General features: G+C 73.4%; 56 protein-coding genes and 3 tRNA genes (1 of these 59 running past the window's edge). 37 read left to right on the top strand and 22 right to left on the bottom strand.

The genetic code is table 11. From position 1 onward, the window contains the following. Positions 1-76 precede the first annotated feature (76 nt). The 8 genes from gnd (at position 77) to JK356_RS21705 (ending at position 8,853) form a co-directional block, all read left to right on the top strand. Entirely contained in the window at positions 77-955 is an 879-nt protein-coding gene (gene gnd, locus JK356_RS05400; protein WP_201866364.1) for a phosphogluconate dehydrogenase (NAD(+)-dependent, decarboxylating), read from the top strand. 35 nt (positions 956-990) lie between these two features. Further along, positions 991-2,118 carry a DNA replication/repair protein RecF gene (gene recF / locus JK356_RS05395; protein ID WP_201866363.1) on the top strand — a complete coding sequence of 376 codons (1,128 nt, stop codon included), beginning with the start codon at positions 991-993 and terminating at the stop codon, positions 2,116-2,118. After that, the gene (locus tag JK356_RS05390; RefSeq protein ID WP_374100610.1) at positions 2,111-2,671 is read left to right on the top strand and encodes a DUF721 domain-containing protein; all 561 of its coding nucleotides are present in this window, start codon (positions 2,111-2,113) and stop codon (positions 2,669-2,671) included. Before recF ends, JK356_RS05390 begins: the two co-directional genes overlap by 8 nt. A gap of 244 nt (positions 2,672-2,915) precedes the next feature. Then, positions 2,916-5,021: a DNA topoisomerase (ATP-hydrolyzing) subunit B gene (gyrB, locus tag JK356_RS05385; RefSeq protein WP_201866362.1), complete on the top strand. Its 2,106-nt coding sequence runs from the start codon at positions 2,916-2,918 to the stop codon at positions 5,019-5,021. Between the two features lie 59 nt (positions 5,022-5,080). After that, positions 5,081-7,711, top strand: coding sequence for a DNA gyrase subunit A (gyrA, locus tag JK356_RS05380; RefSeq protein WP_201866361.1), 2,631 nt, complete (start codon positions 5,081-5,083; stop codon positions 7,709-7,711). Between the two features lie 3 nt (positions 7,712-7,714). After that, positions 7,715-8,452 carry a DUF3566 domain-containing protein gene (locus JK356_RS05375; RefSeq protein ID WP_374100609.1) on the top strand — a complete coding sequence of 246 codons (738 nt, stop codon included), beginning with the start codon at positions 7,715-7,717 and terminating at the stop codon, positions 8,450-8,452. A 71-nt stretch (positions 8,453-8,523) separates the two neighbouring features. After that, positions 8,524-8,597, top strand: a tRNA-Ile gene (locus JK356_RS05370). Between the two features lie 118 nt (positions 8,598-8,715). Then, complete coding sequence (locus JK356_RS21705; RefSeq protein ID WP_307815415.1) at positions 8,716-8,853, top strand: DLW-39 family protein; 138 nt, start codon at positions 8,716-8,718, stop codon at positions 8,851-8,853. Between the two features lie 89 nt (positions 8,854-8,942). On the opposite strand, the gene JK356_RS05360 is transcribed toward JK356_RS21705, so the two are convergent. Next, positions 8,943-9,503, bottom strand: a complete 561-nt coding sequence (locus tag JK356_RS05360; protein ID WP_201866359.1) for a DNA-binding protein — start codon at positions 9,501-9,503, stop codon at positions 8,943-8,945. Between the two features lie 145 nt (positions 9,504-9,648). Between JK356_RS05360 and JK356_RS05355 the strand changes: the two genes are divergently transcribed. Beyond that, positions 9,649-9,721 (top strand) — tRNA-Ala (locus tag JK356_RS05355). A 178-nt stretch (positions 9,722-9,899) separates the two neighbouring features. On the opposite strand, the gene JK356_RS05350 is transcribed toward JK356_RS05355, so the two are convergent. Further along, complete coding sequence (locus tag JK356_RS05350) at positions 9,900-10,178, bottom strand: hypothetical protein (RefSeq protein ID WP_201866358.1); 279 nt, start codon at positions 10,176-10,178, stop codon at positions 9,900-9,902. A gap of 19 nt (positions 10,179-10,197) precedes the next feature. Here JK356_RS05350 and JK356_RS05345 point away from each other — a divergent pair, with 19 nt between their 5' ends. Next, a complete protein-coding gene (locus tag JK356_RS05345; protein ID WP_201866357.1) occupies positions 10,198-11,778 on the top strand; it encodes a protein kinase in 1,581 nt (526 codons plus the stop codon). A gap of 166 nt (positions 11,779-11,944) precedes the next feature. Further along, positions 11,945-12,709, top strand: coding sequence for an FHA domain-containing protein (locus JK356_RS05340; protein WP_201866356.1), 765 nt, complete (start codon positions 11,945-11,947; stop codon positions 12,707-12,709). Positions 12,710-12,802: 93 nt separating this feature from the next. Here JK356_RS05340 and JK356_RS05335 read toward each other — a convergent pair whose 3' ends face one another. The 5 genes from JK356_RS05335 to JK356_RS05315 all read right to left on the bottom strand — a co-directional run bounded on the left by JK356_RS05335 (position 12,803) and on the right by JK356_RS05315 (position 16,999). After that, positions 12,803-13,432, bottom strand: coding sequence for an antibiotic biosynthesis monooxygenase (locus JK356_RS05335; RefSeq protein WP_307815414.1), 630 nt, complete (start codon positions 13,430-13,432; stop codon positions 12,803-12,805). Between the two features lie 158 nt (positions 13,433-13,590). After that, positions 13,591-14,598, bottom strand: coding sequence for a class E sortase (locus JK356_RS05330; RefSeq protein WP_374100612.1), 1,008 nt, complete (start codon positions 14,596-14,598; stop codon positions 13,591-13,593). Between the two features lie 34 nt (positions 14,599-14,632). After that, positions 14,633-16,156, bottom strand: a complete 1,524-nt coding sequence (locus tag JK356_RS05325) for a class E sortase (protein WP_201866353.1) — start codon at positions 16,154-16,156, stop codon at positions 14,633-14,635. Further along, a complete protein-coding gene (locus JK356_RS05320) occupies positions 16,153-16,821 on the bottom strand; it encodes an aminodeoxychorismate/anthranilate synthase component II (RefSeq protein WP_201866352.1) in 669 nt (222 codons plus the stop codon). Before JK356_RS05320 ends, JK356_RS05325 begins: the two co-directional genes overlap by 4 nt. Positions 16,822-16,840: 19 nt before the next feature. Beyond that, positions 16,841-16,999: a hypothetical protein gene (locus JK356_RS05315; protein WP_201866351.1), complete on the bottom strand. Its 159-nt coding sequence runs from the start codon at positions 16,997-16,999 to the stop codon at positions 16,841-16,843. A 239-nt stretch (positions 17,000-17,238) separates the two neighbouring features. On the opposite strand from JK356_RS05315, the gene crgA reads away from it, so the two are divergent. Beyond that, complete coding sequence (gene crgA, locus JK356_RS05310) at positions 17,239-17,502, top strand: cell division protein CrgA (RefSeq protein ID WP_201866350.1); 264 nt, start codon at positions 17,239-17,241, stop codon at positions 17,500-17,502. A gap of 209 nt (positions 17,503-17,711) precedes the next feature. Here the strand turns inward: crgA and JK356_RS05305 are convergent, their stop codons facing one another. After that, a complete protein-coding gene (locus JK356_RS05305; protein ID WP_201866349.1) occupies positions 17,712-18,593 on the bottom strand; it encodes a rhomboid family intramembrane serine protease in 882 nt (293 codons plus the stop codon). A gap of 104 nt (positions 18,594-18,697) precedes the next feature. Next, on the bottom strand, positions 18,698-19,246 hold the full coding sequence (locus JK356_RS05300; RefSeq protein ID WP_201866348.1) for a peptidylprolyl isomerase: 549 nt from the start codon (positions 19,244-19,246) through the stop codon (positions 18,698-18,700). Positions 19,247-19,421: 175 nt separating this feature from the next. Here JK356_RS05300 and JK356_RS05295 point away from each other — a divergent pair, with 175 nt between their 5' ends. Next, positions 19,422-19,907 (top strand): DUF5324 family protein, encoded by a 486-nt coding sequence (locus tag JK356_RS05295; RefSeq protein ID WP_201866347.1) that lies wholly within the window; start codon positions 19,422-19,424, stop codon positions 19,905-19,907. Positions 19,908-20,002: 95 nt separating this feature from the next. Here the strand turns inward: JK356_RS05295 and pknB are convergent, their stop codons facing one another. The 6 genes from pknB to JK356_RS05265 form a co-directional block, all read right to left on the bottom strand. Continuing rightward, complete coding sequence (gene pknB / locus JK356_RS05290) at positions 20,003-22,006, bottom strand: Stk1 family PASTA domain-containing Ser/Thr kinase (protein WP_201866346.1); 2,004 nt, start codon at positions 22,004-22,006, stop codon at positions 20,003-20,005. 269 nt (positions 22,007-22,275) lie between these two features. Further along, positions 22,276-23,757: a penicillin-binding protein 2 gene (locus tag JK356_RS05285; RefSeq protein ID WP_201866345.1), complete on the bottom strand. Its 1,482-nt coding sequence runs from the start codon at positions 23,755-23,757 to the stop codon at positions 22,276-22,278. Then, a complete protein-coding gene (locus tag JK356_RS05280) occupies positions 23,754-25,154 on the bottom strand; it encodes an FtsW/RodA/SpoVE family cell cycle protein (protein WP_201866344.1) in 1,401 nt (466 codons plus the stop codon). The genes JK356_RS05285 and JK356_RS05280 overlap by 4 nt, the downstream gene beginning before the upstream one ends. 3 nt (positions 25,155-25,157) lie before the next feature. Further along, positions 25,158-26,711, bottom strand: a complete 1,554-nt coding sequence (locus JK356_RS05275) for a Stp1/IreP family PP2C-type Ser/Thr phosphatase (RefSeq protein WP_201866343.1) — start codon at positions 26,709-26,711, stop codon at positions 25,158-25,160. A 58-nt stretch (positions 26,712-26,769) separates the two neighbouring features. Continuing rightward, positions 26,770-27,273: an FHA domain-containing protein gene (locus tag JK356_RS05270; RefSeq protein WP_201866342.1), complete on the bottom strand. Its 504-nt coding sequence runs from the start codon at positions 27,271-27,273 to the stop codon at positions 26,770-26,772. A 10-nt stretch (positions 27,274-27,283) separates the two neighbouring features. Next, positions 27,284-28,123, bottom strand: coding sequence for a DUF3662 and FHA domain-containing protein (locus JK356_RS05265; protein ID WP_201866341.1), 840 nt, complete (start codon positions 28,121-28,123; stop codon positions 27,284-27,286). A 344-nt stretch (positions 28,124-28,467) separates the two neighbouring features. On the opposite strand from JK356_RS05265, the gene JK356_RS05260 reads away from it, so the two are divergent. From JK356_RS05260 to JK356_RS05245, 4 genes are all read left to right on the top strand, one after another. Further along, positions 28,468-28,551 (top strand) — tRNA-Leu (locus JK356_RS05260). 374 nt (positions 28,552-28,925) lie between these two features. After that, the gene (locus JK356_RS05255) at positions 28,926-30,119 is read left to right on the top strand and encodes a glycosyltransferase (protein WP_201866340.1); all 1,194 of its coding nucleotides are present in this window, start codon (positions 28,926-28,928) and stop codon (positions 30,117-30,119) included. Between the two features lie 99 nt (positions 30,120-30,218). Continuing rightward, positions 30,219-31,232, top strand: a complete 1,014-nt coding sequence (locus JK356_RS05250) for an ADP-ribosylglycohydrolase family protein (protein WP_201866339.1) — start codon at positions 30,219-30,221, stop codon at positions 31,230-31,232. Positions 31,233-31,526: 294 nt separating this feature from the next. Beyond that, positions 31,527-32,777 (top strand): NAD(P)-binding domain-containing protein, encoded by a 1,251-nt coding sequence (locus tag JK356_RS05245; RefSeq protein ID WP_201866338.1) that lies wholly within the window; start codon positions 31,527-31,529, stop codon positions 32,775-32,777. A 13-nt stretch (positions 32,778-32,790) separates the two neighbouring features. On the opposite strand, the gene JK356_RS05240 is transcribed toward JK356_RS05245, so the two are convergent. After that, positions 32,791-33,432 carry an FMN-dependent NADH-azoreductase gene (locus JK356_RS05240; protein ID WP_201866337.1) on the bottom strand — a complete coding sequence of 214 codons (642 nt, stop codon included), beginning with the start codon at positions 33,430-33,432 and terminating at the stop codon, positions 32,791-32,793. A 159-nt stretch (positions 33,433-33,591) separates the two neighbouring features. Between JK356_RS05240 and JK356_RS05235 the strand changes: the two genes are divergently transcribed. From JK356_RS05235 to JK356_RS05225, 3 genes are read left to right on the top strand one after another with little or no spacing between them, the layout of a single operon-like run. Beyond that, the gene (locus JK356_RS05235; protein ID WP_201866336.1) at positions 33,592-34,005 is read left to right on the top strand and encodes a helix-turn-helix domain-containing protein; all 414 of its coding nucleotides are present in this window, start codon (positions 33,592-33,594) and stop codon (positions 34,003-34,005) included. Between the two features lie 34 nt (positions 34,006-34,039). Next, positions 34,040-34,852, top strand: a complete 813-nt coding sequence (locus JK356_RS05230; RefSeq protein WP_201866335.1) for a hypothetical protein — start codon at positions 34,040-34,042, stop codon at positions 34,850-34,852. Positions 34,853-34,862: 10 nt separating this feature from the next. Further along, positions 34,863-35,201, top strand: a complete 339-nt coding sequence (locus JK356_RS05225) for a rhodanese-like domain-containing protein (RefSeq protein WP_201866334.1) — start codon at positions 34,863-34,865, stop codon at positions 35,199-35,201. A 40-nt stretch (positions 35,202-35,241) separates the two neighbouring features. Here JK356_RS05225 and dapF read toward each other — a convergent pair whose 3' ends face one another. After that, positions 35,242-36,213, bottom strand: a complete 972-nt coding sequence (gene dapF / locus JK356_RS05220) for a diaminopimelate epimerase (RefSeq protein WP_201866333.1) — start codon at positions 36,211-36,213, stop codon at positions 35,242-35,244. Positions 36,214-36,475: 262 nt separating this feature from the next. Here dapF and JK356_RS05215 point away from each other — a divergent pair, with 262 nt between their 5' ends. The 3 genes from JK356_RS05215 (at position 36,476) to JK356_RS05205 (ending at position 38,261) form a co-directional block, all read left to right on the top strand. Beyond that, positions 36,476-36,688, top strand: coding sequence for a hypothetical protein (locus JK356_RS05215; protein ID WP_201866332.1), 213 nt, complete (start codon positions 36,476-36,478; stop codon positions 36,686-36,688). A 134-nt stretch (positions 36,689-36,822) separates the two neighbouring features. Next, positions 36,823-37,380, top strand: a complete 558-nt coding sequence (locus JK356_RS05210; RefSeq protein ID WP_201866331.1) for a carboxymuconolactone decarboxylase family protein — start codon at positions 36,823-36,825, stop codon at positions 37,378-37,380. Next, positions 37,377-38,261 (top strand): RNA polymerase sigma-70 factor, encoded by an 885-nt coding sequence (locus JK356_RS05205; protein ID WP_201866447.1) that lies wholly within the window; start codon positions 37,377-37,379, stop codon positions 38,259-38,261. The genes JK356_RS05210 and JK356_RS05205 overlap by 4 nt, the downstream gene beginning before the upstream one ends. 13 nt (positions 38,262-38,274) lie before the next feature. Here JK356_RS05205 and JK356_RS05200 read toward each other — a convergent pair whose 3' ends face one another. Then, the gene (locus tag JK356_RS05200; protein ID WP_201866330.1) at positions 38,275-39,438 is read right to left on the bottom strand and encodes an aminotransferase class I/II-fold pyridoxal phosphate-dependent enzyme; all 1,164 of its coding nucleotides are present in this window, start codon (positions 39,436-39,438) and stop codon (positions 38,275-38,277) included. A 338-nt stretch (positions 39,439-39,776) separates the two neighbouring features. Between JK356_RS05200 and JK356_RS05195 the strand changes: the two genes are divergently transcribed. The 4 genes from JK356_RS05195 (at position 39,777) to JK356_RS05180 (ending at position 43,230) form a co-directional block, all read left to right on the top strand. Then, positions 39,777-40,550, top strand: coding sequence for a DUF5819 family protein (locus JK356_RS05195; RefSeq protein ID WP_201866329.1), 774 nt, complete (start codon positions 39,777-39,779; stop codon positions 40,548-40,550). Next, a complete protein-coding gene (locus tag JK356_RS05190) occupies positions 40,547-41,890 on the top strand; it encodes an HTTM domain-containing protein (RefSeq protein ID WP_201866328.1) in 1,344 nt (447 codons plus the stop codon). The genes JK356_RS05195 and JK356_RS05190 overlap by 4 nt, the downstream gene beginning before the upstream one ends. Further along, the gene (locus JK356_RS05185; protein WP_201866327.1) at positions 41,887-42,639 is read left to right on the top strand and encodes an RNA methyltransferase; all 753 of its coding nucleotides are present in this window, start codon (positions 41,887-41,889) and stop codon (positions 42,637-42,639) included. The genes JK356_RS05190 and JK356_RS05185 overlap by 4 nt, the downstream gene beginning before the upstream one ends. 282 nt (positions 42,640-42,921) lie before the next feature. Beyond that, positions 42,922-43,230, top strand: a complete 309-nt coding sequence (locus JK356_RS05180) for a hypothetical protein (protein ID WP_201866326.1) — start codon at positions 42,922-42,924, stop codon at positions 43,228-43,230. A 113-nt stretch (positions 43,231-43,343) separates the two neighbouring features. Here the strand turns inward: JK356_RS05180 and JK356_RS05175 are convergent, their stop codons facing one another. The 3 genes from JK356_RS05175 to JK356_RS05165 all read right to left on the bottom strand — a co-directional run bounded on the left by JK356_RS05175 (position 43,344) and on the right by JK356_RS05165 (position 46,692). Next, positions 43,344-45,371 carry a TetM/TetW/TetO/TetS family tetracycline resistance ribosomal protection protein gene (locus tag JK356_RS05175; protein ID WP_307815413.1) on the bottom strand — a complete coding sequence of 676 codons (2,028 nt, stop codon included), beginning with the start codon at positions 45,369-45,371 and terminating at the stop codon, positions 43,344-43,346. Positions 45,372-45,720: 349 nt separating this feature from the next. Next, entirely contained in the window at positions 45,721-46,119 is a 399-nt protein-coding gene (locus JK356_RS05170; RefSeq protein ID WP_201866325.1) for a YccF domain-containing protein, read from the bottom strand. Between the two features lie 60 nt (positions 46,120-46,179). Continuing rightward, positions 46,180-46,692 carry an Lrp/AsnC family transcriptional regulator gene (locus tag JK356_RS05165; protein ID WP_201866324.1) on the bottom strand — a complete coding sequence of 171 codons (513 nt, stop codon included), beginning with the start codon at positions 46,690-46,692 and terminating at the stop codon, positions 46,180-46,182. A gap of 146 nt (positions 46,693-46,838) precedes the next feature. On the opposite strand from JK356_RS05165, the gene JK356_RS05160 reads away from it, so the two are divergent. From JK356_RS05160 to JK356_RS05115, 10 genes are all read left to right on the top strand, one after another. Continuing rightward, positions 46,839-47,894, top strand: coding sequence for a thiamine pyrophosphate-dependent dehydrogenase E1 component subunit alpha (locus JK356_RS05160; RefSeq protein WP_201866323.1), 1,056 nt, complete (start codon positions 46,839-46,841; stop codon positions 47,892-47,894). 26 nt (positions 47,895-47,920) lie between these two features. Continuing rightward, positions 47,921-48,880 carry a transketolase C-terminal domain-containing protein gene (locus JK356_RS05155; protein WP_236670810.1) on the top strand — a complete coding sequence of 320 codons (960 nt, stop codon included), beginning with the start codon at positions 47,921-47,923 and terminating at the stop codon, positions 48,878-48,880. 7 nt (positions 48,881-48,887) lie between these two features. Continuing rightward, positions 48,888-50,258 (top strand): dihydrolipoamide acetyltransferase family protein, encoded by a 1,371-nt coding sequence (locus JK356_RS22145; protein WP_201866321.1) that lies wholly within the window; start codon positions 48,888-48,890, stop codon positions 50,256-50,258. A 61-nt stretch (positions 50,259-50,319) separates the two neighbouring features. Then, on the top strand, positions 50,320-50,589 hold the full coding sequence (locus JK356_RS05145; protein WP_201866320.1) for a hypothetical protein: 270 nt from the start codon (positions 50,320-50,322) through the stop codon (positions 50,587-50,589). Continuing rightward, positions 50,586-50,975, top strand: a complete 390-nt coding sequence (locus JK356_RS05140) for a hypothetical protein (RefSeq protein ID WP_201866319.1) — start codon at positions 50,586-50,588, stop codon at positions 50,973-50,975. Before JK356_RS05145 ends, JK356_RS05140 begins: the two co-directional genes overlap by 4 nt. 146 nt (positions 50,976-51,121) lie before the next feature. Further along, complete coding sequence (locus tag JK356_RS05135; RefSeq protein ID WP_307815412.1) at positions 51,122-51,934, top strand: NTP transferase domain-containing protein; 813 nt, start codon at positions 51,122-51,124, stop codon at positions 51,932-51,934. Next, complete coding sequence (locus JK356_RS05130) at positions 51,918-53,276, top strand: molybdopterin molybdotransferase MoeA (RefSeq protein WP_201866317.1); 1,359 nt, start codon at positions 51,918-51,920, stop codon at positions 53,274-53,276. The genes JK356_RS05135 and JK356_RS05130 overlap by 17 nt, the downstream gene beginning before the upstream one ends. Before the next feature lie 19 nt (positions 53,277-53,295). Continuing rightward, entirely contained in the window at positions 53,296-54,423 is a 1,128-nt protein-coding gene (locus tag JK356_RS05125; protein ID WP_201866316.1) for a TrkA family potassium uptake protein, read from the top strand. Continuing rightward, a complete protein-coding gene (locus JK356_RS05120; RefSeq protein ID WP_307815411.1) occupies positions 54,402-55,367 on the top strand; it encodes an aminoglycoside phosphotransferase family protein in 966 nt (321 codons plus the stop codon). The genes JK356_RS05125 and JK356_RS05120 overlap by 22 nt, the downstream gene beginning before the upstream one ends. Positions 55,368-55,425: 58 nt before the next feature. Next, entirely contained in the window at positions 55,426-55,713 is a 288-nt protein-coding gene (locus JK356_RS05115) for a zf-TFIIB domain-containing protein (RefSeq protein WP_201866315.1), read from the top strand. Between the two features lie 95 nt (positions 55,714-55,808). On the opposite strand, the gene JK356_RS05110 is transcribed toward JK356_RS05115, so the two are convergent. Then, on the bottom strand, positions 55,809-55,822 hold the end of the coding sequence (locus JK356_RS05110) for an NUDIX domain-containing protein (protein ID WP_201866314.1). 529 nt of this gene lie beyond the right edge of the window; 14 of the gene's 543 nt are visible here — the last part of the coding sequence; the start codon falls outside the window, past its right edge — the gene reads right to left on this strand; the stop codon is at positions 55,809-55,811.

Here is a 55,822-nt window from a genome sequence, read left to right as displayed (position 1 = left end):
GCCCTGACTGCCCGGCCAGGGCCGCGGCAGCGGGCGTAGGCTCGGTGCCAGGTCATGTCGTGATGAAGGAGTCCTGATGGAGCTCGGTCTCGTCGGTCTCGGCAGGATGGGCGGCAACATGCGAGAGCGCATCCGCCGCGCCGGGCACACGGTGGTGGGCTACGCCCCCGACACGGACGCCGCTGACGTCCACAGCCTCAAGGAGATGGTGGAGCGTCTTGCGGCGCCGCGTGTGGTGTGGGTGATGGTCCCGGCGGGCCAGGCCACGAACTCGGTGATTGAGCAGCTCGGTGAGCTGCTCGACGAGGGTGACGTCGTGGTGGACGGCGGGAACTCCCGGTGGACCGACGACGAGCGCCACGCGCGGGAGCTCGGCGCCAAGGGCATCGGTTTCGTCGACTGCGGTGTCTCCGGCGGCGTGTGGGGCCTGGAGAACGGCTACGCCCTGATGTACGGCGGCGACGCCGAGCACGTCGCCCGCGTCCAGCCGATCTTCGACGCCCTCAAGCCCGAGGGCGAGTTCGGCTCGGTCCACGCGGGCAAGGTCGGTGCCGGCCACTTCGCGAAGATGGTCCACAACGGCATCGAGTACGCGATGATGCAGGCCTTCGCCGAGGGCTGGGAGCTGCTGGAGTCCGTCGACGCGGTCACGGACGTGCGGGAGATCTTCCGCTCCTGGCAGGAGGGGACGGTCGTGCGCTCGTGGCTGCTCGACCTGGCCGTGCGGGCGCTGGACGAGGACGAGCACCTCGAGGGCCTGCGGGGCTACGCGGAAGACTCGGGCGAGGGCCGGTGGACGGTGGAGGCGGCTGTGGAGCACGCGGTGCCGCTGCCCGCGATCACGGCCTCGCTGTTCGCCCGCTTCTCCTCGCGGCAGGAGGACTCGCCGCAGATGAAGATGATCGCCGCGCTGCGCAACCAGTTCGGTGGCCACGCGGTGGAGAAGCGCAAGTAAGGCCCGGCACGGGTACTCCGGGAGGCTGGCCGCCGTTGCACGTGACGCATCTGTCGCTCGCCGACTTCCGGTCGTATGCCCGGGCCGAGGTTGAGCTCGGCCCGGGCGTCTCGGCGTTCATCGGCCCCAACGGCCAGGGCAAGACGAACCTCGTCGAGGCCGTCGGTTATCTGGCGACGCTCGGCAGCCACCGGGTCTCCTCCGACGCGCCGCTGGTGCGGATGGGCGCTGACCGGGCCGTGATCCGCGCCGCGGTGACGGAGGGCGAACGGCGGCAGCTCGTGGAGCTGGAGCTGAATCCGGGCCGGGCCAACCGCGCCCGGCTCAACCGCTCGTCGCAGGTGCGGCCGCGCGACGTCCTGGGCGTGCTGCGCACGGTGCTGTTCGCCCCGGAGGACCTGGGCCTGGTGAAGGGGGACCCGGCCGAGCGGCGGCGTTTCCTCGACGAGCTGGTCACGGCGCGTGCCCCGCGCCTGGCCGGGGTCCGCGCCGACTACGAGCGGGTGCTGCGGCAGCGGAACTCTCTGCTGAAGACGGCCGCGATGGCCCGGCGGCACGGCGGCCGCGGGGTGGATTTGTCGACGCTGGACGTGTGGGACCAGCACCTGGCGCGCGCGGGCGCGGAGTTGCTGGCGCGGCGGCTCGCGCTGGTGTCCGCGCTGGGCCCGCTGGCCGCCAAGGCGTACGGGCAGGTGGCGCCGCAGGGCGGCGCGGTGGAGCTGGACTACCGCTGGTCGGTGGGCGAGGAGCCGCCCCCGGGCTCCCGCGAGGAGCTGCACGAGGCGATGCTGGCGGCGCTGCGCCGGGTGCGGCCGCAGGAGATCGAGCGGGGCGTGACGCTGGTGGGGCCGCACCGTGACGATCTGGTGCTGCGCCTGGGCGAGCTGCCCGCGAAGGGCTACGCCAGTCACGGTGAGGCGTGGTCGCTGGCGCTGGCGCTGCGGCTGGCGTCCTACGGGCTGCTGAAGGAGGAGGGTCCGGAGCCGGTGCTGGTGCTGGACGACGTGTTCGCCGAGCTGGACGGCAGGCGGCGGGAGCGGCTGGCCGAGCTGGTGGCGCCGGGAGAGCAGGTGCTGGTGACGGCGGCGGTGCCTCAGGACGTGCCGGCGGTGCTGGCGGGAACACGGTACGCGGTGTCGCAGGGGGAGGTGTCCCGTGGCTGAGGCGGGATCCCGGCCGGGTGACCGGGAGAGCGGGGGGCAGGGCCAGCCGGCCGCCCCGTCGGGGGTGGATCTGGCGCGGGTGGCGCTGCGCGCGGCCAAGGAGCGGGCGCGGGCGAGCGGGATGGCGGCGCAGCAGCGGCGCCAGGCGCGGCGCGGGGGTGGTCTGCGCTCCGGGGCGCGCGCCGGGGGGCGCGATCCCATGCCGCTGGGGGCGGCGGTGGAGCGGCTGTCGGCCGAGCGCGGCTGGGAGATGCCGCTCGCGGTGGGGGGTGTGATCGGCCGGTGGCGGCATCTGGTGGGCCCCGAGGTGGCGCAGCACTGCCAGCCGCTGGGCTACGACGAGGAGTCGCGGGTGCTGACGGTGCGGTGCGACTCGACGGCGTGGGCGACGCAGCTGCGGCTGCTGGTGCCCGAGTTGCTGCGGCGGGTGGCCGCGGACGTGGGGGCGGGGACGGTCAAGACGATCAAGGTGGTGGGGCCTTCGGCTCCGGTCCGGCGGGCGGGCCGGCTGCGGGCGCCGGGCAGCACAGGCCCGGGTGACACATACGGCTGAGGCGTAAGTGACGTCGGTCACGTTGCGGGCTGTTGACAGAGGAAGCGCTGTGCGCCGCTGTGAGCGGATCAGGGACCCGGTCCGCATATAGGGAGTCACTGGATGCGTGTTCAGGGCGGCACATGCGGACTCAGGGCCCGGGAAACCGCCGTGACAGTTTGCGCTACCGGTAGACTGGAGGCACCGCCCCGTTGCGGACCATGTTGAACGACGCAGCCGCTCGCGAGTTCTCGCCAGCCGGCTCGTGCTGTGCCAGAAAGGGCGCTTCGTGGCCGATTCCGGCGAATCCAACAAGAACACACCCGCCACTTCTGTCTCCGGTGAGGGTGCCGTCGATTCCGCGGCCAAGGTGAGGACCGAGCAGGCGGCGGACAGTGGTCCTTCGTACGACGCCAGTGCGATCACGGTGCTTGAGGGTCTGGACGCGGTACGCATGCGGCCGGGCATGTACATCGGATCGACGGGCGAGCGCGGACTCCACCATCTCGTCGCCGAGGTCGTGGACAACTCGGTGGACGAGGCGATGGCGGGGTACGCCGACCGCATCGACGTGACACTGCTCGCGGACGGCGGCGTGCGCGTGGTGGACAACGGCCGCGGCATCCCGGTGGGCGTGGTGCCCTCCGAGGGCAAGCCGGCGGTCGAGGTCGTGCTCACCGTGCTGCACGCGGGCGGCAAGTTCGGCGGCGGCGGCTACTCGGTCTCCGGCGGTCTGCACGGCGTGGGCGTCTCCGTGGTGAACGCGCTGTCGACGAAGGTCTCCGTCGAGATCCGCACGGACGGCTACCGCTGGACGCAGGACTACAAGCAGGGCGTTCCCACGGCCCCGCTGGCGCGGCACGAGCCGACGGACGAGACCGGCACGTCGGTGACGTTCTGGGCCGACCCGGAGATCTTCGAGACGACGGTCTACTCGTTCGAGACGCTCTCCCGCCGCTTCCAGGAGATGGCGTTCCTCAACAAGGGCCTGACGATCACGCTCACGGACGAGCGGGAGGCGGCGAAGCAGACCTCGGGCGCGGACACCGCCGCGGCCGAGGACGATGACAAGCCGCGTTCCGTGACGTACCACTACGAGGGCGGCATCTCGGACTTCGTGCGCCACCTCAACTCCCGCAAGGGCGAGCCGGTGCATCCCTCGGTGATCGACTTCGAGGCGGAGGACCCCGAGCGCAAGATCTCCGTCGAGATCGCCATGCAGTGGAACACCCAGTACAGCGAGGGTGTCTACAGCTTCGCCAACACGATCCACACGCACGAGGGCGGCACGCACGAGGAGGGCTTCCGCGCGGCGCTGACGAACCTGATCAACCGCTACGCCCGCGAGCGGAAGCTGCTGCGTGAGAAGGACGACAACCTCACGGGTGAGGACATCCGCGAGGGCCTGACGGCGATCATCTCGGTCAAGCTGAGCGAGCCGCAGTTCGAGGGCCAGACGAAGACGAAGCTCGGTAACACCGAGGCCAAGACCTTCGTGCAGAAGGTCACCTACGAGCACCTGTCCGACTGGCTGGACCGCAACCCGGCCGAGGCCGCCGACATCGTCCGCAAGGGCATCCAGGCCGCGACGGCCCGGGTCGCCGCCCGCAAGGCCCGCGACCTGACCCGCCGCAAGGGCCTGCTGGAGACGGCCTCGCTGCCCGGCAAGCTCAGCGACTGCCAGTCGAACGACGCGGCCAAGTGCGAGATCTTCATCGTCGAGGGTGACTCGGCGGGCGGCAGCGCCAAGTCCGGCCGCGACCCCCAGTACCAGGCGATTCTCCCGATCCGCGGCAAGATCCTGAACGTCGAGAAGGCCCGGATCGACAAGGTCCTCCAGAACGCCGAGGTGCAGGCGCTGATCTCCGCGTTCGGCACCGGCATCCACGAGGACTTCGACATCTCCAAGCTCCGCTACCACAAGATCATCCTCATGGCGGACGCGGATGTGGACGGACAGCACATCAACACCCTGCTGCTGACGCTGCTGTTCCGCTTCATGCGCCCCCTCGTCGAGGCCGGGCACGTGTTCCTGTCCCAGCCGCCGCTGTACAAGATCAAGTGGGGACGGGACGAGTTCGAGTACGCCTACTCGGACCGCGAGCGCGACAGCCTGATCCGGCTCGGCCGGGAGCGCGGGAAGCGCATCCGGGAGGACTCGATCCAGCGCTTCAAGGGCCTCGGCGAGATGAACGCCGAGGAGCTGCGGGTGACCACCATGGACAAGGCCCACCGGGTGCTGCGGCAGGTCACGCTTGACGACGCCGCCGCCGCGGACGACCTGTTCTCGATCCTGATGGGCGAGGACGTCGAGGCCCGCCGGGCGTTCATCCAGCGCAACGCGAAGGACGTCCGCTTCCTGGACATCTGACGCGCCCCGCGCGCGCCGACCCCTCCCCGCCCTCACGAGAAGGAAACCGGACGTAACCGATGGCCGAGGACACCCCGCCCACAGAACCGCGCGACGAACCGCGCACCGACGACGCCGCCGGCAGCGAGGGAGCGCTGCGGATCGAGCCGGTGACGCTCGAGACCGAGATGCAGCGCTCGTATCTCGACTACGCGATGAGCGTGATCGTCTCCCGCGCGCTGCCCGACGTGCGGGACGGTCTCAAGCCGGTCCACCGCCGCGTGCTGTACGCGATGTACGACGGCGGCTACCGGCCGGAGCGCGGCTACTACAAGTGCGCCCGCGTCGTCGGCGACGTCATGGGCACCTACCACCCGCACGGTGACACGTCGATCTATGACGCGCTGGTGCGGCTGGCGCAGCCCTGGTCGATGCGGATGCCGCTGGTGGACTCCAACGGCAACTTCGGCTCCCCGGGCAACGACCCGGCCGCGGCCATGCGGTACACCGAGTGCCGGATGGCGCCGCTGGCGATGGAGATGCTCCGGGACATCGACGAGGAGACCGTCGACTTCCAGGACAACTACGACGGCCGCAACCAGGAGCCGACGGTCCTGCCGTCCCGGTTCCCGAACCTGCTGATCAACGGCTCGGCGGGCATCGCGGTCGGCATGGCGACCAATATCCCGCCGCACAACCTCCGCGAGGTGGCGGAGGGCGCCCAGTGGTACCTGGAGCACCCCGACGCCAGCAACGAGGAGCTGCTCGACGCGCTGATCGAGCGGATCAAGGGTCCGGACTTCCCCACCGGCGCCCTGATCGTCGGCCGCAAGGGCATCGAGGAGGCCTACCGCACCGGGCGCGGCTCGATCACCATGCGGGCCGTCGTGGAGGTCGAGGAGATCCAGGGCCGCCAGTGCCTGGTGGTCACCGAGCTGCCGTACCAGGTCAACCCGGACAACCTGGCGCTGAAGATCGCGGAGCTGGTCAAGGACGGCCGGATCAGCGGCATCGCCGACGTCCGTGACGAGACGTCCTCGCGCACGGGCCAGCGGCTGGTGATCGTCCTCAAGCGGGACGCGGTCGCCAAGGTCGTGCTGAACAACCTGTACAAGCACACCGACCTGCAGACCAACTTCGGCGCGAACATGCTGGCGCTGGTGGACGGGGTGCCGCGCACGCTGTCGCTGGACGCGTTCATCCGCAACTGGGTGGCGCACCAGATCGACGTGATCGTGCGCCGCACCCGCTACCGCCTGCGCAAGGCCGAGGAGCGCGCCCACATCCTGCGCGGCCTGCTGGCGGCGCTCGACGCGATCGACGAGGTCATCTCGCTGATCCGGGGCAGCGCGACGGTGGACGTGGCGCGCGAGGGCCTGATGGGGCTGCTGTCGATCGACGAGGTCCAGGCGAACGCGATCCTGGAGATGCAGCTGCGCCGGCTGGCCGCCCTGGAGCGGCAGAAGATCACCGCGGAGCACGACGAGCTCGAGGCGAAGATCGCCGAGTACCACGACATCCTCGCTTCCCCGGCCCGGCAGCGCGGCATCATCTCGGCCGAACTGGCGGCGATCGTCGAGAAGTACGCGGACGAGCGGCGCACGGCGCTGGTGCCCTACGAGGGCGACATGTCCATCGAGGACCTGATCGCCGAGGAGGACATCGTCGTCACGATCACGCGCGGCGGCTACGTCAAGCGCACCCGGACGGTGGACTACCGGGCGCAGAAGCGCGGCGGCAAGGGGGTGCGCGGCGCCAAGCTGCGGGAGGACGACATCGTCGACCACTTCTTCGTGTCGACGACCCATCACTGGCTGCTGTTCTTCACCAACAAGGGCCGTGTCTACCGCGCCAAGGCGTACGAGCTGCCGGAGGCCAGCCGCGACTCCGCCGGGCAGCACGTGGCGAACCTGCTGGCGTTCCAGCCGGACGAGCGGATCGCGGAGATCCTGGCGATCCGCGACTACGAAGCCGCCCCGTACCTGGTGCTGGCGACGAAGTCGGGCCTGGTGAAGAAGACGCCGCTGAAGGACTACGACTCGCCGCGCTCCGGCGGCGTCATCGCGATCAATCTCCGGCAGATGGAGGACGGCCGCGACGACGAGCTGATCGGCGCGGAGCTGGTGGGCCCTCAGGACGATCTGCTGCTGATCAGCAAGAAGGCGCAGTCGATCCGGTTCACCGCCAGCGACGAGGCGCTGCGGCCGATGGGCCGGGCGACGTCGGGCGTGAAAGGCATGAGCTTCCGCGAGGGCGACGAGCTGCTGTCGATGAACGTGGTGCGCGAGGGCACGTTCGTGTTCACCGCGACCGACGGCGGGTACGCCAAGCGCACGCCCGTCGACGAGTACCGGGTGCAGGGCCGCGGCGGCCTGGGCATCAAGGCGGCCAAGATCGTCGAGGACCGCGGCTCGCTGGTGGGCGCCCTGGTCGTCGAGGAGAGCGATGAGATCCTGGCCATCACGCTCAGCGGTGGAGTGATCCGCACCCGGGTCCGTGAGATCAGGGAGACGGGCCGTGACACGATGGGTGTGCAGCTCATCGCCCTCGGGAAGCGTGACGCCGTGGTCGGCATCGCGCGGAACGCGGAGGCGGGCCGCGAGGCAGAGGAAGTCGACGCAGAGTCAGGCGAGGCGGAGGCCGCGCCGTCCGCTTCCGGGTCTGGCGAGAAGACGGACGGGCAGACTCCCCCCACGGGCAGCGAGGAGTAACGCGTGAGCGCAGCCACGGGCGGCGCGTATGGCGACGCGGCAGCGGGCGGCTCGGCGCACGGACCGTCCGCGCCCCCGCCGCCGCAAGGACCGCCTCCCGGGGCGGCGCCTCCGCCTCCTGCCGGGCCGCCGGCGGGCGGGGGCAGAGCGTCGCGGCGTGAGCGGCGGCGAGGCTCCACCAGGGCCGCGCAGGGCGGCTCCTCCTTGGATGACGCGACTCGTGGGGGGTCCACGATGACCAGTGCCAGACCGGCCGATCCGTACGGGCAGGACGCGGAGCGCTACCGGCCGCCGCGCGCCTATCAGGCGCCTGGCACACACGGCGGTCAGGCGGTGCGGCGGCCCCGCACCGGCGCCAAGACGATGCCGCGCATCCGCAAGGCGCGGCTGCGGGTGGCCAAGGCCGACCCGTGGTCGGTGATGAAGGTCAGCTTCCTGCTGTCGATCGCCCTGGGCATCTGCACGATCATCGCGGTGTCCGTGCTGTGGCTGGTCATGGACGCCATGGGGGTGTTCTCGACGATCGGGGACACCATCAGCGAGGCGACGTCCAGCGACCGCGACAAGGGTTTCGACCTCGAGGCGTTCCTGTCGCTGCCCCGGGTGGTGATGTTCACGACCGTGATCGCCGTGATCGACGTCGTGCTGGCCACTGCGCTGGCGACGCTGGCGGCGTTCATGTACAACCTCTCGGCCGGTTTCGTGGGCGGCATCGAGGTGACGCTGGCCGAGGACGAGTAGCCGCCGGGCCGGCGGGCTCCGGCGCCGATTTGGGGGCGCGGCCGGGGATGCGATAGCCTTGCGTGCGGCACGGGGCTATAGCTCAGATGGTTAGAGCGCATCCCTGATAAGGATGAGGCCACAGGTTCAAGTCCTGTTAGCCCCACGTGGCGTTCACGGCCCGGCTGGATTCTCCGGCCGGGCCGAGCGCTTCTTGTCAGGACACGTTTCGGTATCATCGGGCGCCAGATGGTCCGACACCCGAAGAAGGACGAGGTAGCGCGGTGAAGAAGCTCCTCCTGGTCGCACTGGCCGCCATCGGCGGTCTTCTTGTGTACCGCCAGATCCAGGCGGACAAGGCCGAGCAGGACCTCTGGACGGAGGAGACCGACTCCGTGCCGTCCGGGTCCGCGAGCGCCTGACGCCCTGGCTCGCTGACAACGACCACAGCGGCTTACCGCCCGTGGCAGGGATACCCAAGGCCACGGGCGTCTGCCGTGGCCTTGGGATATCAGCCCTGGTGGGTCTCGTAGTGCTCGATCGCCTCGCGCGTGCGGGCCACGCCGTAGACGCGCAGGAACTCGGCCAGCTCCGGGTGGCTGTCGGCCAGAATCCGCGAGGCGCTCTGGATCTCTGTCGCGTCGGAGACCGACCGCAGCAGCGCCTGGATCTCCCGCACCACGCGCTTGCTGGGATTGGCCGGAACGCTCAGCGAGGACGACCTCGTGCTTGACGTGTGAGGGCCGAGCACGTTTCCGCCCGCGGACCGGCGGATCTCTTCCATGGCGGCCGTGGCCTCGGCCGCGCTGACCCGCCCCGCGCGCACCTCGGCGGCCAGCTCCTGGAGTGCGCGTACCCGCTGCACCACGGCGGGGTTACCGATCTTTGCCCGCTGCCCGCTCATCAGCTGGGACAGCATGGGCGCCGAGAGGCCGAGGACGACGGCGAGCCTCGCCTGGTTGAGGCCCAGGTCGGAGATGAGACGCCGGAACAGCGTTCCCAGGGGCTCGCCGTACCAGGTGGTCTGCTGCTCTCTCGCCTTCTGAGTCGCCTCCTGCTGGCTAACGTCCATGGTCTCTCCCCTGTTCTCCCCTGATCGCTTCACGTGAGCGAAGTTGCGCGTCATCCTACGGACGCCGCCGCGCCGCGAGCGATACCCGGTCAAAACCCGGCCAGAAGTTCGGTACCCTTGCCTACGGCCCGCCGTTGCGGGCCAGGGGGCCTTAGCTCAGTTGGTAGAGCGCTGTCTTTGCATGGCAGATGTCAGGAGTTCGACTCTCCTAGGCTCCACAGCAAACACGCACCCCCGGGGAGGGGGCCGCGACAGCGGCCCCCTCCCCGGTTTCTTCCCAGCGGCCCGCCCGGTTGCGCACCCCGCGCCGCCCGTTCCGTGCCCGCGGCGCGCGGTTGTGGGGGCTTCGTGAAGCTCTTCCTGGAGCCGTCCCGGCCGCGCTACCTTCTGTAGCCCTTACCGTGCGAGGGGTGCGTCGTGGGTGCTCAGGACGAGGTCGCGGGCCGCTACCGGCTGCTGGAACTCCTCGGCAGCGGCGGCTCGGGCGAGGTGTGGCACGCCCGCGACGTTCTGCTCAACCAGGACGTCGTCCTCAAGCGTTCCCGCGGCCAGAACCCCGGCGACGCCGCCCAGTTCGAGCGGACGCTGGCCGAGGCGCGCGCCCTGGCGCGGTTCCGGGGCAGGCCGGATGTCATCACGCTCTACGACGCGGAGCGTATCGAGCACGGCCCGCACGGCCGGGGTGTGGCTGGTGATGGAGTACGCCTCCGGCGGCAGCCTGGCGACGCGGCTGGGAATGACGGTGGAGGAGGCCGCGGCCGTCGGCGCGCAGGTCGCCGGGGCGCTTGCGGCCCTGCACGAGGCCGGACTGGTGCACTGCGACATCAAGCCCGCCAACATCCTGATGTCGGGTGATGACGCCCGGCTCGCCGACCTCGACGCGGCCTACCGGCTGCCCGCCGCCGAGACCGTCATGCCGAACCGGGGCATCGCGCGCACCCCCGGCTACGCGGCGCCCGAACTTGAGGCGGGCGGCATGCCGGTCCCGGCCAGCGACGTGTACGCGCTCGGCATGACGCTGCTGGCACTGATCGGCGGGCGGCAGCCGGGCGGCGGTGACGACCCGGCGCTGCGGAAGGTGGACGCGGGGCGGCTGCGTCCGCTGATCGACGCGATGTGCGCGCAGGACCCCGCCGAGCGGCCCACGGTGGCACAGGTGCGCGCCCAGCTGCTGGGCGTGGCCACCACCCTGCCGCCCTCCCCGGCGGTGCAGCGGGCCGGTGCGGCGGACCGGCTGCGGCGGCGCGTGGCGGTGCCGCTGGGCGCGGCCTTAGGGGTGGCGGCCTTAGGGGTGGCGGCCGTGGCGGTCGCCGTGGTCCTCGCGCTGCGGGACGGGCCGGGCGGCGGCCCAGCGGGCGACGAGGGCTCAGACGCTGCCATGGACGCCGCTGTGGACGCTGCCACCGCCGCGAGCCAGGACGAGGGGCCGCTGGTGGCAAACCAGCGGACCGCCGATCCGTGCGCGCTGGCCGACGCCTCCCTCTTCCGCGGGTTCGGCCAGGCCTACGTCGACCCGGACTACGGCGGGTTCGACCGGTGCGACGTGCTGATCGAGGGCGAGGACGGCGGCGTCGACGTCGAGTTCAACCTCGACCTGGGCCTGGCACCCGAACTGGCCGCGCCGGCCCGGACGGTCGACGGCGTCGGCGTCGTCGAGCAGCCGCCCGCCAGCGAGGGCTGCGAGCGCCACCTGCTGTCCGGCTCCGAGGTCGACGGCGAGGAGCTGACGGTGCGGGTGGAGGCCAAGCTGCTGGAGGGCGACCCTGACCTGTGCGCGCTGGCCGACGCCGCCGCTGACCACGCCGCGGCACGGCTGGCCGAGGGGCCGCTGCCGGAACGGTCGCCCCAGCCGCCGTCGTGGTCGCTGGCGTGGGCCGACGCCTGCGCGCTCGTCGATCCGGCGGTGCTGGCGGACCAGGTGCCCGGGGTGGACGCCGCTGACCTGGAGGTGTCGTTCGGCGGGTTCGGCTGCGACTGGCACAGCACCACCGAGGACACCTGGGTATCGCTGCGCTTCGACCGCCACCAGCCGCTGACCGCCGAAGACGGGCGGCTGACGCAGCTGGGCGGGCGCACCGCGGCCGTCGAGCAGGGCAGCGCGGGCGACAACTCGTGCACGGTCCGCGTCGAGCACCACGAGTACCGCGACGAGTGGGGCGATCCAACGGTGGAGCTGGTGCAGGTCGACGCGGGCGACGTGCCCGGGGGCGAAACCGCGGCCTGCCGCATGGCGACCGCGCTGGCCGAGGACGCCGCCTCCCGGCTCCCCGGCTGACGCCGCGGGCCCCACATCCCCGCAGCTGCGGCCGCGTGCGGGCGCCGGGAGGGGTGCCGGGCGGGCCGGTGCACAGTGAGGAGGCGTTGTCCTGGGGCGTCATGGGTGTCCTGGCCGTCCTGGGCCACAGGGACAGCGCGCAGGAGCACGCAGGAGGTGCCGTGTCATGGAACCGCGGTTCAGCCTGGCGCGCGGGGCGGCGCCGTCCCCGCCCGGCACGCTCCACGCCCGCTCGCTCGTCGGCGCGCTGCGGGCCGAGCCACGGCCGGGCAGGACGGTGACGTTCGGCCGCGGCACCCGCCCGGAGGTGCAGCTCGGCGTCCGCGTGGACGACCTGCGGGTGAGCCGCCGGCACGGCGAGCTGACGTTCCGGCGGCGGCGCTGGTGGCTGCGGAACACCGGCCAGCAGCTGGTGCGGCTGCCGCGCGGGCGGCTGCTGCACACCTCGACCGAGCCGGTGCCGCTCGAAGGGGGCTACACCCCGCTGTTTGTGCGCGGCTCCGGGCACCGGGAGCACCTGGTCGAGCTGTACGTCACGGACTACGAGACGCCGGTGCGCGTGGCGCGGCAGGAGGCCGAGACGCTGCCGCCCAAGCGCTGGGAGCTGGACCCGGACGAGGAGCTGCTGCTCGTCGTGCTGGGCCAGCACTATCTGCGGTATGAGGAGAACCCGCGCCCGCTGACGTACCGCCAGGCCGCCCAGCTGCTGGCGGAGCTGCGGCCGCAGGAGCTCTGGACGCAGCCGCGCATCCGGCACCGGATCGAGGCGGTGCGCCACCGGCTGGCGCGCACGGGGCAGTTCCCGTACCCGCTGCTGCGCGAGGGCACCCTGCCGGGCCCGGCGGACGCCGACCTGCTGCACAACCTGCTGCGGGGCCTGGTCGAGTCGACCTCCCTGGTGCCGCCCGCGTTGCGGCAGCTGGACGACTAGACGGGTCATTCCGGTGTGCTCGCTGGTCGCGGGCGACCAGCGAGCACATGAGGGCCCGGGAGCGCAGGCATGCCCGCGAGTCCGAGCCCGCGCTCAGAATGCGGCGGCGACCCGGAAGAGTGCGGGGTTGGCGTTGGCGAAGCCGGGGGAGGCGGACAGGGGATGCCGGAAGCGGGGGTCGTTGTCTGCCGCGCGCCACGCTTCGACGCTGTCCCAGTGCGCGATGCCGACCAGCTGGAACCGGGTGTCAGGGGCCACCGCACGGTGCAGCCGGTTGTTCCGGAAGCCGGGCGCCTTGCTCATCAGCTCGGCGTGGCCGAGCCAGTGCGGCAGGAAGTCATCGATCCGCTCGGCGGGCAGCTCGACGGCATTGATGAAGGTGATGCCCGGTCCTTCGCCCGAACGGTCTTCCCCGGCGCGGAATTCGGCCGCCACCTGATACCAGCCGCCGTGCACGGTGGCATAGTCGGCCGCGGTGGCGGCCGACGCGGTGAAGGCGGGATTGGCCAGCGCCGCGTCCCGGGCTTCGGTGCTGTCCCAGTGCGCCACATTGACCAGGCCGAGCCGGGACTCCGGGTGCAGTCTGCGGTGCAGCCGCGCATCCCGGAACCCGGGGGCGGTGTGGATGAGCCCGACGCGCTCCCGCCAGCGTGCGATGGACTCGTCGATCCGGTCCTCGGGCAGTTCCCATGCGTCGATCAGGGTGATCCCGTTGTCAGTCACCGCGCCATTGTGAAACTTCAACAGCGCTTGAGGTCAAGGCGATCCGGGCGTGCTCGCCGGCGGGCTGCGCCACCGGCCAGCCCGTCATCCGGCCCCGGTTGCCCGGCGACCACTGACACCGTGAGGACTCACTTCCGTCCTGGCCGCGGGCCGGGCCGCTAGGACGTTCCGGCGAGTTCGGGCGGCGGCGTGCGCTGCGCGTTGACGGGCTCGACGCGTTCGAGTTCGCCCCAGACGATGTACCGGTACTCGGAGGTGAAGACCGGCGTGCAGGTGGTGAGCGTGATGTACCGGCCGGGCTCGTCGGCGCCGGACTCCTCGGGGATGGGCTCCAGCACGCCGGTGTTGTAGCGGGAGGTCTCGGGCAGGATCGCGAAGACCCGGTAGATGTACCAGTTGTTGCGGGTCTCGAAGACGATCGGGTCGCCCTCCTCGATGTCGTCGATGTTGTGGAACTTCGCGCCGTGGCCGTCGCGGTGGGCGGCCACCGAGAAGTTGCCCTCCTCCTCCCAGGGCATGGCGGACTCGACAGGGGTGTCGTAGTAGCCCGCGACGCCGCCGTTGAGGACGTCGAGGCTGACGCCTTCCTTGACGAGGATCTCGTCGTTGGACATGGCCGGCACGTGCAGGAAGCCGATGCCGTCCTCCGGGTCGAACTCGGGCGGGGGCGTGGCGTCGTCCCCGTCGTCGTCGGCCTGTTCCCAGCGTTCGCGGACGGCCTCGCTGTCGCGCGCGGCCTCCCGGTTGGCGATGACGTTGGTCCACCACAGTGAGTAGGCCACGAAGAGGCCGAGGATGATGCCCGCGGTAATGAGGAGTTCGCCCACGATGCCGACGGCGGCGGCGAGGCGGGCGCGCCGCCTGGCGGTGCGGGGCGCCGGGTCCCCGTCACCACTGCCAGCGGTGTCCTCGGCGGCGGTTTCGGCAGTGTCCTCTGCGGTGTCCGCGGTGTCCTCGGCAGAATCCTCGGCGTCCTCGGTGTCCCTGGCGCTGCCAGTGCCGCCGGTGTCCTCGGCCGTGCCGCCGCTTACGCCGGACTCCTCGTCCGAGTCCGTGCTGGTGACTCCGCTGGCCGTGGCGTCACCGCCGCCGCTGTCTCTGGCACCGTCGCCGGTGGCGTCCGGCGCCTCATCCGGCTCCCCGGTGGAGTCGCGCTGCTCCGGCACGGCCGGTGTCCTCCGCTCCGCCTCATCCGGCGTCCTATCCGACGAGGGCATCAGGCATCCCTTCGCTGCGCGGCCGCTCCTCGACCATCTCTCCCCAGACAATCAGACGGTACGTCGAGGTGAACTCGGGCGTGCAGGTGGTCAGCGTCACGTAGCGTCCCGGCTGGGTAAACCCGCCCTGCTCCGGCACCGGATCCAGCACCGCGATGTTCGACGGCGATGTCGAGTCGAGACGGCTGGTCATCTCGTACGTGTAGAAGGCGTCGGCCGTCTCGATCACGATCGGGTCGCCGGGCTCCAGCCGGTTGATGTAGCGGAATGGTTCGCCGTGGGTGTTCCGGTGCCCGGCGAGGCCGACGTTGCCCTCTTCGTCCCACGGCATGGCGGTGGGCAGGCCGTCCTCCTCCGAGTAGTGGCCCACCATGCCCTTGTCGAGCACGCTGCTCTCGTCCACGGTCTCCGCGATGGGAACGACGACGTCCAGCGTCGGCAGGTAGAGCACCGCGAAGCCCTCGCCGGGCTGGAACGCGCCCGGGGTGCGGGAGCCCTCCTCGGAGCCGTTCTCGTCCCACTCCCGCTGGAGCTGCTCCCGCTCGTGGTTGGCGTGCGCCCTGGCCTCCACGTTGGTCCACCACACCTGGTAGACGACGAACAGCAGCATCAGCGCGCCGGTGGTGATGAACAGCTCGCCTATGACGTTGCTGATCGCGGTGCCCGTCTGCCGGGCTGCCTTGGCCGCGGCCTTCGCCGCCTTGCGGCGGGCGGCGCGGCCGCCGGTGACGGTCTGCGGGTCGGGCGGCGGGGGCGTACGGGGACCCGAGCCGGCCCGGCGGCGGCCGCCGCGTCTGGCCGCCTTGCGGCGGGCCGCCCTGCCCCCCTCACGGCGTGCCGGGGCCGCGGGCTCCGCCGCAGTCTTCTCCCCGCCGGTATCCGCGCCGCCGGTGTCCGCGCCGAGGCCGGAGGGGACGTGCAGGCCCACGGTCTCGGTGTCTGCCGGCTCGCCGAGCCCGCCAGGGCGGCGCAGGCCCACGGTCTCCGGGTCGTCGGCGGCCGGGCCGGCAGCGGGCCCGCCGGTGGTCTCTTGGGCGGCGGAGACCGGGGGAGCCGGGTCCGCCAGCCCGGACGGCCCGGCGGTGCCATAGGCAGGCTCGCCCGGATACTCGCCCTGGTACGCGTCGCTCCGGTACGCGTCGCTCCGATACTCGCCCTGGTACTCGTCCGGGTACTCCGCCGGATACGCCGGGTCGGGGTAGGCGCCGGGCGGATATCCGTCGGCCGGCAGGTCGTCCGCGAGCGGATACGTACCGTAGCTCTCAGTGGGCGCGTACGGTTCCCGCGCGGCGTACTCCTCGTGCGGCGCGTCCGGGGCGCGCGCCCCGGACGCGCCGTAGCCCGGGAAGGCCTCCTCGGGCGGCTGCGCGCCGGTGCCGGGCAGGGGATCGGTCAGCGGGTCGCTCAGCGAGCTGACGGCCGCCTCCCACGTCCCCGGCTCGGCGTAAGGCTCTTCCCACTCCCCCGCGCCCCACGCCGCGCCCTCGCCGGGGCGCCCCCCGTTCACGCCGCGGGCTCCTGCTGGCCTGTCCGTCCTACGACCGGGGCAAGGCCGCCAGAGCGCGCCACCGCGCCCGTATCGCCGCACGCCGCCAGCCAGTTGGCGAGCATGCGGTGCCCGCCCTCGGTCAGGACCGACTCGGGGTGGAACTGCACGCCCTCGACAGGCAGCTCGCGGTGCCGCAGACCCATGACGACGCCACCGGGCGTGCGCGCGGTCACCTCGATGCCGTCGGGGAGCGACGCCTCGTCGACGGCCAGCGAGTGGTAACGCGTCACCGTCAGCGGGGAGGGCAGCCCGGCGAAGACGCCGCTCTGGGCGTGCTCGACGCGGGACGTCTTGCCGTGCAGCAGTTCGGGTGCGCGGCCCACGCTGCCGCCGTAGGCGACGGCCATGGCCTGCATGCCGAGGCAGACGCCGAAGACGGGGACCCCGTCGGCGGCGCAGTGGCGCACCATGTCGACACAGACGCCCGCGCGCTCGGGGGTGCCGGGCCCGGGCGAGAGCAGCACGCCGTCGTACCCGGCCGCCGCGCCGGGGCTCACGGCGTCGTTGCGCACCACCTCACAGGAGGCGCCGAGCTGGTAAAGGTACTGGACGAGGTTGTAGACGAAGCTGTCGTAGTTGTCGACGACGAGGACGCGGGGGCTGCTGGTGCTGATGCTGGTCATGGGGCCTGGCTCGTTCCCGTCAGTCCTCGATGGCGGAGTCGTTGATCGGCAGCAGCGGTTCCGCCCAGGGGAAGACGTACTCAAAGAGCAGGTACACCACCCCCAGCACCAGGGCCAGTGAGATCAGCGAGCGCACCAGCGTGTTACCCGGCAGATGGCGCCAGATCCAGCCGTACATGGCTCCGCACTTCCCCTTCCCTTGCTGCCGTACCCTTGCTGCCGTTGACCGGCCGTCCGAAGCCGCAGCGTGCCCCAAGCGTACGACGACGCGGCCAGCCGCCGGAGGGATCGGGCGCAATCCGTCCGCGCCCCTGGACTCCTGAATCACGGCATGACGGACTACGCTAGCGACGATCCCCCAGCCACGCGCCGTGCGGCGTGATCGAGCAGCGAGATCGACCGACAGGAGAACCTCCCGTGCCGAAGTCCCGGGTCAGGAAGAAGAAGGCCGACGCCTACGTGCCGCCGGAACGGCAGCAGGCGGCCAAGATCGACATGGGATCAGGCCGTCGCTGGGTGGCGCCGCTGATGCTGGCGCTGTTCGCCATCGGGCTCGCCTGGATCGTGGTCTTCTACATCACGCAGGGCGACCTGCCGGTGGACGCTTTCGGCAACTGGAACATCGTGGTCGGCTTCGGGTTCATCGCCGTGGGGTTCGTGGTCTCCACTCAATGGAAGTAGGCGCGCGCGGTTATCCACAGGTCGGCGGATAATCCGACGTTGGATGTGGATAACTTGTTCGGTCGTCCCGCCCGCAGCCGTCCCGTCATCCGGCTCGCACCCCCGTTCGCCTGCGGAAATGCGGGACGTCACGCAGCGTGGAAGCCTTCCCCACGTCCTGCGCATAATCCACCACTGCCTGTGGATAACTGTTCGGTCGGCCGCCGGTGTCAGACGGCGCCCAGCAGCTGGGTGGTGCGTATCACGCACGCTACGACGATGGCCAGCAGCACCACCGCACAGGTCAGCACCTGCACCAGCGTCTGCCGCGACTGGGGCGCCCGGACCATCCCGTAGGCGACCGCGGCCCCCGCGACCAGCCCGCCGATGTGCGCCTGCCAGGCGATGCCGGACCAGGTGAACGTGATCACCAGGTTGAGCCCGAGCAGCACCGCGATGGGCCGCATGTCGTACCGCAGGTACCGCATCAGCACGGCCGTCGCGCCGAAGAGCCCGAAGATCGCGCCGGAGGCGCCGAGCGACAGCTGGTTCTGCTCGGCGAGCAGATAGGACAGCGTGGAGCCGCCCAGCGCGGAGAGCAGGTACAGCGCCACGTACCGGATCCGGCCGAGCGCCGCCTCCAGCGGCCCGCCGAGGAACCACAGGCCCATCATGTTCAGCCCGATGTGCCAGATCTGCTGGTGCAGGAACGCCGCCGTCACCATCCGGAACCACTCGCCGGCGGCCACCCCGATCCACGTGTAGGTGCCGGGGTCGATGGCGTAGCCGAGCATGCCCAGGTCCGTGACCAGGCGGTCGCCGCTGATCAGGACGGCCAGGAAGACGGCCGCGTTGATCCCGATCAGGATCTTGGTGACCAGCCGGGGATCGGACGTCACCGTCCCGCCCGCCAGCGTGCGCGGGCGGGCGGCGCGCATGGCGGTCGCCCCGCCGCGGACGCAGTCCGGGCACTGGTAGCCGACCGCGGCGGCGATCATGCAGGCGGGACAGATCGGCCGGTCGCAGCGGGTGCAGGTGATGCCCGTCTCCCGGTCCGGATGCCGGTAGCAGCTCGCCACGGCGGGCTGTGGTGGCTGCTCCTGGTCCGTCATGGTGGTGGTGCCGTCCCTTCGCGCATGCCAGCAGGGCCCTCCCGATCCTACGGATGGGAGGGCCCGGATGGTTCCCCCGGACGGCCCTTGATATCCGGCCCCCGTCAGCTGGGCCGCTTCTCCACGGTGACGGTCTCGATCACGACGTCCTGCAGCGGACGGTCGGTGCGAGGGTCGGTCTGCGTGGTGGCGATGCTGTCCACGACCCGCTTGCCGTCCTCTGTGCTCACCTCGCCGAAGATGGTGTGCTTCCCCGTCAGCCAGGTCGTCGGCGCCACGGTGATGAAGAACTGGGAGCCGTTGGTGCCGGTGCCGTTCGGGCCCGGGCCGGCGTTGGCCATCGCCAGCAGGTACGGCCGGGTGAACGCCAGGTCCGGGTGGATCTCGTCCCCGAACTGGTAGCCCGGGCCGCCGGTGCCGTTCCCCAGCGGGTCGCCGCCCTGGATCATGAAGCCGCTGATCACCCGGTGGAAGATCGTGCCGTCGTACAGCCGCGAGGTGGAGCGCACGCCGGTCTCCGGGTGGACCCACTCACGGGAGCCCTCGGCGAGCTCCACGAAGTTCTTGACCGTCTTGGGCGCGTGGTTGGGGAAGAGACGGACCTCGATGTCGCCGCGGTTGGTCTTCAGGGTGGCGTAGAGCTGCTCAGCCACGTTCTGCCTTCCGATTTACGTCAGGGACGGTCCCCGATCCTCCCATGCCCGGCGACACGCCAGGCTGCTGGATGCCGGTTTCGCGGGTCCGGATGACACTTAACCGGCATGATTAACGCATGAGTGAGAAAGATGGACAACAGGCATAGGTGCCCCAATTGAGGAGGAGAAGACCGTGACCCGCAACGGAAAGGGTGGCGTGCGGTACGCCGCCGGGGCGGTGGCGCCCCTCGCCGCGACGGCCAGGTACGGCGCGATGACCGGCGCCCGGCGGGCCCGCGCCTACGTGGTGCCCCGGGCCAGGATGGCCGCCACCGCGGCCCGCACGCGCTACGAGGAGCGCCTCGCTCCCCGGGTGGAGCGCGCCGTGTCCGCCGCGGGCCCGGCGGGCCGGCAGGCCAGGGCGCGTTCGGCCGCGGCCATGGCGGCCGTGAAAGGCGAGGTGACGCCGCGGGAGATCCGCGCGCTGGTGCGCCGCCGGGAGCGGCGGGCACGGGCCGGGCGGACGGCGCGGCGGCTGGTGGTGCTGTCGGTGGTCGCCGGGGCCGCCTTCGCCGCCTGGAAGTGGTGGGAGCAGCAGTCGAGCCCGGACTGGCTGATGGAGCCGGAGCCCGCCACGGACATCCCCCCGGAGGATGAGGAGGCAGCCGCCCTGGGCTGAACCACGCGGGTCACCTCCCGCACGGGGCGAGGACGAAGGCCGCCCCGGTCCCTCGCGGACCGGGGCGGCCTTTCACGCTCGGCTGGGCGCGCCGGTCAGGAGCCGCGCCCGAAGATGGCGCCCTCGTTGCCGCCGATGGCACCGCCGGGCCCGCCGCCGGGCCCGCCGTTGCCGTTCCCGCCGTCCTGGCCGCCGATGGCGGCCGGGTCGTACACGTACACCGTGACCGTCGTGTTCGGCTCGACCGACTGGTTCGGCCCGGGGTTGGTCGTCATCACGATGGCCGTCGGGATGTCCGGCCCCTCCACGGCGACGGTCAGCCCCGCGCCCTCGATCGCGGCGCGCGCCTGCTCCAGCGTCTGGTTGGTGACGTCCGGAACGGTCACCTCGTTCGGCTGCTCCGGCGGCACCGCGACCGTCAGCTCCACGACGCCCGGCTCGGGCACGCCCGTCCCCGCCGTCGGGTTCTGCGCGATGACCTGGTTCTCCGGACGCGAGGTGTCGGTCTGGTCGACCCGGGTCGCGGTGAACCCGGCCTCGGCGAGGATGTCCACCGCCGCGTCGTAGTCCTGGCCCACCACGTCAGGCACTTCCACGGTCTCGGGGGCGATCGCCACCGTCAGCGTGATCTCGGTACCCGGCTCGGCCTCCTCACCGGCCGCGGGCGACTGCTCCAGCACCGTGTCCGGCTCGGCCTCGTCGGTCTCCTGGTTCTCGCGCGCGACCTCGAATCCCGCCTCCTCCAGCTCGGCCTCGGCGTCCTCGAAAGAGTCACCGACCACGTCCGGCACCTCGACGGCCTCCGGGCCCTCGGAGATCAGCAGCGTGACCGTCTCGCCGCGCGCTATCGTCTCGCCCGCCTCCGGGTCGGTCCGGCAGACCAGACCCTCCTCGATGTCGGCGCACGGCACCGAGTCGCCCTCGGCGACCTCGAAGCCGCTGTTGACCAGCTCGTTCGTGGCGTCCTCGACCTCCTGGCCGGAGACGTCGGGCACCTCGGTCTGGCTGGCGGGCGGATCGCTCGCGAACAGGGCGCGGCCGATGAAGACGGCGCCGACCAGCACGAGGATCGCGGCCAGCACCAGCAGGATCGTCGAGGTGTGACGGCGGCCGCGGCGGTCGCCGCCGTCGTCGTAGTCGTCGTCGGGGGCGACCGGCGGCATCGCCGTGGTCTGCGGCTCCGCCGGGCGCAGCATCGTCGTCGGCTGGTCGCCGTAGCCGTACGGCACCGCGCCCATCGCGGCGGTGGCGCCGACGGGGCGGCCGTCGAGCGCCGCTTCGATGTCGGCGCGCATCTCGTCCGCGGACTGGTAGCGGTAGTCCGGGTCCTTCACCAGCGCCTTCAGCACGATGGCGTCGGCGTCCGGCGGCACGTCGGGGTCGAACGCGCTCGGCGGCTGCGGCTCCTCGCGGACGTGCTGGTAGGCCACGGCCACCGGCGAGTCGCCGACGAACGGCGGCCGGTTGGTCAGCAGCTCAAACAGCAGGCAGCCGGTGGAATACAGGTCGGAGCGCGCGTCCACCGTCTCGCCCTTGGCCTGCTCCGGCGACAGGTACTGGGCGGTGCCGATCACGGCGGCCGTCTGCGTCATCGTCATGCCGGCGTCGCCCATGGCGCGGGCGATGCCGAAGTCCATCACCTTCACCTGGCCGGTGCGGGTGAGCATGACGTTCGCCGGCTTGATGTCGCGGTGGACGATGCCGTTGCGGTGGGAGTACTCCAGCGCCTGGAGGATGCCGATGCACATCTCCAGGGCCCGCTCCGGCAGCAGCTTGCGGCCGGAGTGCAGCAGCTCACGCAGCGTGGAGCCGTCGACGTACTCCATCACGATGTAGGGGATGGAGATGCCGTCGACGTAGTCCTCGCCGGTGTCGTACACGGCGACGATGGCCGGGTGGTTCAGGGAAGCGGCCGACTGGGCCTCGCGGCGGAACCGTGCCTGGAACGTGGGGTCGCGGGCCAGGTCGGCCCGCAGCGTCTTGACGGCGACGGTCCGGCCGAGGCGAATGTCCTGGCCGAGGTACACCTCAGCCATGCCCCCGCGGCCAAGTACCTGGCCGAGTTCGTACCGCCCGCCGAGGCGACGCGGCTCTTCCATGTCTCCAGCCTCTCCGTGTGTTCCGACCGTCCCCCTCCGGCGGCGCGGCCGGGCTCCCCCGCGCGGGGCCGAACCCCCGGCTTACCGTACCCGCCCGGGGCGGGGTGACCGTGCGGTGGCGGTCGGCCGATATGGAACCGGTATCGCCTCCGGGCGGGGCCCTGGCGGAGCCCTGCCGGCACGGTCACGGACCACCGGTCTTGGGTAAGACGTGCGGCGGACCCGGTACGGTTGCCTGCTCGGGGCTGAACGCCACCGAACGTCCGCTGTCAGTTCTCGCTCTCCAGGACAGCCTCCATGATGTCCCGGGCGATGGGGCCGGCGAGCTGGCCGCCGGAGATGTCGTCGCTGTTGTCGGAGCCGTTCTCCACGACGACGGCGACGGCCACGGGAGAGCCCTCGTCGGTGATGGCGTAGGAGATGAACCAGGCGTACGGGATGGCCTCGTTGCCGACGCCGTGCTCGGCGGTGCCCGTCTTGCCGCCCACCCGGACGCCGTCGATCCGCGCCTGCGTGCCGGTGCCGTCGTCGTCCTGGACCACGGCCTCCATGGCCTCCTGGAGGATCTGCGCGGTCTCCGGGGAGATCGGGGTGCTCAGCTCCCTCGGCTCGTGCCGCTCGATGACGTCGAGGTTGGGAGCCACGAGCTGGTCGACCATGTAGGGCTCCATGAGCACACCGTCGTTGGCGATCGCGGCGGCAACCATGGCCATCTGGAGCGGGGTGGCGCGGTTGGACGCCTGGCCGATACCCGCCATGGCGTTCTGCGGCCGGTTGTCCTCGGGGTAGACGCTCTCGGTGGCGCGGACCGGGGTGTCCAGCTCCGGGTTGTTGAAGCCGAACGCCTCGGCCATCTCGATCATGGCCTCGTTGCCGACCCGGTCGCTGAGCTCGGCGAAGACGCTGTTGCAGGAGTACTTCATCGCGTCGCGGAGCGAGGCGTCCTCGCACCGGCCGTCGTCGAAGACGTTCGGCAGCTCGACGTTGTTCGTCTCGGGCAGGTAGTACGGGTCGGGCGTGTCGGTCGGCTCGTCGGCGCTGTCGAGGAGGCCCGCCTCCAGGGCCGCGGCGGCGGTCACCGGCTTGAACGTGGAACCCGGCGGGTACGTCTCGCGCAGCGCCCGGTTCAGCATCGGCTGGTTCTCGTCCTCGTTGAGGGCGACCCACGCCTCCTGGTCCTCCGCGCCGTACCCGGCGAAGGTGGAGGGGTCGTAGGACGGGGCGGAGGCCAGCGCGAGGATCTCGCCGGTGCGCGGGTCCAGGGCGGCGGCGGCGCCGCGGGCGCCGTCGAGCGCGGTCAGGCCCTCGTAGGCGGCGCGCTGGGCGTCCGCGTTGAGCGTCGTCACCACGTTGCCGCCGCGGCGCTCCTCGCCGGTGAGCATGTCCACCGTGTTGTTGAAGAACAGCCGGTCGTCGTCGCCGGTGAGGATCGAGTTGTGCAGCTCCTCCAGCTGCGTGGAGCCGTAGGCCTGGGAGGAGTAGCCGGTGACCGGCGCCCACATCTCGCCGTCTTCCCACGTCCGCTTGTAGCGGAAGTTCTCGTCGTCGGTCTCGACGGAGCCGGTGATGGGCTCGCCGTCGACGATGATGTTGCCGCGGGGCTGGGCGTAGCGCTCGATCAGGACCCGCCGGTTGTCCTCGTGGGTGGCCAGCTCGTCGGCCTGGACGAACTGCACCCAGTTCACACGGACGAGCAGGGCGAGGATGAGCAGGCCGCAGAAGATCGCGACACGGCGCATCGGCTTGTTCATGCTCGGACCACCTGGGTTTCCTCTGCCGCCAGAGACGGTGCGGGTGCGGGTGCGGGTCGTCGGGCAGTATCACTCATCCGCAGCAGAAGAGCGACAAGCGCCCAGTTGGCGATGACGGAGGAGCCGCCCTGGGCCAGGAACGGCATCGTCATGCCTGTCAGCGGGATCAGGCCGGTCACGCCGCCGGCCACGACGAAGACCTGAAGCGCGAACACGCCGGTGAGGCCGATGGCCAGCAGCTTGCCGAACGGGTCGCGGGTGGCCAGGGCGGTGCGCAGGCCGCGCTCGATGAGCAGGCCGTACAGCATGATCACGGCCATCATGCCGACGAGCCCCAGCTCCTCGCCGACGGTGGCGAGGATGTAGTCGCTCTTGGTGGCGATGCCGCCGATGAGGCGCGAGTAGCCCTGGCCGAGGCCGGAGCCCGTCAGGCCGCCGGAGCCGAAGGAGAACATCACCTGGGCGGTCTCGGTGACGCCGTCGTTGCTGGGGTCGCGTGCCAGAGGGTTGAGCCAGTTGTCGACGCGGGCGCCGACGTGGACGTTGGCGTTGGCCACGACTATCGCGCCCGTGGCCGACAGCAGCAGGCCGAAGATGATCCAGCTGGTGCGCTCCGTGGCGACGTACAGCATCACCACGAAGATGCCGAAGAACAGCAGTGACATGCCCAGGTCGGTCTCGAAGACCAGGATCATCAGGCTGACCGCCCAGACCATCAGGATCGGCCCGAGGTCGCGGCCGCGCGGCAGGTACAGCCCCATGAAGCGGCGGCTGGCCAGGGCGAGCGCGTCGCGCTTGACCATCAGGTACCCGGCGAAGAAGACCGCGATGATGATCTTGGCGAACTCGCCCGGCTGGAGCGAGCCGACGCCGGGGATGCGGACCCAGATCCGGGCGCCGTTGACGTCGGCGCCGAAGAACAGCGGGGTGATCAGCAGGATCAGCGCGACCACCATGGAGATGTAGGTGTAGCGCTGCAGGACGCGGTGGTCCTTGAGGAAGACCAGAACGGCCAGGAAGAGCGCGACGCCGACCGTGGACCAGATCAGCTGGTTGGGGGCGAGCGGGCCGCCGAGCGCGTCCGTCGTGATCGTCGGTTCCTGGTCGAGCCGCCAGATCAGCACCAGGCCGAGGCCGTTGAGCAGTGTGGCCAGCGGCAGCATCAGCGGGTCGGCGTAGGGGGCGAAGCGGCGCACCACCAGGTGGGCGACGCCCGCGATCAGGCCGAGCCCGAGCCCGTAGCCGAGCATGCCGGCCGGCAGCGTCTCATCCCTGGCCAGGCCGGTGTTGGCGTAGGCGAGCACCGGGATGATGACGGCGAACACGAGCATGGCCAGCTCGGTGTTGCGGCGGCTGGGCAGTCCGCCGGTGGAGACGGTCGTAGTGCTCTGGCTCATCGGTTACGTCCCGCACTGCCGGGCGAGGTCGCGCTGGTCGTCGGACATGGCGGGGGCCGTCGGCGTGGTGCTCTCGCCGGGCTCGCTGCCCCCCTGACCATTCTGACCGGTCCCGCCGGCCTGGCCCTCCGTCTCACCCGCGCCGTCCTCCGGTGCGGTGCCGCCGCTCTCGCCGGGCGAGTTCTCCTGGCTCTGCTGGCCGTCCTGCTGGCCGTCCTGCTCGCGCTGCCGCTCTTCCTGCTCCTTGGCCTCCTCCTGGGCCCGGCTCTGCTCCTCGGCGATCCGGCACACCTCGGCCTGCTCGGCGAGGTCGGCGATGGTCGTCTGGGCGTCCTCGAGGCTGCTGGCGGAGATGGTGTCCTCGAGCCGGCTGCGCTGGAAGGCCGGCAGGTACTCCAGCTCGATGTCCGGGTAGTCCTCTTCGAGGCTGTTCAGGCTTATGGGGCCCAGGCTGTCGCTCAGGCCGCGGTAGAGCGCGACGTGGTCGCCGTTGGCCGCGATGTAGTACTGGCCCTGGGTCCAGCGGTAGCCGGCGTACAGGCCGCCGGTGAGCACGGCGAGCGCCAGCGCGATCAGGGAGACGCGCTTCCAGGGGCTGCCCTTGGGGGCGTGGGAGACGTAGTCGCTGTCGCCGAAGGTGCCGAGGGGGGCGCCGCCGGCGAGCGCCGGCTCGCCGGGCGCGGGCGGCGGGGGCGCCGCGGGGCGGGCGAGTTCGGCGGCGCGGGCGGCCGGCGTCTGGCCGTCGCCGAAGCGCTGCGCCTGGCTCTCGGCGACGGCGCCGACGACCTGCGGGGCGTCGTAGAACTGCTGGGCGAGCGACTCGCCTTCCTGCGTGTCGGTGTCGATGACGTCGGCGACGATGCAGGTGATGTTGTCGGGCCCGCCGCCCCGCAGCGCCAGCTCGATCAGGTCGCGGACGGTCTCCTGCGGGGGCGCGAAGGCGGCGAGGGTGTCGCGGAGGGTCTCGTGGCTGACGACGCCGGAGAGCCCGTCGGAGCAGAGCAGGTACCGGTCGCCGGCGCGGACCTCGCGGATGGACAGGTCGGTCTCGATGTGGTCGGCGCTGCCCAGGGCCCGCATCAGCAGCGAGCGCTGCGGGTGGGTGGTGGCCTCCTCCTCGGTGATGCGGCCCTCGTCAACCAGGCGCTGGACCCAGGTGTGGTCCTGCGTGATCTGGGTGAGCTGGCCCTCGCGCAGCAGGTAGGCGCGGGAGTCGCCGACGTGCACCAGGCCCAGGCGCTGGCCGGTCCACAGCAGGGCGGTGAGCGTGGTGCCCATGCCGTCGAGGCGGGGGTCGTCGGCGACCATCGTGCGCAGCTGCTCGTTGGCGCGCTGCACGGAGTCATCGAGCGAGGTCAGGATGTCCGAGCCGGGGACGTCGTCGTCGAGCTGGACGAGGGTGGAGATCACCTCGGAGCTGGCGACCTCCCCGGCCGCCTGGCCGCCCATGCCGTCGGCGATGGCGAGGAGCCGGGGACCGGCGTAGCCGGAGTCCTCGTTGTGGTCGCGGATCATGCCGGTGTGGGAACCGGCGGCGAATCTCAGTGAGAGGCTCATGCGTGCCGTTGCCGCCCTCCGGTCGATCCGGTCGCTCCGGTCGTCATGCTGGTCGGACCTACTTCCGTAGTTCGATGACCGTCTTGCCGATGCGGATCGGCGTGCCGAGCGGGATGGGAGTGGGGGTCGTCAGCCGGTTGCGGCCGAGGTACGTGCCGTTGGTCGAGCCGAGATCCTCCACGATCCACTGGCCGTCACGGTCGGGGTAGATCCGGGCGTGGCGTCCCGAGGCGTAGTCGTCATCGAGAACGATGGTCGAGTCGTGTGCCCGGCCGAGCGTAATGGTCTGGCCCGCAAGCGCGACAGTGGTTCCGGCGAGAGAACCGCCGGTAATGACGAGCTTGGTGGGGGCACCGCGCCGCTGCCTGCCGCCGCGGCGGTCGCGGGCGGCCTGCTGCGGCGGCGGCTGGCGTCGCTGGGGTTCGGGGCGGCGGACGGCGGCCCGCTGGGTGACGCGTGTGCCGAAGAGGTCGCTGCGGATGACCTGGACGGCCACGATGACGAACAGCCACAGCACGGCCAGGAACCCCAGCCTCATGACCGTCAGGGTCAGCTCTGACATGGCCCCCCGATTACCCTTCGGCTTGCCGGTAGATGACGGTGGTGCTCCCCACGACGATGCGGGAGCCGTCGCGGAGCGTAGCGCGTTTGGTGTGCAGCCCGTCTACCACGATGCCGTTGGTCGAGCCCAGGTCCCTGATAGTGGCCGGATCCGTGGCCTGGATCTCGCAGTGCCGGCGGGAGACGCCGGGGTCATCGATCCGCACGTCGGACTCGGTGCTGCGGCCGAGGATCAGGGTGGGGCGGGAGATCTGGTGGCGGGTGCCGTTGATCTCCACCCAGCGCCGGATGCGGGGCTGGGCGGGCCGCGCGTAGGCCGCGGCGGGCGGCGGGGGATACGCGGGCGCCTGCGGCGGCGCGGCAGGCGGCGGACCGGGGTAGCCGTAACCGCCGGGCGCGGCGGGCGGCGGGGCGGGCGGCGGGGACGCCGGGGCCGGTCCCGCGGGGCGGCCGGGGGAGACCGCGGGCCCGGAGGCGCTCGCGGCCAGCGTGCGGCTGCGGACCCGGTACAGGCCGGTGCCCAGGGAGGACGACTCCTCCAGGTGCACCTTGATCTCGCCCATGAACGTGTACCGCTGCTGCTTGGCGTACTCCTTGACCATCCCGGCCAGTTCGGTGCTGAGCTGGGCGGAGTACGGGCTCAGGCGCTGGTAGTCACCAGTGCTGAGCTCCACCACGAAGTCGTTGGGGACGACGGTGCGTTCGCGGTTCCAGATGGTCGCGTTGTTGTCGCACTCACGCTGGAGGGCGCCGGCGATCTCCACTGGCTGGACGTCGGACTTGAAGACTTTGGCGAAGGTGCCATTGACGAGGCCTTCGAGGCGCTGCTCGAAGCGCTTCAGTACTCCCATGGCGCACCTCCTTCTCCAGCGTCCCGGCATGGCAGCGCGGACCGATCGTATCCACGTCCGGGACGGTCAAGTGGTTCCCTTCCCTCGCGGCTCCGCCAGGCCCGGCGCGTTCCCCGGATGGTAAGGCGAGCCTGGCAACAGTGTCCCGCATGCGGGGGCGGAACGGGGACGGCCTGCACTCCGCGCGCGCGTTCCGTGCCCGTCCGGCCCGGCGGCCGCTGCCCGGGCACCGGGGTGCGCTGAGGTGCGGGGACGGCGGATCAGGGGGACGGGGGGATACGGGGATGAAGTCAGGCGGGGGAGCGTGCTAGCCTTTCGGGTGTCGGCAGGACCGACAGCCCAATGCGCGGGTGGCGGAATAGGCAGACGCGCTGGATTCAGGTTCCAGTGCCCGAAAGGGCGTGGGGGTTCAACTCCCCCCTCGCGCACCGTGAGAAACCCCCTGACCAGGGGGTTTCTTTGTGTCTGGGGGCGGCGCCGCGGGGCGGGGCCCGGGCCAGGTCAGCGGCGCCGTGATTCTGGTCACGTGGGCCGGGCAGGGCCTCCGCCGGGGGCGCCCGCGGCCTGGTACCGCCCCGGCGACGGGGGCGACCGCCCGATTCGTACGACAATCACGGGATGGTGCGTGTGGCGCGTTTTCCGTGATTGCGCGTTTTTCTTCTGTCATGGTTTTCACCGCCCGCCGGGACGGCGGGGCACCACGGGTGAGTGGAAGGTGAGCCATGCGTGACTGCCGGAGCCTGCCGCGGCCGCCCCGCCGCGTCCTCGGGGCGGCGACCACCGGCGGGGACGGCCGCGTCCGATGACCTCCTCCACCCCCGCCACCCCGTCCCGGCGGCTCACCGTGCTGCATCTGGTGCAGCCGACCAGCGGCGGCGTGGCCCGTGCCGTCGCCGACCTGGTCCGGGCGCACACCGAGGCCGGAGTGCGCTCCCTCGTCGCCTGTCCCCCCACGGGGCCGCTGGAGCGCGAGGCCGCGGCGGCCGGCGCGGAGACGCTGTGCTGGCTCGCCGGGCCCGCGCCCAGCCCCGATCTGCCCTGGGAGGCCGTGTTCGCCGCCCGGCTCGCGCGCCGCGCGCGCCCCGCGCTGGTGCACCTGCACGGCGCGAAGGCCGGCCTCGCCGGGCGGCTGGGGCTGCGCGGCCGGTACCCGACCGTGTTCGAGCCGCGCGGCTGGTCCTTCGACGCCGCGGAGGGGCCCGCCGCCCGGCTCGCGCTGGCCTGGGAGCGCCGCGCCGCCCGCTGGGCCGACCGCGTGCTGTGCGTCAGCGAGCGGGAGCGGCGGCGCGGCGAACGGGCGGGGGTGACCGCGCGCTGGGCGGTGATCCCGCCGGGCGTGGACCCCGCCCGCTACCCGGCCGCGGACAGCGTCACCCGCCGCCAGGCGCGGGCGGCGCTCGCCGCCGTGCACGGCCTGCCGCAGCGGGCGCCGCTGGTCGTCTGCGTGGCCCGGCTGTGCCGGCAGAAGGGCCAGGACCTGCTGCTCGCCGCCTGGCCCGAGGTGGCCGCCCGGGTGCCCGGCGCCCGCCTCGCGCTCGTCGGCGCCGGGACCCCGCCGCCCGGGGCGGCCCGCACGCCGGGCGTGCTGCTGGCGGGGCACACCGACGACACCGCCCCCTGGTACGCGGCGGCCGACCTCGTGGTGCTGCCGTCGCGCTGGGAGGCCATGGCGATGGCGCCGCTGGAGGCCATGGCCACCGGCCGGCCCGTGGTGCTGACCGACGTCGGCGGCGCCCGCGAGTGCCTGCCGCCGGGGCACGCGGCGGACTGCCTGGTGCCGCCCGGCGATCCGGCGGCGCTGGCGGGCGCGCTGGCCGGGCTGCTGGCCAGCCCGGCGCGGCGCGGGGTGCTGGCGCGGCAGGCCAGGGAGCACGCCAGGACCGCCCTGGGCGCCGCCCGTGCGGCCGCCGACCGGCTGCGCCTGTACGAGGACGTCCTCCGCTCGCCCGGCGGCGTCCCCCGCACGCGTCGGCGCCGGGCGCTGAGCGCGCCGTGACCGGCTCAGGCGTCCTTGCCGGGCCGAGCCGGGCGCGGTGACCATAGGACCGGCGACCATCGGCCTGGACGGCCCGGACAGCTGGGAGAGCGCGCGAGCATGCCGGACGAGCCCCCTCCTCTTTTCTCCGAGCGCCCCGTCGAGCGCCCCGTTCCGCCCGCCGCCCCGGCCGCCGGCGTCAGGAGCGGCCGCGCCGCCGCGCGTGACAGCGTGCACGGCCTGGCGCTTGGCGACGCCTTCGGCGAGCGGTGGTTCCCCCTGATGCGCTCCCCGGCCGAGGCGCTGCGTGAGATCAGGGAGCGCCGCGTGCCCCGCGAACGGAGCTGGCACTGGACGGACGACACGGCCATGGCCCTCGCCGTGCTGAGCGCGCTGCGCGCCGACGGCGAGATCGTCCCGGACCGGCTGGCGCGGCTGTTCGCCGAGACGTACGAGGCCGATCCGGGGCGCGGCTACGGGCCAGGTATGCACGTTCTGCTGCCCGAACTGGCCAAGGATCCTGCCTCGTGGCGCACGCGGGCGGCCGCGCTCTTCGGCGGCGAGGGCAGCCTGGGCAACGGGGCGGCGATGCGGAGCGCCCCCGTGGGCGCGTGGTTCCACGCCGACCTGGAGCGGGCCGCGGCGCAGGCCGCCGTGGCCGCCGGCGTCACGCACGGCCACCCGGAGGGCATCGCGGGGGCGGTGGCCGTGGCGGTCGCGGCCGGGCTGGCGGCGCGTTACGGCACGGGCCGGGCCGGGGTGCCGTCCGGGCCAGGGTTCCTGCACGAGGTGGCCGGGCGGACGCCGCCCGGGCGGGTCCGCCAGGGGCTGCTGCGTGCCGCCCGGATCCCTGGGAACGTGCCCCCGGCGCGCGCCGCCGAGGAGCTGGGGAACGGCGCGCGGGTGCGGGCGGACGACACGGTGCCGTTCGCCGTCTGGGGCGCGGCGCACCACCTGGAGAGCCTGGTCGATGCCCTGTGGGCGGTGGCCGAAGGGCTGGGAGACGTCGACACCACCTGCGCCATCACCGGCGGCATCGTCGCCTCGGGCACGGGGCTTGGCGGTGTGCCGGAGGCGTGGCTGGCGCGGCGGGAACCGCTGCCGGGCTGGGTGGATGCCGCGGGCGGGGGCTAAGCGAAGGGCGAGGCGAAGGGGCCGGGTACGGGCCGGGCAAGGAGGAGCACCTCGCTGGGTGCGTGCCTGGGCAGGTTTTCTTCCGGATTGGGGGGAGGTAGTGGCGTCATGCCCGGATGGTAGTTCTCTTGTAGTTTCATAGGTTTCTTGCTCTCTCGCGGCATATCCGGCAAAGATCCGGATGTGTCGCCGTGGTCACGGCCGCGCGGGACGGCACGGTGCCGCCGTCCCGGCCAGGCGCCGGGCGTGCCTGGCCCGCCCGGCGCCGTGTCACCTGACGAGAGCGAGAGAGCTATGCATGACCTGGTAGTCGTGGGCGCGGGCCCGTACGGCCTGTCGGTCGCCGCGCACGCCGCCGCGGCCAAGCTGGACGTGCGGGTGCTGGGGCGCCCGATGGCGTCGTGGCGCGACCACATGCCGCGGGGCATGTACCTGAAGACGGAGCCCTGGGCCACCGACCTGTCCGACGCGGCCGGGGAACGCCCGCTGCGCGCGTTCTGCCGGGAGCGCGGTGTGACCGTGGCGTCCGGGCAGCCGGTGGCGCTGGAGACCTTCGCCGCCTACGGCCTGTGGTTCGCCGACGGCCTCGGCGCGCCGGTGGAAGAACGCATGGTCACCTCGGTGGCGCCGCAGGCTACCGGCTTCCGGGTGGAGACGTCGGACGGCGAGGCCATGCTCGCCAGGAACGTGGTGCTGGCCGCGGGGCTGCGGCCGCTGATCCGCGTGCCCGAGGTGCTGCGGGAGCTGTTCCGGCTGCGGGGCGGCGCGGACGGGCTGGTCTCGCACAGCACCGACCACCATGACCTGTCGGTCTTCGAGGGCCGTGACGTGGCCGTCGTCGGCGCGGGCCAGTCGGCCCTGGAGACCGCGGCGCTGCTGGCGGAGCACGGCGCCGCGCCGGTGATCATCGCGCGCGGCGCGGCGCTGCGGTGGGACCCGCCGCCGCTGCCCCCGATGCGAGGGCTGGCGGCCCTGCTGCGCGCCCCGCAGGGCCCGCTGGGCGCCGGCTGGGCGCCCTGGCTGTGGGCGCGGGCGCCCTGGGCGGTGCGGCGCTTCCCGGCCGTCTCGCGGGCGTACGACCGCAACGGCGCGCTCGGTCCGTCCGGTGCCTGGTGGCTGCGCGACCGGGTGCGGGGCGTGGTGCCGGTCCGGCTGGCGCACCGGCTGCTGCGGGCCTGGGAACACCGCGGCCGGGTGCGCCTGGAGATGGCGGCGGGCGAGGAGGACCACGTGGTCGTCGAGACCGGGCACGTCATCGCCGCCACCGGCTTCGCCCCCCAGCTGCGGCGGCTGCGGGTCCTCGACCCCGCGCTGCGCGAGGGGCTGGCGCGGGTGCGCGGCACCGACGCGCCGCGGCTGAGCCCGGCGTTCGAGTCCTCGCATCCCGGGCTGTTCTTCGCCGGGCCGCTGGCCGCGCCGTCGTTCGGCCCGGCGATGCGCTTCGTGTGCGGGGCGGCCTACGCCGCGCCCCGCACCGTCCGCGGGGTGCGGCGCCGTCTGGAGGGCCGGCCAGGGAAGGCGGCGCCCCGGGCAGGGCGCCGCTGACCGGCCGCCGCGCTCATGCCGCGGCGAGGGCCTTGGCGCACTGCCGCGCCTGCTCGTGCGCCTGGGCGCGGGAGGCGTGGGCCTTGTCGACCAGCTGCTCCATGCCCGGCGTGACGGGGGCCAGGGTCAGCTCGGGGATGATGAAGGTCACGTCCAGCTTCATGGAGCCGGCCAGCACCCAGTTCAGGTACGGGTGGGCGAAGTCGTTGCCCTCCATGGGCGTGCCGGGCGCGTAGGAACCGCCGCGGCTGCTGACCACGAAGGTCGGCTTGCCCGCCACGGTCGTCTGCTCGACGCCCGAGGTCCGGCCCCTGATGATCACGTGGTCCAGCCACGACTTGAGCGTGGACGGTATCGAGTAGTTGTACAGCGGCGCGCCGAGGAGCACGGCGTCGGCCGACTCCAGCTCGCTCGCCAGCTTGTCGCGCAGCTCGTAGGCCTGCTGCTGCTCGGGGGTGCGCTCCTCGGCCGCGGTGGACGCCGAGTAGTAGCTGACCGCGTCGAGGTGGGGCAGCGGCTCGGCGTTCAGGTCGCGGTAGACCACGGTGCCGCCCGGGTTCTCCGCCTCCCACGTCTCGCGGAAGGTGCGCGCGACCTCCCGGGAGACAGAGGTGGCGCCGTTCAGCGAGGAGTCGATGTGGAGCAGCGTGGGCATCGCCGGTTCCCTCCGGAGATTGAAGACTAAACTTAGGTACTGCCAAGCAGTACGAAGCTAGTTATAGCACAGTCGCTTACTTTTCTGCACCTACTTGGTTTCCGTCCAGTACCCTGGGAGGTAGTGGCGGCGAGGCCACAAGGGACGGAGGTACACGCGATGGGGCAGACGACTGGACAGGAGACCCGGACGACAGTCACCACGGACGCGTACGAGGCGGGCCCCAGCGTGTGCTCCGATCCCGGCTCGGCCCTGCACCGGGTCTTCCGGCTGCTGGGCAAGCGGTGGACCGGCCTGCTGCTGGCCGCCCTGATGAGCGGCCCCGGATACTTCACCGAGCTGCGGCGCGCCGTCCCCGGCATCAGCGAGCGGATGCTCTCCGACCGGCTGACCGAGCTGGCCGACCTCGGGCTGCTGACGCGCGAGGTCGAGCCGGGACCGCCGCTGCGGGTCAGCTACCGCCTCACGCCGGCCGGTGAGGGCCTGCGGCCGTCGCTCGCCGAGCTGACGCGGTGGGCCGAGCGCTACCTCCCCGACGACGGCAAGGGCTGCCCCAACGCCTTCCGCGGCTGACGGGGCGGTCCGCCGGGCGCCGTAGGCTGGGCGGGTGGCTGATACGGATGACGCGACGGCGCGGTTGGAACAGGCGGTGTACGCCGCCGAGACGGCGCTGATCGAGTTCGAGATCGCCGTCGAGACCTACCGGATCGAGATCGAGAACTTCTCCCGCCTCCACGAGGAGCGGCTCGGGCCTCTCTACGCCCGCCTCGAGGAGCTCGAGGCGCGCATCGCCGAGGCGATCGCCGCCCGCACCCAGGACCCGGAGGACATCCGCAAGGCCCAGCAGGCGCGCGCCCACGTGGCGCCCATCCCCCGCGTCTCCGAGCTGTTCGACGGCTGGATGGACTCCGGGGGACTGGGCCCCGAGGCGTACGCCATGCTCACCGGCCAGCCCGTGCAGTCGCCGCCGCGCGTACGGCCGAGCGAGGAGGTGCGCCGCCTCTACCGCGAGCTGGTTCGCAAGGCCCACCCCGACCTGGTGACCGACGAGCGCGAACGGGAGGCGCGCGACGCGTTCCTGGTGCGCGTCAACCACGCGTACGCGCTGGGTGACGCCGACTCGCTGCGCGCGCTGGCCGAGGAGTGGGAGCGGCGCGGCGCGGCCGCCGCCGAGCCGTGGCGCAGCCGCGGTGAGGAGCTGGCCGCGCGCCTGGAGTGGCTGGCGGCGCGCAAGGAGATGCTGGCCAAGGCCGCCGCCGACCTGGAGGCCAGCGCGATCGGCTCCATGCTGCGGCTCGCCCCCGACGATCCCGACGGGCTGCTGGAGGAGATCGCCGCCGACCTCGAACGCAAGCTCGCGGCCAAGGAGGCCGAGCTCGCCGCTCTCCTCGCCTCGGGCGGCCCCGGCCCGACCCCGTAAGCTCGGGCCCATGAGCTTTCCCGTTCCCGCCGCCGCGCCCGGCGACGTGCCCGGCGACGCGCCCCTGCTCGACGTCCGCGAGGACCAGGAGTGGGCCGCGGGCCACGCCGAGGGTGCGCTGCACGTGCCGATGGGCCAGGTGATCGAGCGCCTGGACGAGATCACCGCGCACGCCGCCGGGTCCACGCTGTACGTGCTGTGCCGGGTGGGCGGCCGGTCAGCGCAGGTGACGGCCTACCTCACGCGGCAGGGCGTCGACGCCGTCAACGTCGAAGGCGGCATGGAGGCCTGGCGGGCCGCGGGCAAGCCGATGGTCAGCGAGCACGGCGCCGAGCCGTTCGTGCTCTGACGCGGCGCGCCCACCGGCCGGCAGGGCCGGTCAGGGCCGGTCAGGGCCGGGGGATGCCGGACTCGCCCAGCGCCTTGAGGTTCTCGGCGCTCAGCTCCGTGAACGCCGCCGTCTCCCGCGGGTAGTCCTCGCGCTCGCCCTCGATCCGCCAGTCCTCGGCCAGCAGCGCCGCCACGTCCGCCTCGGCCCGCCCGGTCAGCGTGGCGTTGCCCTCCAGCACGGGCACGGGCGCCAGCCAGCTGCGGGCCGTGCCGCCGGCGTTCCGCAGCAGCACCGGCTCGCCCGGCGCGGCCAGGCCCAGGCGCGAGAGCACCGCGCGCGAGGCGACGTTCCCCGAGCCGCAGGACGGGGTCAGCCCGGCGCCGCGCTCGAAGGTGCGGACGAACAGCTCGCCGTCGCCCAGCGGCAGCACGAACGACAGGTTCGCCCCCTCCGGGAAGGTCTCCGGCGCCGACGCGATCCGGGTGCCCGCCGCGACCAGCTCTGCCTCGTCGTAGGCGTCCACCAGGGCGACCAGGTGCGCGTTCGGCACCGCGACCGCCGTCACCAGGCGCGAGGGCACCGCCGCCAGCGGCTGGTCCACGAACGGCCACGCCACATCCGCCACGATCGGTGCCTCGGGCGTGAAGTCCACCGGCGGCAGCTCCACCGACACCTGCCGCACGCCGTGCGCCGTGGTGCCCGCGTCCGTCACCGTGAACGTGTACGGGCCGGTGTGCAGCCGGACCGTGGCCGCCTGGTAGCGGTCGAGCAGCAGCCGCCCGGCGCCGCGCATGCCGTTCCCGCACAGCAGCGCGGGCGACCCGTCCGGATTGAAGAACCAGGCACGGGCCGTGCCGTCGCCGTCGTCCGCCACGAAGTACACGCCGTCGGCGCCCAGGCCGCGCTCCCGGTCGCACAGCCGCGCCACCGCGCGCGCCACGTCCGCCTCGGCGAGCACGTCGCCGGGCGCGCCGTCGATGACGAGGATCTCGTTGCGCGAGCCGTGGGTGAGGGCGATCGACAGAGCCATAAGGGAGATTCTTCCTGTTTTGGGGCCGAGGCCGCTGCCCATGCTATCCGGCCGGGGCCGCCCGGCGCCGGGCGAACGGCACCGGCCTGCCGCATCCGGGTGCCCGCCGGAACGGCGCGGGACGGGCGCGCGGGGCGCCGCGTGCGCCGTGGTATGTGCCTCGCGAGGGCCACAAGCGCGATGGCGCCGGCGAGTTGGCGGCGCCCACCAGGTAACGTGCCCGGACGCACGAGGAGTCGAGCCAGCGACGAGGTGAGCAGCCGTGTACCGGTCACCAACTGGCCCCGCCGGGCGGGGACCGCAGCGGTCGTGGCGCGCGACGGACTTCGACAACTGGTCCCGGGCGGTGTGCGGCCGCGTGCTCCCGCCGCACCAGCGCGGCTCCGGCAGCACCGAGAGCGGCCCCGGCGGCGGGCCCGAGAGCGGCGGCGGCCACCCGCCCGCCGCCCCGCCGCCCGGCACCCCGGACGCCTGAGCCGGCCGCCTGAACCCGGGACGGGTCTCATGTCACATCCCGCGGCCCCGCGCTGTCCCAGCCGGTGACTGCCGCGCGCCGGCGCGCGCGGCAGCCGTCCGTACCGCCCGTGACCTGAGAAAGGCAGAGATGGCATGACCCGCATCCCCCTCACCCCGCCCCGCTCCCTCACGCTGCGGATCGCCGAGTGGTACGCCCGGCGCGTCATCGGCACGGTGCCCGACCCCGCGCGCGCCCTGGGCCACCACCCCCGCATCCTGCGCTCCTGGCTCGGCCTGGAGCGCAGGGTCACCTCGTGGCACGCGCTCGACCCTGCCCTGAAGCAGCTCGCGCTGATGGTGTCCGCGGCCCGCATCGGCTGCTCCTGGTGCCTGGACTTCGGCTACTGGGAGGCCGACCGGCTGGGCCTGCCCGCCGAGAAGATCCGGCAGGTCCCGGCGTGGCGGGACCACCGCGAGATCTTCAGCGACACCGAGCAGCTGGTCATGGAGTACGCCGAGGCCATGACCGAGACCCCGCCCGCCGTCACCGACGGGCTCGCCGCCGCGCTCCGCGACACCCTCGGCGAGAAGGCGTTCGTCGAGCTGACCACCATCGTCGCGCTGGAGAACCTCCGCTCCCGCGTCAACAGCGCGTTCGGCCTCACCGCGCAGGGCTTCTCCCGCACATGCGCCGTAAGCTGGCCGCGATGACCGACGGCGGCGATGTCTGCGGAGATGTCTTCGAGGAGCACCGGGGGCGGCTCTTCGGCATCGCCTACCGGATACTCGGCACGGTCAGCGACGCGGAGGACGTCCTGCAGGACGCCTGGCTCGCCTGGCGCCAGGCGAAGGGCCCGGTGGCCAGCCCCGGCGCCTACCTGGCGCGGACCGTCACCAACCTCGCGCTCAACCGGCTCACCTCCGCGCGCGCCCGCCGCGAGACGTACGTCGGCCCGTGGCTGCCCGAGCCGCTGGTGGCCGCGCCGGACGTGGCCGAGGAGGTCGAGCGCGCCGAGTCCGTGTCGCTGGCGATGCTGGTGGTGCTGGAGAGCCTGTCGCCGCTGGAACGTGCCGTGTTCGTGCTGCGGGAGGTCTTCGGCTACACCCACCGCGAGATCGCGGCGGACCTCGGCCGCAGCGAGGCGGCGGTGCGGCAGGTCGCGCGCCGGGCGCGGGCGCACGTGGCCGCGCGGCGCCCCCGCTTCGACGCCACGGACGAGGAGCGGCGGCGCGTCACCGAGGAGTTCCTGCACGCCGCGGTCACGGGGGACGTCGCCGGGATGATGAAGCTGCTGGCACCCGACGTGACGGTGTGGACCGACGGCGGCGGCAAGCGGCGCGCCGCGCTGCGCCCGCTGCACGGCGCGGACAACGCCGCCCGCTGGATCGCGGGCGTCCGCACCCGGATCCCCGAGCCCGGCCTGCGGTGGGCGACCGTCAACGGCCGCCCCGGCGCGGTCATCACCTCACGGGGCGAGACGGACACCGTCGTGGTGCTGGAGGTCTCCGGCGGCCGGGTCGCCCAGATCCACGCCGTCCGCAACCCGGACAAGCTGCGGCACGTCAGCGCCGGCTGGCAGGCCAGCTGGTGAGCAGGCTGGCGGATCAGCTGGCTGGCTGGCTCGCGGCGAGCGCGGCCAGCCGTGCCGCCGCCTCGCGCAGGTCCTCGTGGCGCCGGCAGAAGGAGAACCGGACCAGCCACGGCGCCGGGTCAGGGCGGGCGACCCGGAACGCCGAGGTCGGGATCGCCACCACGCCGGCCCGTCCGGGCAGGTCGCGGCAGAACCGGGCGCCGTCCTGGTAGCCCAGGGGACGCACGTCGGCCTGGAGGAAGTAGCCCGCCTCGGCGCGCCGGGGGCGCAGGCCCGCGCGGGTGAGCCCGTCCGCCAGCAGGTCGCGCCCGGTGCGCAGCGTCCGCCGCAGCCCCTCCGCCCACTCCTCCACGCCGTCCAGCGCGCTGGCGAGCGCCGCCTGGTAGGGCGTGCCTGAGGCGTACGTCAGCCACTGCTTGACCGAGGCGACCGCCGCCACCAGGCGGGCCGGGCCGGTGACCCAGCCGACCTTCCAGCCGGTGACGTTGAACGTCTTGCCCGCTGAGGAGATGGTCAGCGTGCGCTCCCGCATCCCCGGCAGCGACGCCAGCGGCACGTGCGCCGCGCCGTCGTACGTCAGGTGCTCGTACACCTCGTCGGTGACGGCGACCAGGTCGTGCGCCACGCACACCTCGGCGACCGCCGCCAGCTCGGCGCGCGTGAACACCTTGCCGAGCGGGTTGTGGGGGGTGTTGAGGACCAGCATCCGGGTGCGCGGCGTGACCGCGGCGCGCAGCGCGTCCGCGTCGAGCGCGAAGCCGTCGCCGTCCGGTGCCAGCGGCGCGGCCACCAGCCGGGCGCCGCTGAGCCGCGCACCGGCCGGGTAGGCGTCGTAGCACGGGTCGAAGGTGACGACCTCGTCGCCGGGGCCGCTCAGCGCCAGGAACGCCGAGGCCAGCGCCTCGGTGGCGCCCGTCGTCACCAGCACCTCGCCGTCCGGGTCCCAGTCGAGCCCGTACCGCCGCCGCTGGTGCGCGGCGACCGCCTGCCGCAGCGCGGGCAGCCCGTGCGCCGGCGGGTACTGGTTGTCCCCGGCGAGCAGGGCGCGCGAGACGCCGTCCAGCAGCGCCGCCGGGCTGTCCAGGTCCGGCACGCCCTGCCCGAGGTTGAGGGACCCGGTCCTGCGGGCCAGTTCGGTCATCTCGGTGAAGATCGACGTCTCGCTCGCGCGGCTCATGCCCCTCAGGCTAAACGCGCGCCCCGCCACCGCCGCCGGCCCAGGGAGACCGCGGACCGGCCGTGGCGCGGGCGAAACCCGTGCCGGGGGTGTGCGGGGGCCGGCAGCACCACGGCAGGGAAGCCCCAGCGGAAGGCCCAGCGGAAGGCCCAGGAATAAGGCCAGCAAAAGGCCAGGCAGAAGGCGAGAGCGCCGACGGGCGGGCGCCGGGTGCCGGGCGGTCGTCCGGCCCGCCGCCGTCGGTGGCGAGTCCTTCGCGCGTGGGCGTGTCAAGGAGCCGTGGGGACAGGTGTACGGTGCTGAGGATTCACGCCACAGCAGCCTGGGGGAGGGCGGGCATGCCGCATCAGACGCCGCAGCCGGACGAGACGCGTGCCGCGGCCGCCGGCGCCGGGGAGGACGCGCCGTCGCTGCCGGCAGCGAACCCGGCAAGCCAGGCGCGGCTGGGCGCACTGTCGCTGCCGGCCCGGCTGGTCATCGCGGGCGCGGTCGGCGTGCTCGCCGTGTACACCGCCTGGCACCTGCTGATGGTCTTTCTCTTCGTGGCCCCGGACAACACGCTCAGCGAGGACCACGAAGAGACCATGAACGACTACATCTACCCGGAGTTCGAGCAGTCCTGGCAGCTCTTCGCCCCCAACCCGCTCCAGCGGAACGTCACGGTGGAGGTGCGCGCGGAGATACGCGAGGACGGCGGGGTGAGCACCACGGACTGGATCTCGCTGACGGCGATGGACATCGAGAACATCGAGCACCACCCCTTCCCCAGCCACACCGCGCAGAACGAACTCCGCCGCGCCTGGGACTTCTACGTGGACTCGCACGACGAGGAGGGCGAGCCCCGGGGCGAGCGCGGGGAGCTGTCCGAGGAGTACCTGACGCGCATCGCGCTGCTCCGGCTCGACCAGCGGTCGCAGGTGGACGTCGAGGACGTCTCCCGCATCCAGCTGCGGTCGGTGACGCGGCTGGTGCCCGCGCCGGAGTGGAGCAAGGAGGAGTCGGAAGCGGAGCGCAGCACCTACGAGCTCGACTGGTGGGTGGTGACGACCGAGCACCTGCCGGACGGTGTGCGGGCGGGCTCCGGGGCTGCCGCAGGGGGTGAGTCCCGGTGAGCGCCGCCAGCCCGCAGCCGTCCGCCGGGCAGCCCGCCGCGCCGCTGAAGGGGCTCGGCGCCCGCTTCGACGCCGCGCTGGCGCGGGGCGTGCACACCATCACCCGGCGGCCGCTCGGCCCGTACCAGACGGCCATCGTCCGCATCGGTTTCGCGTTCACGTGGCTGGTCTTCCTGCTGCGGGAGTGGCCCAACCGGCACGAGCTGTACGGGCCCGGCAGCCCGTGGAGCTTCGAGCTGGCCACGCGGTTCGTTGAGGGCAACGACGCCTTCACCGTGCTGCTGTGGTCGGACGCAACCGTGTGGTTCGAGTGCGTCTACCACCTCGGGATCGCCGCCTGCGTGGCGCTGCTGCTCGGCTGGCACACGCGCGCCTCGTCGGTGCTGTTCATGATCGGCGTGCTGGCGATGCAGAACCGCAGCGTCTTCATGGGCGACGGTGGCGACAACGTCATCCACCTGATGGCGCTGTACCTGACCCTCACCCGCTGCGGCCAGGTCTGGTCGCTCGACGCCCGCCGCCGGGCGCGGCCCGGCGCCCACCCGGCCGACCCGGGCGGGATCGCGGTGTGGGCGGTGCTGGGGCTGGCGCTGGCGCTGAGCATCGTGACGGGCAAGCTCGACAGCCCGGTGTGGACGGCGTTCTTCGCGGGCATGTGGCTGGTGCACGGCTACTGGTGGCTGGTCAGCCGCTACGCGCCGGCCGAGCCGCGCGTCGTCTCCGACGTCCTGGCCAACCTGGTCCACAACGCCACGCTGCTGGTCATCATGGTCCAGGTCTGCTTCATCTACTCCTGCGCGGGCTGGTACAAGATCCAGGGCTCGCGCTGGCAGGACGGCACCGCCGTCTACTACCCGCTGAACCTCGACTACTTCAGCCCGTGGCCGGAGATCGCCGACCGGCTCGCCGCCAGCGGCCTGATCATCATGGTGCTCAGCTACGGCACGGTGCTGGTCCAGGTCGCCTTCCCGTTCGCGCTGCTCAACCGCAAGGCCAAGAACGTGCTGCTGGTCATCATGGTGAGCGAGCACCTGGGGATCGCGGCGCTGATGGGACTGCCGGCGTTCTCCATGGCGATGATCGCGATGGACAGCGTCTTCCTGCCGACGGCCTTCCTGCTGTGGCTGGGTGCCCGCTGCTCGGGCCTGTCCGGGCGGCTGCGGCGGCTGCTGCCGGGCGGCCGCGGCAGCAGCGCCGGCGGCGCGGGTGAGGACGACGAGGACGCCGCCGGCACGGCCTGGCCGCCCGCGCCGGCGGGCGCGGCGGACACGGACACGGGCGCGGCGGACACGGACACGGTGCCGCCGCAGCGGCGCCCGGCCTGGGCCAGGAAGCCGTGACCTGCGCGGCCCGCTGGCACGCGCTCGCCCCCGGCCACGTGCTGCTCGACGGCTTCCACGCCCTCAAGCACGCCCTGCGGTTCGGCGCGGACGTCCCCCTTGCCGTGGCCACCGACCCCGCCGCCGCGCTGGACCTCGCCCGGGACCTCGCGCCCGACCTGACCGGCACCCTGGCCGCGCTGCTGCAACCCGTCACGGCCAAGGAGCTGCGCGCCCTCGTGCCCCGGCCGCACCCCACCGGCGTCGCCGCGCTGGCCGCTTATCCCGGCCCGGCACCGGCGGGGGACCCGGTGCCCGACGAGCCGTCGCGGCGCCAGGCGCCCGTCGTCGTGCTCGACAACCCGCGCCACCTGGGCAACACCGGCGCCGTCATCCGGGTCGCCGCGGGCACCGGCGCCGCCGGGGTGCTCACCACCGGCACCACCGACCCGTGGCACCCGGCGGTGGTGCGGGCCGCGGCGGGGCTGCACTTCGCCACCGCCGTGGGCCGCCGGGACGTGGCGGCGCTGCCCGACGGGCCGCTGTACGCGCTCGATCCCGGCGGTGAGGACATCCGGGGGGTTGTGATCGAGGACTGCGCGCTGCTCGCATTCGGCTCCGAACGCGCCGGTCTTTCTGCTGCGCTCCGGGAACGTGCCACGCGCCTGGTTTCGCTTCCGATGCGCCCCCGGGTTTCGAGTTACAACCTCGCGACGAGCGTGGCGATGACACTGTTCCATTGGACGTCGGGCGGGGTGCCTAAGCTGTGAGCATGCGAAAGATCGTGGAAGCGGTCAGTTGCAGGTGCCAGAACGGCACTCTCGTTCGCGAGGTGACTCTCACGAACGATGGTTATCTTTTCGATAATCCCGACTGGTCGTGCACGAGTTGTGGCCGAATTGTGCCCGAAGATAACGCGGAACGCATCGCTCCGTGGCCGGAGAAAACCGCCGGCTAGTCCCGCTCCGGGCGGTCGCTCACGCCGCCGCGGCGCCGTGGCAGAGTTTTCTGTGACATGAACGAGGGCTTTCCGTGACACGCCCACAAAGAAAGTGAGCACAGTGAATTCCCAGCGGCAGGCGAGCGGCGAGGGGGCCGGGACACACCGCGAGGGCGAGTGCGTCGTCGACACCCGGACCGGCAGGCTCGGCACGGTCACCGGGCACACCGACGGCTACCTGCTCCTCCGCCCGCTGACCGGCGCCGAGCGCGGCGAGTGGCACTGCCCCGCCGAGTGCGCCCGCGCCGCGATGGACTGGGAACGGCGCAACGCCGACGTCCTCGACGCCACCTGGCGGTTCTGGCGCCACCCCGGCATCCGGCCGGGCGGCGGATCCCCGCCGTCCGGAAGCCGGGCGTGATCAGCTCCCCGTCCGCCAGCGCGCGGCACGCCACCGCCGTCAGCCGCGGCCCGCGCCGGCCCCGGGCGGGGCACCCGGCCCGCCCGGGACCTTCAGACCTGACGGCCCGCCCGTCAGCGGCCCACCAGACGGCGCGCCACCCGCAGGTACGCCACGCGGTCCAGCGGATTGTGGTCCGTGCGCCGCCGCGCCGGCACCCCGCCCGGCCCGCCCGCCACGGGCTCGTACCGGTCGAACACCGACTCCATCACCCCCTCGCCGCCCGTCAGCGACGGCAGCGCCTGCCGCAGCCCGTGCACCTCGGCCGCCGGGACGTCGCCCTCCAGCACGGCGCCCGCGGCGCCCTGCTTCCCGCGCCCGAGCACCACGGCCCGCGCCCTGCCGAGCACCGGCAGCAGCCCGCCGAGCGACTCCTCGGGCGCCTCGATCCGGAACCGGTGCACGGGCTCGTGCACCCGCGTCCCCGCCCGCCGCAGCGCGTCCATCAGCACCAGCGGCGTCAGGTACCTGAAGTCGCCCGCCACGCTCGACATGGCCTTGTCGAAGACGGCGTGCGCGTGGCTCTGCCGCGCCGAGTAGCCGGAAGCCGTCATCGTCACCACGCAGTCGATGACCTTCCAGCCGTGCAGGCCCTCCCGCAGCGTCTCCCGCACGGTCTCCTCCGTGGCGCGGAAGAAGGCGTACGGCATGGAGCCCAGCTCGACCCCCAGCCGGAACCGCACGCCGGAGCCGGGCGGCCCCGGTTCGACGCGCAGCCCCACCGTGGCCAGGAAGGGATTGGCGTCGTCGTCCTCCCACTCCACCGCCTCGCCGGTGCCGGCGGGGCGCTCCACGCAGATAACCGTCGTGGCGCGGAAGGTGACCGCCACGCCGTACTCCCGCTCCAGCGTCTGCTGGATGACCTCCTTCTGCACCTCCCCGTACAGCGACAGGTACACCTCCTGCCGCACGTCGTCCTGCCGCAGATTGATCAGCGGATCCTGCTCGGCGAGCTGGCGCAGCGCGGCGTGCATCTCGTGCCGCTGTGCCGGATCGGCCGGCTCGACGACGGTCTCCAGCGTCGGCGGCGCGAAGTGACCGCCCGCACCCGGGAATCCGGGGCGCGGCTTGCCGAGGGTGTCGCCGGTCCGCACCTCCGGCAGGCCCCAGACCCGGCCGATCTCGCCCGCCGTCACCGCGTCCCGGCGCTCCTGCCCGCCGCGCGAGAAGACCCGCACGGCGGTGACCCGGCCGGCGTCCTGGCCTGGCCCGCCGAGCCGCTGGCGGGTGCGCAGCGCCCCGGAGAACACCCGGACGTACGCGACGCGTTCGCCCGCCGGGCCGCGCTCCACCTTGAACACGCTGGCCGACAGCGGCCCGTCGGCGTCCCCGCGCGCGGCCGGCAGCAGCCGCGGCAGCGCCGCGCGCAGCTGGTCCACGCCGGCCCCGGTGACGGCCGAGCCGAAGAACACGGGGTGCACCAGTCCCTGCCGGCTCTGCTCCGCCAGCGCGCGCCGCAGCCGCGCGCGGTCCGCCGGGCCGTCGCCGAGGCGGTCCTCGACGTACGCCGCGAGCAGGCCGTCATCGTGCTCGGCCAGCACCTCGGCCAGGCGGGCGCGGAAGCCGGGGTCGTCCTCGGCCAGCGGCACCGCCCGGGTCTGACGCGTGCCCGCGCCGGTCACCCGCGCCATGCCGATCACGGCCGGGTGCAGCCGCTCGCCGATCCGCCGCAGCACCTCGTCCGGGCGTGCGCCGAGCCGGTCGATCTTGTTGACGAAGATGAGGACGGGAATGCCCAGCCGCCGCAGGGTGCGCATCAGCACGCGCGTCTGCGCCTGCACGCCCTCGACGGCGGAGACCACGAGCACCGCGCCGTCGAGCACGCTCAGGGAGCGTTCCACCTCGGCGATGAAATCCGGGTGCCCGGGGGTATCGATGAGATTCACCGTGGTGCCCTCGAGCGGGAAAGAGACCACGGCCGACTTGATGGTGATGCCGCGCTGGCGCTCCAGCGCGAGCGTGTCCGTCTGCGTGCTGCCGTCGTCGACGCTGCCCATGGCGTCGATGACGTCGGCCTCGTACAGCAGCCGCTCGGTCAGGCTCGTCTTTCCCGCATCAACATGGGCGACGATCCCGAGGTTCAGTGTCGTGGCTGATTCCACTAAGCGTCATGTCCTTGTCGGCGAAGGGATTTCCGTGGCTGGCGGACATGAACGTGCGGGGCATGTCCTTCTCCCTTCGCCGGGGCTTCACGCCGTGGACGTCGCACCTAAGTGAGTAGCAGAGGACGACGGCGCGGCACAACGGAAATTCCGGCTGCTGCCGTCGCGCCCTGTTCCTGTGGCGCAACGGCCCGCCGGGGGCGGGCAAGCCGGCCGTCGGCGCTGAGCTGTACGCCCGCTCGCGCGCGGGCGGGCCGCCGCGCGCCAGCCGGCGATGCCGGGGTACGGGGCTCCGGCCGTCTGCGAAGCCGGGCCAGGCGGCGCCCGCGCCGGGCCGGACCCAACGGGGCTACCAGCGGTAGCTGGGGTAGGCGGTGCCGCTCGGCACGACCTCGCGGCCGAGCGGCGTCAGCGAGACACCGATCAGCTTGAAGTGCGCCAGGCCGAACGGGATGCCGATGATCGTCACGCACAGCGCGATGCCCAGCAGCACGTGGCCGAGGGCGATCCACCAGCCCGCGAAGACGAACCAGACGAGATTGCCCGCTCCGGACGGCAGCCCCGCCCCCGGGCGCCGCACCAGGGTCCGGCCGAACGGCCACAGCGCGTACCCGGCGATCCGGAAGCAGGCGATGCCCCACGGGATCGTCACCACCAGCACGCAGCAGATGAGCCCGGCGACCGCGTAGCCGATGGCCATCCACAGCCCGGAGAAGATGAACCAGAGCAGGTTGATGAGGGTCCTCACGCGCCCAGCATCCCAGCCGGCGGCGAGCGGCGGGGGAAACTCGGGGGCAAATCCGGTGCCCTATCGTCCCGTTGGATGACGCGGCCCCCCACCCGCCCCGGGCAGCAGGTCGGTCTGCTCGAACACCAGCAGCGTGCGCGTGCTGATCACCTCGGGCATGCCCTGAAGACACGTCAGCACCAGCTCCCGCAGCTCCCGGTTGTCGCGGGTGTGCACCAGCAGCAGCACGTCGAAGTCCCCGCTGACGAGGGCGATGTGCGCGGCGCCCGGCAGCCGCTCCAGGCGGGCCCGCACTGACTGCCAGCTGTTCTGCACGATCTTGAGCGTGATGTACGCGGACGTCGTCAGGCCCGCCCGCTCGTGGTCGACGCGGGCGCCGAAACCGCGGATCACGCCTTCGTCGAGCAGCCGGTTGATGCGGGCGTAGGCGTTGGCGCGGGAGATGTGCACCCGCTCGGCTATCGCGCGGATCGAGGCGCGGCCATCGAGCTGGAGCTGCCGCAGTATCGCCGAGTCGATCGGGTCGAGCGGCCTTGGCGCCGGTTTCGACAGAGCCAACTGGTCGTTCGCCATGCCCGGTTGCCTCCCGTTGCTGGACGTCCTGTACCCCCGTTACCCAATCCGTGGCCAGCCGTCCACAGCGGGTGGTGCACCCGTAGCCACGATGCCGCAGCGACCCAACAATCGCCAGGAGGACCGCCTCACGTCAGGAGGCCGCCATGACGGTGGACCAGGCCGCTGCCCTCTCTCCGCTGCCGGACGCCGAGCCGTTCGGGCTGCTGGACGGTGCACCCGACACGTCCCTGTGGCCGCTGCTGTACCGCCACCTGGTGCGCGGCAGACGCTTCAACGAACAGGCCACCGCGCTGACGCGGCAGGGCCGCCTGGCCGTCTACCCCTCCTCCGCCGGGCAGGAGGCGTGCCAGGTCGCCGCCGCGCTGGCGCTCGGCCCGCGCGACTGGCTGTTCCCCAGCTACCGCGACACCCTCGCCGCCGTGACCCGCGGCGTCGAGCCCGTCGCCGCGCTCGGCCTGCTGCGCGGTGACTGGCACAGCGGCTACGACCCGCGCGCCCACCGCGTCGCCCCGCTGTGCACGCCGCTGGCCACGCACCTGCCGCACGCCGTCGGCCTCGCCCACGCGGCGCGGCTGCGCGGCGACGACGACGTCGCCGTGCTCGCCCTCACCGGCGACGGCAGCACCAGCGAGGGCGACTTCCACGAGGCGCTCAACTTCGCCGCAGTCTGGCACGTGCCCGCCGTCTTCCTGGTGCAGAACAACGGCTTCGCGGTCTCCGTCCCGGTCGCCAGGCAGACCGCCGCGCCCACGCTCGCCCACAAGGCCGTCGGGTACGGCATGCCGGGCCGCCGCGTGGACGGCAACGACGCGCCCGCCGTGCACCGCGTGCTGACCGAGGCGCTCGACCGCGCCAGGGCGGGCGGCGGGCCGACCCTCGTCGAGGCCGTCACCTACCGCCTTGAGCCGCACACCAACACCGATGACGCCACCCGCTACCGCTCGGCACAGGAGGTCGACGCCTGGCGCCAGCGTGACCCCGTGACCCGGCTGGCGTCGGCGCTCGCGCGGCACGGCCTGCTGACCGACGGGCTGCGGCGGCAGGCGGAGGAGGAGGCGGAACGGCTCGCGGCCGGGATGCGCGCCGCGCTGGGCACCGACCCGCCGCTCGATCCCGGCGAGCTGTTCGCCCACGTCTACGCCGAGCCCACCCCGCACCTGCGGCAGCAGGCGCGCGCGTACCGGGGACGGACGGCGTGAGCGCCCGGGCGCCCGAGCCGGTCACCATGGCGCGCGCCCTCAATTGCGCGCTGCGCGACGCCATGGCCGCTGACCCGGCGGTGCACGTGCTCGGTGCGGACGTCGGCACCCTCGGCGGCCTGTTCCGGGTCACCGAAGGACTGGCCGCCGAGTTCGGCGACCAGCGCTGCACCGACACGCCGCTCGCCGAGGCCGGGGTCCTGGGCGCGGCCGTGGGCATGGCGATGTACGGGCTGCGGCCGGTGGTGGAGATCCAGTTCGATGCCTTCGCGTACCCGGCGTTCGAGCAGCTGGTCTCGCACGTCGCGCGCATGCGCAACCGCACCCGCGGCGCCGTGCCGCTGCCGCTGACTGTGCGCGTGCCCTACGGCGGCGGCATCGGCGGCGTCGAGCACCACGGCGACTCGTCCGAGGCCTACTACGTGGCCACGCCGGGGCTGCACGTCGTCACCCCCGCGACCGTCGCCGACGCCTACGGGCTGCTGCGCCGGGCGATCGCCTCCGACGATCCCGTCGTCTTCCTTGAGCCCAAGCGCCTGTACCAGGCCACGGAGGCCACCGTGCTGCGCGAGGTGCCGGAATTCGGGCGGGCCGCGGTGCGCCGCGAGGGCGCCTCGGCCACGCTGCTGACCTACGGGCCCGGCCTGCCGGTGTGCCTGGCCGCGGCCGAGGCGGGGCGCGAGGCGGGGTGGGACCTGGGTGTGATCGACCTGCGGACGCTGGTGCCGTTCGACGACGAGACGGTGTGCGCGGCGGTCCGGCGCACCGGGCGGGCCGTCGTGGTGCACGAGGCGGCGGGTTTCGCCGGTCCGGGGGCCGAGATCGCCGCCCGCGTCACCGAGCGCTGCTTCCCCTACCTGCATGCCCCGGTACGGAGAGTGACGGGATTCGACATCCCCTACCCGCCTCCGATGCTGGAGAGTCACCATCTTCCGGGAGTGGGACGCATCCTTGATGCGGTAGCGGGTTTGCAGTGGGAGGACTGACAGCGCGATGGACGCCACGGACAAGCGCACGGACGGCACCACGGTGGCGGCCGGCGGGCAGGACGGCCAGAACGGCGGGAACGGCCAGGCCGAGCGCGTCTTCCGGCTGCCCGATCTCGGGGAGGGGCTCACGGCCGCGCAGATCGTCGCCTGGCTGGTCGAGGAGGGCGACACCGTCGCCGCCGACCAGCCCGTCGTCGAGGTGGAGACCGCGAAGGCGCAGGTCGAGGTGCCGTGCCCGTACGAGGGCGTCATAGCGGAACGGTTCGGCGCCGTGGGCGAGGAGATAACCGTGGGCGCGCCGCTGGTGTCCGTGCGCCCCGCCGGGCAGGCAGCGGACGGGCAGCAGCGGCGCGCCCAGGTCCCCGCCCAGGCCGCCGCGCCCGCCGAGGCGGCCCGGAGCGACAACCGGAGCGACAACCGGAGCGACAACCGGAGCGACAACCGGAGCGACAAGGCCGCGGCCGGGACGCCGGGGCCGGCCGAGGGCGGGCCGGTGCTCGTCGGCTACGGCCCCCGGGGCCGCCAGCGCCACGCCTCTCACGCGGGCGCGCCCACCGAGCCGGCCGTGCCGGTCATCTCCCCCGTGGTCCGGCGCCTGGCGCGGCAGCGCGGCGTGGACCTGCGGCGCGTCACCGGCTCGGGGCCCGACGGGCTCATCCTCCGCTCCGACGTCGAGCGCGCCGCCGCGGGCACCGGACAGGACGCCACCCGCATCCCGCTGACCGGGGGCGTGGCCGGGGCCATGGCGGAGAAGGTCGCCCGCAGCCACGCCGAGATTCCCGACGCCACCTGCTGGCTGGACGCCGACGCCACCGCCCTGCTCGACGCCCGCCGCCGCACCGGCCTGCCGCTGCTCGCGCTCCTCGCCCGCATCTGCGTGGCCGGGCTCGCCCGCTACCCCGAGCTGAACGCCACCGTCGACGGGCAGGCGCGCGAGATCGTCCGCCACCGGGCGGTCCACCTCGGCTTCGCCACCCAGACCGAGCGCGGGCTGCTGGTCCCGGTGGTGCGCGACGCCCAGAGCCTGACCACCCGCCGCCTGGGCGAGGAGCTGGAGCGCCTGACCACGGGCGCCCGCGCGGGCACGCTGCTGCCCGCCGAGCTGACCGGCTCGACGTTCACCCTCAACAACTACGGCTCGCTGGGCGTGGACGGCGCCACCCCGGTCATCAACCACCCGGAGGCCGCGATGCTCGGCGTCGGGCGCATCGCGCAGAAGCCGTGGGCCCACCAGGGGGAACTCGCGCTGCGCCACGTCGTCACGCTGTCCCTCACCTTCGACCACCGGGTCAGCGACGGCGGGGCCGCGGCGGCGTTCCTCCGCTTTGTCGCGGAGCGCGTGGCGGATCCGCTCACGCTCCTCGGCGACGTCTGAGCGCCGGCTGGCGCCCCGTGCGCCCCTCCCCCCGGTGGTCACACCCGGGTAGGGTGTCGGTATGGCGAAGAAGAAGATCACGATCAGCCTCGACCCCGAGCGGTACGGGGAGATCGAGCGCCTGGTCGCGCAGGGGCAGGCGGACTCCGTGTCCGGCTGGCTCGACGAGGCCGCGGCGCGCCGGATCGCGGAGATAGAGCGCTCGCGCCGCGCCGTCGCCTGGCTGGTTGACCGCGCCAAGTCGGGCGCGGAGCAGGCCGAGTGGGAGCAGGCGCTCGCCTGGGCCGAGGAGATGGACGGGCGAAGCGAGGCCGGGCGGCGCTGCGCGTGAGCGGCGGCTACGTCCTGGATCACACGGCGGTCCGTTCCCTGGCCCACGGCAGCATCTATCTCGCTGCCCGGGTGCACGTCTCGACGCGCTCGGCTCAGCCGCTCTACGTGCCGGGCGTCTGCCTGGCGCAGGGCCTCGCCGAGACCGCGCTGGGCGCGGTCAGGCAGCGCATCGAGGAGGCGTTCGCCGCGCCCAGTTTCGTCTTCCGTCCCCTGGACGAGCTGGGCTGCTGGTCGGTCGCCCAGATCGCCGCCGAGTGCGGCGTTCCCATCGCCGTGGCCCACGCGGCACACGTGGGCCTGTCCACCGGTCTGCCCGTGCTGACGACGGACCGCGCCGCCTACAAGGGCATCGACAGCGACCTCGTCACCGAGGCGGTGCCATGACCGGCCCCGCGCCCGCGGCGGCATCCGGCGGTGAGCCGGGCGAGAGAGCGGTGCCCGTTCCAGGGCCCGTTCCGGGGCCCGCCCCAGCCCCAGCTTTAGCCCCCGGTCCGGCCCCCGGTCCCTCACTCGGCTCGTTTGACGCCATCGTGCTGGCGGGCGGCGGCGCCCGGCGGCTCGGCGGCGCGGACAAGCCGGGGCTGCGCGTCGGCGGCCGCACCCTGCTGGATCGTGTGCTCACCGCCTGCCGTGAGGCGGAGCGGACGGTGGTCGTCGGCCCCCGCCGCGCCACCGCCGCGCCCGTGACGTGGGTGCGCGAGGAGCCGCCTGGCGGCGGCCCGCTCGCCGCGCTCCACGCCGGCCTCGGCCACACCACCGCGCCGCTCGTCGCCGTCCTCGCCGCCGACCTGCCGTTCCTCGACCACCACGCGCTGCGGCTGCTGCGCGACCTGCCGCCCGGGGCCGACGGCGCCCTCTTCGCCGACGCTGAGGGCCGCGACCAGCCGCTGACGGCCGTCTACCGTGCCGAGCCGCTCCGCCGTGAGCTGGCGCTGCTCGCGGCCGAGTACGGCTCGCTGGCGGGCCTGCCGATGCGGCTGCTGCTGCCGGGCCTGGCGCTGCGCCGCCTCGCCGCGGGCCCGGCCGCGCTGGACTGCGACACCTGGGCCGAGGTGGCTACCGCACGCGCCAGGATCAGGGACCATAAGACGGTGCTCGACGAATGGATCGCCGCCGCCAAGGCCGAGCTGGGCCTCGACCCCGGCCTCGACGTGGACACCAAGACGCTGCTCGACGCCGCGCGTGACGCCGCCCACGCGGTGGCCCGCCCCGCCGCCCCGCTGACGACGTTCCTCCTCGGCTACGCCGCGGCCAGCGGCCTCTCCGTGCCGGAAGCGGCCCGCCGGATCTCCGAGCTGGCCGGCCGATGGGAGCAGGAAGCGCGTGATGACCAGGACCGGTGACGCCCACGGCGCCCCGCGGGCCGCCGGCCAGCCCGGCGGCGAGTCCGACGGCACACCGGGCAGCGCGTCCGGCAGTGAGTCCGGCAGCGCGTCCGGCAGTGAGTCCGCCGGCGAGTTCGAGGACGCCCTGGCTCTGGCGAACGGCAGACCCGCCGCGGCCGAGTCGCGCGGCCCCGAGGCCAGCTGGGACGCCGCCCGCCGGCTCGCCTACCGCGCGGTGGGCCCGCTGCCGCCGGCCACGCTGCCGCTCGACCGGGCGCTGGGCCACACCCTGGCCGAGCCGCTGCGCGCCCTGACCGACCTGCCGGCCTTCGATACCGCGGCCATGGACGGCTGGGCGGTCTCGGGCCCCGGCCCGTGGCGGCTGACGGGCGGCACCGGGCTGCTCGCCGGGTCGTCCCCCGGCCCGGCGCTCACCGACGGCGAGGCCGTCGCCGTCGCGACCGGCGCCCGTATCCCGCCGGGGACGACGGCCGTGCTCCGGGCCGAGCTCGGCAGCGTGCCGCAGCCGCGTGAGCTGCGCGGACCGACTCCCGAGCCGGGCGCCGACATCCGCCCGCGCGGCCAGGAGTGCCGCTCCGGCACGCCGCTGCTCCCCGAGGGCCACCCGCTGACCCCCGCCGCCCTGGGCCTGGCCGCCGCCGCCGGGTACGACGAGCTGCCCGTCCGCCGCCGCCCCCGCGCCGAGGTGCTGGTGCTCGGCCGCGAGCTCCTCCACCGCGGCCTGCCGCACGACGGCCTCATCCGCGACGCGCTCGGCCCCATGACCGGCCCCTGGCTCGCCACCCTGGGCGCCGACGAGCTAGTCACCCGCCGCCTCGGAGACGACGCCGAGGCGCTGCACGAGGCGGTGGCCACCAGCCGCGCCGACCTCCTCGTCACCACCGGCTCGACCGCCGCCGGGCCCGTCGACCACCTGCGCGCCACCCTCCGCACACTCGGCGCGACGCTGGTCGTCGGCTCCGTCGCCGTGCGCCCCGGCCACCCCATGCTGCTCGCCCGCCTCCCCAGCGGCACCCCCCTCGTCGGCCTGCCCGGCAACCCTCTGGCGGCCGTCTCCGGGCTGCTGACCCTCGCCGCCCCGCTGCTGCGCGCACTCGCAGGGCGTCCGCCCGCCCCCGACGAGCCGCCCGCCCGCCTCACCGCGGCGGTCCGCGGCCACCCCCGGCACACCCGTCTCGTCCCCGTCGCCCTCGACCAGCCCGGCCAGGCCCGGCCCCTGAGCTACGCGGGCCCTGCCATGCTGCGCGGCATCGCCTCCGCCGACGCCCTCGCCGTCGTGCCGCCCGGCGGGGCCATGGCCCGCGACGAGGTGCGGCTCCTCAGCCTCCCCCGGCTGTGACCGAGGACCGTGAGCCGCCATGAACGCCTCCACACCAGCCCCCGACACCGACGAGCGTCACCAGCCCGGCGTGCGGCTGCCCCACTACGCCGCGGGCCCGCTGGTCCAGGTGGTGCGGCGCCTGATCATGGCCCTGGGCGTGCTGACCGCCGCGGTGCTGCTCGTCTACTCCGACCGCCGCGGCTACCGGGACAGCAGCGACGGCGAGGTCACGTTCCTGGACTGCCTGTACTACGCGACGGTCTCGCTCTCCACCACCGGCTACGGCGACGTCGTGCCCGTCACCGACACCGCCCGCCTGCTGACGACCTTCTTCGTCACGCCGCTCCGCGTGCTGTTCCTGATCATCCTGGTCGGCACCACGCTGGAGGTGCTGACCGAGCGCACGCGCCAGCAGTTCCGGCTCGAACGCTGGAGGAAGAACTTGCGTGATCACACCGTCATCGTCGGATTCGGCACCAAGGGCCGCTCGGCGGCCGAGACCCTGATGACCTCAGGGCTGCCGCAGGACCAGATCGTCATCGTCGACCCCAACCGCACGGTCGTCGAGCAGGCCAACGCCGAGGGCTACGCCGGGGTCGTCGGTGACGCCACCCGCAGCAGCGTGCTCCGGCAGGCCAGGACGGACCGCGCCCGCCAGGTGATCATCTCCACCCAGCGGGACGACACGGCCGTGCTGGTGGCGCTGACCGTCCGCCAGCTCAGCCGGTCCGTGCGGATCGTCGCCTCGGTCCGCGAGGAGGAGAACGTCCCGCTGCTGCGGCAGTCGGGTGCCGACTCCGTGATCACCAGCGCCAGCGCGGTCGGGCGGCTGCTCGGCCTGTCGATGGTCAGCCCCAGCTCCGGCCAGGTCATGGAGGACCTCATCCACCAGGGCACCGGCCTGAGCGTGCGGGAACGCCCCGTCACCAAGGCTGAGGCGGGCCGTTCCCCCCGCGACGTGGAGGACCTGGTCGTCTCGGTCATACGGGGACACCGCCTGCTGCCGTTCGACCATCCCGAGGCCGCGACCCTGGAGCTGACCGACCGCCTCGTCGTCATCCACCGCATCGGCGAGGAGGAGCAGCGCAAGCTCGCGGCCAAGGCGGCGACGCGTGCCTCGCGCGAGGCCAAGGGGCCTGGCTCGTGGCGCATCCCCCGCCGGTGACCGGCGGCGCCCTGGGCCTGCTCGCCGCCCTGGGCGGGCTGGCGCCGGGCGGCGGGCCGGCGGTTGCCCTGCCCCGGCAGCGGCCCGCCGCCTCCGGCGGTCGCGGCGTGCTGGTGGCGCGCGTCGGCGACGCCATCGTCAAGGCGCACCACCCGCGCACGGACGCCGCCGCGCTGGCCCGCCGCCTCGCGGCCGCCGCCCATCCCGCGCTCGCGGACGTGCTGCTGCCGCCGCTGCGGCGCTCGCCCGCACCGCTCCCCGGCGGCCGGGTCGCCACCGTCTGGCCGCGCGGCGCGCCGCTCGACGCCGCGTCGGATCCCGGCCTCGTCCCCTGGGAGGCCGCCGGGGAGCTACTGGCCGCGCTGCACGCCGCCGACCCGGCGCCGCTCGGTCCGCTGCCCGCCATGGGCGGCCCGGCCCGCGCCGCCCGCGCCCTGCACCGCCTGCGGCGCGCGGGGACGCCGCGGCCGGACGCGCGCCGCGCCGTGGAGCGCGTCTGGGAGTCGCTGCCGCCGTGGTGCCGCGGCGAGGCGCCGCCCGCCGCCGGGGCGCCGGTGGCGGTCTGCCACGGCGACTTCCACCTGGGCCAGCTGGTGCGCCATCCCCCGCCCGGCGGGCCGTGGCGCCTGATTGACGTGGACGATCTCGGCACCGGCGACCCCGCCTGGGACCTGGCCCGTCCCGCCGCCTGGTACGCCGCAGGGCTGCTGCCCGCGCCCGCGTGGGAGCGGCTGCTGACCGCCTATCAGCGGGCGGCGGCGCGCGCGGGGAGCCGCGGCCTCGGCCCGGACCCGTGGACCCGGCTGGACGCGCCCGCCCGCGCCGTCACCGCGCAGCTGGCCGCTGACGCGCTCGCGGGCTCCGGTGAAGTCCCTGAAGAGCGAAGGGCGTTCGTGGACGCCTGCTTCCGCATTGTCCGCTCGCACCCTTCCGTGAGCCCGTAGAGTGAGACATCCCCGTGATGTCCGCGGGGGAGCCTGGAGACAACGAAGCGGGATTCTCATGCAGTGTCCTAAGTGCCACGCGCCGATGCACACGTACAACCGCAGCGGCGTCCAGATCGAGCAGTGCAGCGGCTGCCGCGGGATCTTCCTGGACTACGGGGAGCTGGAGGCGATCACCCGCCTGGAGGCGCAATTCGCGGCCGCGCCGCCGCCGCAGGCCGCGCCCGCTCCGCCGCCTCCGTCCGCGCCGCAGGGCCCGGCCTGGGGCGCTCCCCAGCAGGGCTACCACGGCGGCTACCACCACCGCCGCAAGGGTGGCCTGTCGGGTCTGTTCTTCTCGTCCTGACCCGTCCTGGTTTCTCTGCCGCCCCGGGCTGCCGGGGCGGCTGTTCCGTGAGTCCGCGGCGTCTGCTCCGCGACGCCATGTTTTACGTGAATCCTTCACATGGCCGCGG

It is taken from the genome of Streptomyces sp. 7-21, from assembly GCF_016741785.1.
Classification (GTDB): Bacteria; Actinomycetota; Actinomycetes; order Streptomycetales; family Streptomycetaceae; genus Streptomyces.
Note: the sequence above shows the minus strand (reverse complement) of the source record. Positions and strands in the feature narration are given on the sequence as shown.

Excerpts from the sequence above, each read along its gene's own strand:
- gnd (WP_201866364.1), top strand. The coding sequence starts at position 77 with ATGGAGCTCGGTCTCGTCGGTCTCGGCAGGATGGGCGGCAACATGCGA.
- gyrA (WP_201866361.1), top strand. The coding sequence starts at position 5,081 with ATGGCCGAGGACACCCCGCCCACAGAACCGCGCGACGAACCGCGCACC.
- JK356_RS05360 (WP_201866359.1), bottom strand. The coding sequence starts at position 9,503 with ATGGACGTTAGCCAGCAGGAGGCGACTCAGAAGGCGAGAGAGCAGCAG.
- JK356_RS05345 (WP_201866357.1), top strand. The coding sequence starts at position 10,198 with ATGGAGTACGCCTCCGGCGGCAGCCTGGCGACGCGGCTGGGAATGACG.
- JK356_RS05340 (WP_201866356.1), top strand. The coding sequence starts at position 11,945 with ATGGAACCGCGGTTCAGCCTGGCGCGCGGGGCGGCGCCGTCCCCGCCC.
- JK356_RS05320 (WP_201866352.1), bottom strand. The coding sequence starts at position 16,821 with ATGACCAGCATCAGCACCAGCAGCCCCCGCGTCCTCGTCGTCGACAAC.
- JK356_RS05315 (WP_201866351.1), bottom strand. The coding sequence starts at position 16,999 with ATGTACGGCTGGATCTGGCGCCATCTGCCGGGTAACACGCTGGTGCGC.
- JK356_RS05305 (WP_201866349.1), bottom strand. The coding sequence starts at position 18,593 with ATGACGGACCAGGAGCAGCCACCACAGCCCGCCGTGGCGAGCTGCTAC.
- pknB (WP_201866346.1), bottom strand. The coding sequence starts at position 22,006 with ATGGAAGAGCCGCGTCGCCTCGGCGGGCGGTACGAACTCGGCCAGGTA.
- JK356_RS05285 (WP_201866345.1), bottom strand. The coding sequence starts at position 23,757 with ATGAACAAGCCGATGCGCCGTGTCGCGATCTTCTGCGGCCTGCTCATC.
- JK356_RS05280 (WP_201866344.1), bottom strand. The coding sequence starts at position 25,154 with ATGAGCCAGAGCACTACGACCGTCTCCACCGGCGGACTGCCCAGCCGC.
- JK356_RS05275 (WP_201866343.1), bottom strand. The coding sequence starts at position 26,711 with ATGAGCCTCTCACTGAGATTCGCCGCCGGTTCCCACACCGGCATGATC.
- JK356_RS05270 (WP_201866342.1), bottom strand. The coding sequence starts at position 27,273 with ATGTCAGAGCTGACCCTGACGGTCATGAGGCTGGGGTTCCTGGCCGTG.
- JK356_RS05265 (WP_201866341.1), bottom strand. The coding sequence starts at position 28,123 with ATGGGAGTACTGAAGCGCTTCGAGCAGCGCCTCGAAGGCCTCGTCAAT.
- JK356_RS05255 (WP_201866340.1), top strand. The coding sequence starts at position 28,926 with ATGACCTCCTCCACCCCCGCCACCCCGTCCCGGCGGCTCACCGTGCTG.
- JK356_RS05250 (WP_201866339.1), top strand. The coding sequence starts at position 30,219 with ATGCCGGACGAGCCCCCTCCTCTTTTCTCCGAGCGCCCCGTCGAGCGC.
- JK356_RS05245 (WP_201866338.1), top strand. The coding sequence starts at position 31,527 with ATGCATGACCTGGTAGTCGTGGGCGCGGGCCCGTACGGCCTGTCGGTC.
- JK356_RS05240 (WP_201866337.1), bottom strand. The coding sequence starts at position 33,432 with ATGCCCACGCTGCTCCACATCGACTCCTCGCTGAACGGCGCCACCTCT.
- JK356_RS05235 (WP_201866336.1), top strand. The coding sequence starts at position 33,592 with ATGGGGCAGACGACTGGACAGGAGACCCGGACGACAGTCACCACGGAC.
- JK356_RS05225 (WP_201866334.1), top strand. The coding sequence starts at position 34,863 with ATGAGCTTTCCCGTTCCCGCCGCCGCGCCCGGCGACGTGCCCGGCGAC.
- dapF (WP_201866333.1), bottom strand. The coding sequence starts at position 36,213 with ATGGCTCTGTCGATCGCCCTCACCCACGGCTCGCGCAACGAGATCCTC.
- JK356_RS05210 (WP_201866331.1), top strand. The coding sequence starts at position 36,823 with ATGACCCGCATCCCCCTCACCCCGCCCCGCTCCCTCACGCTGCGGATC.
- JK356_RS05205 (WP_201866447.1), top strand. The coding sequence starts at position 37,377 with ATGACCGACGGCGGCGATGTCTGCGGAGATGTCTTCGAGGAGCACCGG.
- JK356_RS05200 (WP_201866330.1), bottom strand. The coding sequence starts at position 39,438 with ATGAGCCGCGCGAGCGAGACGTCGATCTTCACCGAGATGACCGAACTG.
- JK356_RS05195 (WP_201866329.1), top strand. The coding sequence starts at position 39,777 with ATGCCGCATCAGACGCCGCAGCCGGACGAGACGCGTGCCGCGGCCGCC.
- JK356_RS05165 (WP_201866324.1), bottom strand. The coding sequence starts at position 46,692 with ATGGCGAACGACCAGTTGGCTCTGTCGAAACCGGCGCCAAGGCCGCTC.
- JK356_RS05160 (WP_201866323.1), top strand. The coding sequence starts at position 46,839 with ATGACGGTGGACCAGGCCGCTGCCCTCTCTCCGCTGCCGGACGCCGAG.
- JK356_RS05155 (WP_236670810.1), top strand. The coding sequence starts at position 47,921 with ATGGCGCGCGCCCTCAATTGCGCGCTGCGCGACGCCATGGCCGCTGAC.
- JK356_RS22145 (WP_201866321.1), top strand. The coding sequence starts at position 48,888 with ATGGACGCCACGGACAAGCGCACGGACGGCACCACGGTGGCGGCCGGC.
- JK356_RS05145 (WP_201866320.1), top strand. The coding sequence starts at position 50,320 with ATGGCGAAGAAGAAGATCACGATCAGCCTCGACCCCGAGCGGTACGGG.
- JK356_RS05130 (WP_201866317.1), top strand. The coding sequence starts at position 51,918 with ATGACCAGGACCGGTGACGCCCACGGCGCCCCGCGGGCCGCCGGCCAG.
- JK356_RS05125 (WP_201866316.1), top strand. The coding sequence starts at position 53,296 with ATGAACGCCTCCACACCAGCCCCCGACACCGACGAGCGTCACCAGCCC.
- JK356_RS05115 (WP_201866315.1), top strand. The coding sequence starts at position 55,426 with ATGCAGTGTCCTAAGTGCCACGCGCCGATGCACACGTACAACCGCAGC.